At 74.6% G+C, this 50,541-nt stretch carries 47 protein-coding genes (1 of these 47 cut by a window edge); 21 read left to right on the top strand and 26 right to left on the bottom strand.

Going from position 1 to position 50,541, the window contains the following annotated elements; all coding sequences use genetic code 11:
• Positions 1-94: 94 nt before the first annotated feature.
• The 3 genes from AB0C78_RS12600 to AB0C78_RS12590 all read right to left on the bottom strand — a co-directional run bounded on the left by AB0C78_RS12600 (position 95) and on the right by AB0C78_RS12590 (position 2,745).
• A complete protein-coding gene (locus AB0C78_RS12600; protein ID WP_360745970.1) occupies positions 95-997 on the bottom strand; it encodes an acyl-CoA dehydrogenase family protein in 903 nt (300 codons plus the stop codon).
• Positions 994-2,124, bottom strand: a complete 1,131-nt coding sequence (locus AB0C78_RS12595; RefSeq protein ID WP_360745967.1) for an acyl-CoA dehydrogenase family protein — start codon at positions 2,122-2,124, stop codon at positions 994-996. Before AB0C78_RS12595 ends, AB0C78_RS12600 begins: the two co-directional genes overlap by 4 nt.
• Before the next feature lie 159 nt (positions 2,125-2,283).
• Positions 2,284-2,745: an SAM-dependent methyltransferase gene (locus tag AB0C78_RS12590; RefSeq protein ID WP_360745964.1), complete on the bottom strand. Its 462-nt coding sequence runs from the start codon at positions 2,743-2,745 to the stop codon at positions 2,284-2,286.
• 63 nt (positions 2,746-2,808) lie between these two features.
• Here AB0C78_RS12590 and AB0C78_RS12585 point away from each other — a divergent pair, with 63 nt between their 5' ends.
• Both AB0C78_RS12585 and AB0C78_RS12580 read left to right on the top strand, forming a co-directional pair.
• Positions 2,809-3,975: an acyl-CoA dehydrogenase family protein gene (locus AB0C78_RS12585; RefSeq protein WP_360745961.1), complete on the top strand. Its 1,167-nt coding sequence runs from the start codon at positions 2,809-2,811 to the stop codon at positions 3,973-3,975.
• On the top strand, positions 3,972-4,988 hold the full coding sequence (locus AB0C78_RS12580) for an acyl-CoA dehydrogenase family protein (RefSeq protein ID WP_360745958.1): 1,017 nt from the start codon (positions 3,972-3,974) through the stop codon (positions 4,986-4,988). The genes AB0C78_RS12585 and AB0C78_RS12580 overlap by 4 nt, the downstream gene beginning before the upstream one ends.
• On the opposite strand, the gene AB0C78_RS12575 is transcribed toward AB0C78_RS12580, so the two are convergent.
• The gene (locus AB0C78_RS12575; RefSeq protein WP_360745955.1) at positions 4,985-5,698 is read right to left on the bottom strand and encodes a TetR/AcrR family transcriptional regulator; all 714 of its coding nucleotides are present in this window, start codon (positions 5,696-5,698) and stop codon (positions 4,985-4,987) included. The genes AB0C78_RS12580 and AB0C78_RS12575 overlap by 4 nt on opposite strands.
• 76 nt (positions 5,699-5,774) lie before the next feature.
• On the opposite strand from AB0C78_RS12575, the gene AB0C78_RS12570 reads away from it, so the two are divergent.
• Together AB0C78_RS12570 and AB0C78_RS12565 are read left to right on the top strand one after the other, a co-directional pair.
• Positions 5,775-7,613, top strand: coding sequence for an ABC transporter ATP-binding protein (locus AB0C78_RS12570; protein WP_360745952.1), 1,839 nt, complete (start codon positions 5,775-5,777; stop codon positions 7,611-7,613).
• Positions 7,610-9,388 (top strand): ABC transporter ATP-binding protein, encoded by a 1,779-nt coding sequence (locus AB0C78_RS12565; protein ID WP_360745949.1) that lies wholly within the window; start codon positions 7,610-7,612, stop codon positions 9,386-9,388. Before AB0C78_RS12570 ends, AB0C78_RS12565 begins: the two co-directional genes overlap by 4 nt.
• A gap of 21 nt (positions 9,389-9,409) precedes the next feature.
• On the opposite strand, the gene AB0C78_RS12560 is transcribed toward AB0C78_RS12565, so the two are convergent.
• Positions 9,410-10,018: a TetR/AcrR family transcriptional regulator gene (locus AB0C78_RS12560; protein WP_360745947.1), complete on the bottom strand. Its 609-nt coding sequence runs from the start codon at positions 10,016-10,018 to the stop codon at positions 9,410-9,412.
• 73 nt (positions 10,019-10,091) lie between these two features.
• On the opposite strand from AB0C78_RS12560, the gene AB0C78_RS12555 reads away from it, so the two are divergent.
• On the top strand, positions 10,092-11,543 hold the full coding sequence (locus AB0C78_RS12555) for an MFS transporter (RefSeq protein WP_360745944.1): 1,452 nt from the start codon (positions 10,092-10,094) through the stop codon (positions 11,541-11,543).
• Here AB0C78_RS12555 and AB0C78_RS12550 read toward each other — a convergent pair.
• Complete coding sequence (locus tag AB0C78_RS12550) at positions 11,538-12,563, bottom strand: DUF5954 family protein (protein WP_360745941.1); 1,026 nt, start codon at positions 12,561-12,563, stop codon at positions 11,538-11,540. The genes AB0C78_RS12555 and AB0C78_RS12550 overlap by 6 nt on opposite strands.
• Positions 12,564-12,781: 218 nt before the next feature.
• Between AB0C78_RS12550 and AB0C78_RS12545 the strand changes: the two genes are divergently transcribed.
• The 3 genes from AB0C78_RS12545 to AB0C78_RS12535 all read left to right on the top strand — a co-directional run bounded on the left by AB0C78_RS12545 (position 12,782) and on the right by AB0C78_RS12535 (position 16,572).
• Positions 12,782-14,965 carry a SpoIIE family protein phosphatase gene (locus AB0C78_RS12545; protein ID WP_360745938.1) on the top strand — a complete coding sequence of 728 codons (2,184 nt, stop codon included), beginning with the start codon at positions 12,782-12,784 and terminating at the stop codon, positions 14,963-14,965.
• Positions 14,966-15,007: 42 nt separating this feature from the next.
• Positions 15,008-15,508, top strand: a complete 501-nt coding sequence (locus AB0C78_RS12540) for an inorganic diphosphatase (RefSeq protein ID WP_151545833.1) — start codon at positions 15,008-15,010, stop codon at positions 15,506-15,508.
• A gap of 173 nt (positions 15,509-15,681) precedes the next feature.
• Positions 15,682-16,572, top strand: coding sequence for an RNA polymerase sigma-70 factor (locus AB0C78_RS12535; protein WP_360745934.1), 891 nt, complete (start codon positions 15,682-15,684; stop codon positions 16,570-16,572).
• Between the two features lie 5 nt (positions 16,573-16,577).
• On the opposite strand, the gene AB0C78_RS12530 is transcribed toward AB0C78_RS12535, so the two are convergent.
• The gene (locus AB0C78_RS12530; protein ID WP_360745931.1) at positions 16,578-17,084 is read right to left on the bottom strand and encodes a hypothetical protein; all 507 of its coding nucleotides are present in this window, start codon (positions 17,082-17,084) and stop codon (positions 16,578-16,580) included.
• A gap of 39 nt (positions 17,085-17,123) precedes the next feature.
• On the opposite strand from AB0C78_RS12530, the gene AB0C78_RS12525 reads away from it, so the two are divergent.
• Together AB0C78_RS12525 and AB0C78_RS12520 are read left to right on the top strand one after the other, a co-directional pair.
• Positions 17,124-18,065 carry a CoA ester lyase gene (locus AB0C78_RS12525; RefSeq protein WP_360745928.1) on the top strand — a complete coding sequence of 314 codons (942 nt, stop codon included), beginning with the start codon at positions 17,124-17,126 and terminating at the stop codon, positions 18,063-18,065.
• Between the two features lie 22 nt (positions 18,066-18,087).
• Positions 18,088-19,485: a lysostaphin resistance A-like protein gene (locus tag AB0C78_RS12520; protein WP_360745925.1), complete on the top strand. Its 1,398-nt coding sequence runs from the start codon at positions 18,088-18,090 to the stop codon at positions 19,483-19,485.
• On the opposite strand, the gene AB0C78_RS12515 is transcribed toward AB0C78_RS12520, so the two are convergent.
• A complete protein-coding gene (locus AB0C78_RS12515) occupies positions 19,471-19,866 on the bottom strand; it encodes an NUDIX domain-containing protein (protein WP_360745922.1) in 396 nt (131 codons plus the stop codon). The two genes, AB0C78_RS12520 and AB0C78_RS12515, sit on opposite strands and share 15 nt — an antisense overlap.
• A gap of 83 nt (positions 19,867-19,949) precedes the next feature.
• On the opposite strand from AB0C78_RS12515, the gene AB0C78_RS12510 reads away from it, so the two are divergent.
• Genes AB0C78_RS12510 through AB0C78_RS12495 form a run of 4 tightly spaced genes read left to right on the top strand, consistent with a single transcriptional unit; the run spans position 19,950 to position 23,174 of the window.
• Positions 19,950-20,597, top strand: a complete 648-nt coding sequence (locus tag AB0C78_RS12510) for a DUF6758 family protein (protein ID WP_360745919.1) — start codon at positions 19,950-19,952, stop codon at positions 20,595-20,597.
• Positions 20,598-20,635: 38 nt separating this feature from the next.
• Complete coding sequence (locus AB0C78_RS12505; protein ID WP_360745916.1) at positions 20,636-21,523, top strand: PHP domain-containing protein; 888 nt, start codon at positions 20,636-20,638, stop codon at positions 21,521-21,523.
• A 9-nt stretch (positions 21,524-21,532) separates the two neighbouring features.
• Positions 21,533-22,243 (top strand): MBL fold metallo-hydrolase, encoded by a 711-nt coding sequence (locus AB0C78_RS12500; protein ID WP_151545825.1) that lies wholly within the window; start codon positions 21,533-21,535, stop codon positions 22,241-22,243.
• A 4-nt stretch (positions 22,244-22,247) separates the two neighbouring features.
• Positions 22,248-23,174 carry a PD-(D/E)XK nuclease family protein gene (locus AB0C78_RS12495; protein WP_360745913.1) on the top strand — a complete coding sequence of 309 codons (927 nt, stop codon included), beginning with the start codon at positions 22,248-22,250 and terminating at the stop codon, positions 23,172-23,174.
• A 4-nt stretch (positions 23,175-23,178) separates the two neighbouring features.
• Here the strand turns inward: AB0C78_RS12495 and AB0C78_RS12490 are convergent, their stop codons facing one another.
• On the bottom strand, positions 23,179-24,087 hold the full coding sequence (locus tag AB0C78_RS12490) for an oxygenase MpaB family protein (RefSeq protein WP_360745910.1): 909 nt from the start codon (positions 24,085-24,087) through the stop codon (positions 23,179-23,181).
• A 156-nt stretch (positions 24,088-24,243) separates the two neighbouring features.
• Positions 24,244-25,455, bottom strand: coding sequence for an extracellular solute-binding protein (locus AB0C78_RS12485; RefSeq protein ID WP_360745972.1), 1,212 nt, complete (start codon positions 25,453-25,455; stop codon positions 24,244-24,246).
• 277 nt (positions 25,456-25,732) lie between these two features.
• On the opposite strand from AB0C78_RS12485, the gene AB0C78_RS12480 reads away from it, so the two are divergent.
• From AB0C78_RS12480 to galT, 4 genes are read left to right on the top strand one after another with little or no spacing between them, the layout of a single operon-like run.
• A complete protein-coding gene (locus tag AB0C78_RS12480; RefSeq protein ID WP_360745907.1) occupies positions 25,733-28,444 on the top strand; it encodes a nitrate- and nitrite sensing domain-containing protein in 2,712 nt (903 codons plus the stop codon).
• Between the two features lie 6 nt (positions 28,445-28,450).
• The gene (locus tag AB0C78_RS12475; protein ID WP_151545489.1) at positions 28,451-28,831 is read left to right on the top strand and encodes a DUF742 domain-containing protein; all 381 of its coding nucleotides are present in this window, start codon (positions 28,451-28,453) and stop codon (positions 28,829-28,831) included.
• Positions 28,812-29,423 carry an ATP/GTP-binding protein gene (locus AB0C78_RS12470; RefSeq protein WP_360745904.1) on the top strand — a complete coding sequence of 204 codons (612 nt, stop codon included), beginning with the start codon at positions 28,812-28,814 and terminating at the stop codon, positions 29,421-29,423. Before AB0C78_RS12475 ends, AB0C78_RS12470 begins: the two co-directional genes overlap by 20 nt.
• A 10-nt stretch (positions 29,424-29,433) precedes the next feature.
• Positions 29,434-30,495 carry a galactose-1-phosphate uridylyltransferase gene (galT, locus tag AB0C78_RS12465; RefSeq protein ID WP_360745901.1) on the top strand — a complete coding sequence of 354 codons (1,062 nt, stop codon included), beginning with the start codon at positions 29,434-29,436 and terminating at the stop codon, positions 30,493-30,495.
• Between the two features lie 11 nt (positions 30,496-30,506).
• Here the strand turns inward: galT and AB0C78_RS12460 are convergent, their stop codons facing one another.
• Positions 30,507-31,958 (bottom strand): hypothetical protein, encoded by a 1,452-nt coding sequence (locus tag AB0C78_RS12460; RefSeq protein ID WP_360745898.1) that lies wholly within the window; start codon positions 31,956-31,958, stop codon positions 30,507-30,509.
• 136 nt (positions 31,959-32,094) lie between these two features.
• On the opposite strand from AB0C78_RS12460, the gene AB0C78_RS12455 reads away from it, so the two are divergent.
• On the top strand, positions 32,095-32,994 hold the full coding sequence (locus tag AB0C78_RS12455; RefSeq protein WP_360745895.1) for a hypothetical protein: 900 nt from the start codon (positions 32,095-32,097) through the stop codon (positions 32,992-32,994).
• A gap of 15 nt (positions 32,995-33,009) precedes the next feature.
• Here AB0C78_RS12455 and AB0C78_RS12450 read toward each other — a convergent pair whose 3' ends face one another.
• Positions 33,010-33,996 carry an asparaginase gene (locus AB0C78_RS12450; RefSeq protein ID WP_360745891.1) on the bottom strand — a complete coding sequence of 329 codons (987 nt, stop codon included), beginning with the start codon at positions 33,994-33,996 and terminating at the stop codon, positions 33,010-33,012.
• Between the two features lie 131 nt (positions 33,997-34,127).
• Between AB0C78_RS12450 and AB0C78_RS12445 the strand changes: the two genes are divergently transcribed.
• Complete coding sequence (locus AB0C78_RS12445; RefSeq protein ID WP_360745888.1) at positions 34,128-34,631, top strand: pyridoxamine 5'-phosphate oxidase family protein; 504 nt, start codon at positions 34,128-34,130, stop codon at positions 34,629-34,631.
• Positions 34,632-34,788: 157 nt separating this feature from the next.
• Here AB0C78_RS12445 and AB0C78_RS12440 read toward each other — a convergent pair whose 3' ends face one another.
• The 10 genes from AB0C78_RS12440 to AB0C78_RS12395 form a co-directional block, all read right to left on the bottom strand.
• Positions 34,789-34,962 (bottom strand): DUF4240 domain-containing protein, encoded by a 174-nt coding sequence (locus tag AB0C78_RS12440; protein ID WP_360745885.1) that lies wholly within the window; start codon positions 34,960-34,962, stop codon positions 34,789-34,791.
• 19 nt (positions 34,963-34,981) lie between these two features.
• Positions 34,982-35,923, bottom strand: a complete 942-nt coding sequence (locus tag AB0C78_RS12435; RefSeq protein ID WP_360745882.1) for a LamG-like jellyroll fold domain-containing protein — start codon at positions 35,921-35,923, stop codon at positions 34,982-34,984.
• A gap of 65 nt (positions 35,924-35,988) precedes the next feature.
• Positions 35,989-38,079 carry a PQQ-dependent sugar dehydrogenase gene (locus tag AB0C78_RS12430; RefSeq protein WP_360745879.1) on the bottom strand — a complete coding sequence of 697 codons (2,091 nt, stop codon included), beginning with the start codon at positions 38,077-38,079 and terminating at the stop codon, positions 35,989-35,991.
• 89 nt (positions 38,080-38,168) lie between these two features.
• Positions 38,169-39,428, bottom strand: coding sequence for a hypothetical protein (locus tag AB0C78_RS12425; protein ID WP_360745876.1), 1,260 nt, complete (start codon positions 39,426-39,428; stop codon positions 38,169-38,171).
• Between the two features lie 37 nt (positions 39,429-39,465).
• The gene (locus AB0C78_RS12420) at positions 39,466-40,272 is read right to left on the bottom strand and encodes a sugar phosphate isomerase/epimerase family protein (RefSeq protein WP_360745872.1); all 807 of its coding nucleotides are present in this window, start codon (positions 40,270-40,272) and stop codon (positions 39,466-39,468) included.
• Positions 40,269-41,399: a dihydrodipicolinate synthase family protein gene (locus AB0C78_RS12415; RefSeq protein ID WP_360745869.1), complete on the bottom strand. Its 1,131-nt coding sequence runs from the start codon at positions 41,397-41,399 to the stop codon at positions 40,269-40,271. The genes AB0C78_RS12420 and AB0C78_RS12415 overlap by 4 nt, the downstream gene beginning before the upstream one ends.
• On the bottom strand, positions 41,396-42,544 hold the full coding sequence (locus AB0C78_RS12410; RefSeq protein ID WP_360745866.1) for a Gfo/Idh/MocA family oxidoreductase: 1,149 nt from the start codon (positions 42,542-42,544) through the stop codon (positions 41,396-41,398). The genes AB0C78_RS12415 and AB0C78_RS12410 overlap by 4 nt, the downstream gene beginning before the upstream one ends.
• A 33-nt stretch (positions 42,545-42,577) precedes the next feature.
• Positions 42,578-43,381, bottom strand: a complete 804-nt coding sequence (locus AB0C78_RS12405; RefSeq protein WP_360745863.1) for an ABC transporter ATP-binding protein — start codon at positions 43,379-43,381, stop codon at positions 42,578-42,580.
• A 20-nt stretch (positions 43,382-43,401) separates the two neighbouring features.
• Positions 43,402-44,424, bottom strand: a complete 1,023-nt coding sequence (locus AB0C78_RS12400; protein ID WP_360745861.1) for an ABC transporter substrate-binding protein — start codon at positions 44,422-44,424, stop codon at positions 43,402-43,404.
• A 90-nt stretch (positions 44,425-44,514) separates the two neighbouring features.
• Positions 44,515-45,441: an ABC transporter permease gene (locus AB0C78_RS12395; RefSeq protein WP_360745858.1), complete on the bottom strand. Its 927-nt coding sequence runs from the start codon at positions 45,439-45,441 to the stop codon at positions 44,515-44,517.
• 190 nt (positions 45,442-45,631) lie between these two features.
• Between AB0C78_RS12395 and AB0C78_RS12390 the strand changes: the two genes are divergently transcribed.
• Complete coding sequence (locus tag AB0C78_RS12390; RefSeq protein WP_360745855.1) at positions 45,632-46,690, top strand: LacI family DNA-binding transcriptional regulator; 1,059 nt, start codon at positions 45,632-45,634, stop codon at positions 46,688-46,690.
• 10 nt (positions 46,691-46,700) lie between these two features.
• Here AB0C78_RS12390 and AB0C78_RS12385 read toward each other — a convergent pair whose 3' ends face one another.
• The 4 genes in view from AB0C78_RS12385 to AB0C78_RS12370 are tightly spaced (at most 31 nt apart) and all read right to left on the bottom strand, a layout consistent with a single transcriptional unit that may run on beyond the window.
• Positions 46,701-47,480: a hypothetical protein gene (locus tag AB0C78_RS12385; protein ID WP_360745852.1), complete on the bottom strand. Its 780-nt coding sequence runs from the start codon at positions 47,478-47,480 to the stop codon at positions 46,701-46,703.
• A 3-nt stretch (positions 47,481-47,483) separates the two neighbouring features.
• Positions 47,484-48,278, bottom strand: coding sequence for a polysaccharide deacetylase family protein (locus AB0C78_RS12380; RefSeq protein WP_360745849.1), 795 nt, complete (start codon positions 48,276-48,278; stop codon positions 47,484-47,486).
• Positions 48,275-49,576, bottom strand: coding sequence for a polysaccharide deacetylase family protein (locus tag AB0C78_RS12375; RefSeq protein WP_360745846.1), 1,302 nt, complete (start codon positions 49,574-49,576; stop codon positions 48,275-48,277). The genes AB0C78_RS12380 and AB0C78_RS12375 overlap by 4 nt, the downstream gene beginning before the upstream one ends.
• A gap of 31 nt (positions 49,577-49,607) precedes the next feature.
• A protein-coding gene (locus AB0C78_RS12370; protein WP_360745843.1) for a polysaccharide deacetylase family protein crosses the window boundary here: on the bottom strand, positions 49,608-50,541 show its 3' portion. 605 nt of this gene lie beyond the right edge of the window; the window shows 934 of its 1,539 coding nt (coding positions 606-1,539); the start codon falls outside the window, past its right edge; the stop codon is at positions 49,608-49,610.

Raw genomic sequence — 50,541 nt, 5'->3', positions numbered from 1 at the left:
CCGCGGGGGCGCCCCCCCGCCCCCGCGGGCCGCCCCCCCCCGCGCGCCGCGGCGGGCCCCCCGCCCGCGGGGGCCCCACGCCGCGAGCCGACGGTCAGAGGGCGGCGACGACGCGGGCGCGGTGGTGGGCGGGCGTGCCCCAGGCGGAGTGCAGGGCGCGGGCCTTGCGGATCCACAGGGACGGGTCGTACTCGTCGGTGTAGCCGATCGCGGCGTGCACCTGCAGCGCCGTCTTCGCCGCGAGGTACGCGGCGTCGGACGCGGCGACCTTCGCGGCGGACGCGTCCCGCGCGAAGTCGTCCGTCCCGTACGCCAGGGCCGCGCCGTAGACGAGCGGCCGCGCGAACTCCAGCTCCACCAGCGCGGTGGCGAGGTGGTGCTTGACCGCCTGGTACTCGCCGATCGGGCGCCCGAACTGCTGCCGCGTCTTCGCGTACTCCACCGACACGTCCAGCAGGGCGCGACCGAGGCCGATCTGCTGGGCGGCGCACAGCATCACGCCGAGGTCGGTGAGGCCGGTCGGCGCGCCGTCCACCCGGAACAGGCGACGGGCGGGGTCGAGGGACGTGACGCGCTCGCCGGTCCGCACGGTGGTCCCGTCGGCGGCGATGACCAGGTCGGCGACGTCGGCGTCCAGCGCGTGCGGGACGGCGACCGACACCAGCGCCTCGCCCTCGGCGATCCTCGCCAGGAGGTCCCCGTCGGTGACGATCCCGGCGGCGGCGAGCGTCTCGACGTACGGGCCGGGCGCGGCGGCGCGGCCGAGCTCCTCCATCGCGACGGCCAGCTCGACCGGCAGCGGCCCGATGCCGCCGTGCTCCTCCGGGACGGCCAGCGCGAACACGCCCGCCTCGGCGACCTGCGACCACAGCGCGCGGCCCGGCGCCGCGTCGCCCGCCGCCCACGCCCGGACGGCCTTCGCGGTTTCCGCGCCGGCCAGCAGCCGGCGCAGCGTCTCGCCGAACATCCGCTGCTCGGCGGAGAGAACGAACTTCACCGGGACCCCCTCGGCAGGCCGAGCAGCCGCTCGGCGATCACGTTGCGCTGGATCTCGTTGGTGCCCGCGTAGATCGGGCCGGCGAGCGAGAACACGTAGCCCTCCAGCCAGTCGGAGTCGAGCTCGCCGTCCGCGCCGAGCAGGTCCAGGGCCGTCTCGTGCAGCGCCACGTCCAGCTCCGACCAGAAGACCTTGTTGAGGCTGGACTCGGCGCCGATGTCGTCGTCCCGGGAGATCGTCTCGAAGCCCTTCAGCCGGTACGCGCGGGACCGGATCCACGCGTCGGCGACCCGGTCGCGCAGCGCGGTGTCGGACGGGTCGGCGCGCTCCTTCCACAGCTCGACGAGCCGCTCGGTCGCGGCGGTGAAGCGGCCGGGGCTGCGCAGGGTGAGGCCGCGCTCGTTGCCGGCGGTGCTCATCGCGACGCGCCAGCCGTCGCCGGGCGCGCCGATGACGTCCTCGTCCGGGACGAACACCTTGTCCAGGAACAGCTCGGCGAACGCGGGCTTGCCGTCGAGCCGCCCGATCGGGCGCACCGTCACGCCCTCGGCGTCCAGCGGGAACATCAGGTACGTCAGGCCCTTGTGCCGCGACGACTCCGGGTCGGAGCGGAACAGGCCGAAGCCCCGGTCGGCGAACGCGGCGCGCGAGCTCCACGTCTTCTGGCCGTCGAGCAGCCAGCCGCCGTCGGTGCGGGTCGCGGTGGAGCGCAGCGCGGCGAGGTCGCTGCCCGCGCCGGGCTCCGACCACGCCTGCGCCCAGATCACCTCGCCGGCCGCCATCGGCGGCAGGATCCGCGCGAGCTGCTCGGGCGTGCCGTGCTTGAGCAGCGTCGGCGCCAGCAGGTTGATGCCGTTCTGGCTGACCCGGCCCGGCGCGTTCGCCGCGTAGTACTCCTCCTCGAAGATCAGCCACTGCAGGACGGACACGCCGCGCCCGCCGTACTCCTCCGGCCACGACACCACGCCGAGCCGCGCCTCGCCGAGCCGGCGCTCCCAGTCGCGGTGGAGCGCGAAGCCCTCCTCGGTCTCCAGCGACGGCAGCGGCTCGGCCGGCACGTTCGCGCGCAGCCAGCCGCGCACCTCGGCGCGGAACTCCTCGTCCGCCGCCCCGAATTCAAGATCCATGCGAAGCCTCCTCCAGGGCCCTCATCACTGCCGCGCCGCCCCTTCTTTCTAACAACTGTTTGGTAGAGTAGAGGGCGGACAGGGAGCAGGGCGACCCGCCCCTCCCACCGACCGGGACGGGGCGCCCGGAGACCGGGAAGCCTGTGGCGCCGGGCGCGGTCAGTAGTACTCGGCCATCAGCTCCGCGGACCAGGCGGGCTGCCGGACCTCGCCGCGCGGCCCGAACTCGCGCATGTACGGCTTGACGTCCAGGACGGGCGTGCCGTCGATCGCGTCCAGCTCGGCGACCTCCAGCCGCAGCCCGTCCACCGCCAGCAGCCGGCAGCGCGACACCCCGATCCGGTTCGGCCGGTTCTTGCCGCGCTGCGCGAAGATCCCGACCAGCGGCCAGTCCGCCCGGTTCCGCGGGTGCCGCGCGCCCGTCTGCACCTTCTCCTCGGGGACGCGGTGGAAGTGGTAGACGACCTCGAGGTGGGAGAAGTCGGCCAGCCCGGCGACGGCGTCCGGCGCGAACCGGGACGCGTCCAGCACGATCGCGGCCGACACGGCGCCCCAGCCGTCGTCGAACGCCTCGTCCCGGCCGCCGGCGACGTGACCGATGGGTTCCAGGGTCAGTGACATGGCCGGAATCCTAGGTGCGATGCCGCCGAATCCCGTTCTACCGGCATCCGGTAAGAAGGTGCCGTGCCCGCACTGAGACTGGACGCGGCGGCCCTGCCGCCCGAACTGGACGGCCTGCGCCGGGACGTCCGCGCGTTCCTCGCCGGGGAGATCGCCGCCGGGCGGATCGTCCCGCACGCCGACAACTGGCTGGCGGGCTGGGATCCCGCGTTCAGCCGGCGGCTCGGCGAGCGCGGCTGGATCGGGATGACGTTCCCGCCCGAGTACGGCGGGAGCGGGGCCGGGTCGCTCGCCCGGTTCGTCGTCACCGAGGAGCTGCTCGCGGCGGGCGCGCCGGTCGCCGCGCACTGGATCGCCGACCGGCAGTCGGGGCCGTCGCTGCTGAAGTTCGGCACCGAGGAGCAGCGCCGCGCCTACCTGCCCGGCATCGCGCGCGGCGAGACGAGCTTCGCGATCGGCATGTCCGAGCCCGACTCCGGCTCCGACCTCGCGTCCGTCCGGACGAGGGCCGAGCGCACGGACGGCGGCTGGCTGGTCAACGGCGCCAAGGTGTGGACGAGCGGCGCGCACGTCGCGGACGCCATGATCGCGCTGGTCCGGACCGGGCCGCCCGGGGAGAGCCGGCACGAGGGCCTCACCCAGCTGATCGTCGACCTGCGCGCGCCCGGCCTGGAGATCCGCCCGATCCGGCTGCTGACCGGCGAGCACCACTTCAACGAGGTCGTCCTCACCGACGTGTTCGTGCCGGACGGCCGCGTCCTCGGCACGGTCGGCGACGGCTGGCGGCAGGTCACCGGCGAGCTGGCGTTCGAGCGCAGCGGCCCCGAGCGGATCCTCAGCACGTTCCCGCTGCTCGCGGCCGTCGCCGGGCGGCTCGCCGAGCGCGGCGCGGACGCCGCCGGCCGGGCCCGGATCGGGATGGTCGTCGCGCGGCTGTGGGCGCTGCGGCGGATGTCCCTCGCGGTCGCGGCGCGGCTCGCCGCCGGGGACGCGCCCGCCGTCGAGGCCGCCGCCGTCAAGGACCTCGGCACCCGGTTCGAGGGCGCGCTGATCGAGACGGTCCGGCTGCTCGCCCGGGCGGAGCCCGACCTCGCGTCGGCCGATCCGCTCGCGCACCTGCTGGCGCAGTCCGTGCTGCACAGCCCCGGGTTCACTCTGCGGGGCGGGACCAACGAGATCCTGCGCGGCGTCGTCGCCAAGTCGCTGCTGCCGAGAGGGGACGCCCGGTGAACGACATCGTCCAGGACCTGGTCGACACCGTGGACGCGGTCTGCGCCCGGCACGCCGACCCCGGTGAGGGCTGGAATCCGCGCCTCTGGGACGAGCTGGAACGGGTCGGCGTCACGCTGCTGCCCGTCCCCGAGGAGCGCGGCGGCGCCGGAGCCGACCTCGCCACCACCGCCGAGGTGCTGCGGGTGCTGGGCCGGCACGCGGCGGCCGTCCCGCTGGCGGAGACCGCGCTGCTGGCCGGGTGGCTGCTCGCGGAGGCCGGCGCGGACGTCCCGTCCGGGCCGCTGACCGCCGCCCTGGCCGGACCGGACGTCGCGCTCCGGCAGGACGCCGGCGGCGGGTGGACGCTGACGGGCACGCTGCCGCGCGTCCCGTGGGCCCGGCACGCGGAGGGCGTCGCGGTGCTGGTCGACGGCCGCGCCGCGTTCGTCCCGCGCGGCGGCTACCAGGTCGACGAGGGCGCGAACCTCGCGGGCGAACCGCGCGACACCGTCCACCTGCGCGACGCCGCTCCCGCACAGGTGCTCGTCTCGGCGGCGACCGCGCAGGCGTTCCGGGAGCGCGCCGCGCTCGGCAGGGCGGCGCTGATGGCCGGGGCGATGGAGACGGCGACCGACCTCGCCGTCCGCTACGCGGGCGAGCGCGTCCAGTTCGGCCGGCCGCTGGCGCGGTTCCAGGCCGTCCAGCAGCACCTCGCCGAGATGGCGGGCGAGACGCTGCTCGCGACCGTCGCGGCGCAGGCGGCGGCCGCCGAGGGCACCGGCTTCGCGATCGCGGCGGCGAAGGCGGCGGCGAGCGAGGCCGCCGGGACGGTGTGCCGCCTCGCCCACCAGGTGCACGGCGCGATCGGGTTCACCGACGAGCACGGGCTCCGGCACGCCACCACCCGGCTGTGGGCGTGGCGCGACGAGTGCGGCAACGAGGCGGAATGGGGCGAGGTTCTCGGCGCCCGCGCCGTCGACGCGGGCACCGGTGGGCTCTGGCCCCTGATCACGGCGGGCGGGGACCTCTAGGGGATCCGGGGCCCGTCCGGTTCGGCCGCCTCGCGGAGCGCCGCCGCCGCGCGCTCCAGCGCGACCTCCCGGGGATCGCCGGGCTCCGGGTCGGGGCGCATCCCGCGCAGCAGCAGCTTGACGGTGAGGACGGTGAGAGGCAGGCCGGAGCGCTCCGTCGCGCCCGCCGCCCGCTCCATCGCGGCCTCCCGCTGGCCCGCGGCGATGGTCGCGTGGACGAGGACGGCCGCGAGCGACTCGGGCGGCTCCCCGGCGGCGACGTCGCCGCGCCGCTGCCCCGCCTCCAGCACCTCCGCCAGCGCGAGCACCGGGTTCGGGACGTCCTCGCCGAGGTGGTCCGACAGGCGTTCGGGCTGGTTCGCGATCCCGCGCATGATCGCGTCGCGGAGCGGGCCGGGCGCGGGCGCGGCGCGGCGCAGCGCCGCGAAGGCGTTGCCGACGATGACGCCGGTGCCGGAGCCGGCGGCGAGGCCCTTGCGGCACGCGTCCGCGAACGCGGCGCAGGTGACGATCGCGGCCTCCAGCACCACGTCGTCCTTGCTCGGGAAGTAGGTGAAGAACGTCCCCCAGCTGACGCCGGCCGCGGCGACGATGTCCTCGATCCGGGCCGCCTCGACGCCGGACCGCTCGAACTCGGCGACCGCCGCCTCGTAGACGCGGCGGCGCGTCTCGATGGCGCGGGCCTGGCGGGGACGGCGGGCGGTCGGCATGGGAAACCCTCTGGTGCGGCGGGCCGGACGGTTCTATTCTGCCAAAGTTGATGCGCATCAACTTTTGGAGGCCGACGTGGTCATCGCAGGGCTGCCGGAACGGCTCGCCGGGTCCGGCCGTGTGCGCGCGCTGCGGATGCTCTGGGGCGCGGGCAAAGGCTGGTCGGCGGCGGTCGCCCTGCTGGTGCTGGCGAACGCGCTGCTGCCGAACGCGAGCCTGGTCGCGCTCGGGTACGCGGTCGGGCGCATCCCGGCGGCGGCCGCCGCGCACCTGCACGGTGCCGCCGGACGCGCCCTCGCCGTCGCGCTGCTGGTCGCGGGCCTGCTCTACGCGGCGACCCTCCTCACCGGCCCGTACCAGGAGTGGCTGAGCGCGTGCGTCAAGGCGCGCCTGGTGGACGACCTGCAGAGCCGGCTCATGGCCGCCGTCAGCGGCCCGGCGGGCGTCGCGCACCTGGAGGACCCGGAGACCCAGGACCAGCTGGAGCTGGCCAGGGGCAGGCTGACCGGCCACATCCCCGCGGACGCGCCCGTCGCGCTCGCCGCCGCGGCCGGGTCACGGCTCGCCGGGATCGCGGCGTGCGCCGTCCTCGCCACGTTCCGGTGGTGGCTCGGCCTCGCGCTGCTCGCCGTGTGGCTGCTGATCCGCCGCCCGCTGCGCAAGATCATCCTCGCCCAGATCGTCGGGTTCCGGACGAAGGCCGAGGTGCTGCGGCGCGCCTGGTACTTCCTCTACCTGGCGATCCGCCCGGCCGCCGCGAAGGAGCTGCGCGTCTTCGGCCTCGGCGACTGGACGATCGACCGGTACCGCGAGCACTGGGCGACGGGCATGGCCACGAACCGGGAGACCTACGCCCGGCTCAGCCGCCGCGCCTACCTGCTCGCCGGCGCCGTCCTCGCCGCCTACCTCGACGCGTGCGGCACGCTCGCGTACGCGGCGCTGCACCACCAGATCGGCCTGCGGGAACTGTCGGTCATGCTGCCGCTGCTGCCCGCCACCATGTACGCGGGCACCGTCACCACCAGCGACATCTCCGCCGAATGGATGGTCTCGGCCCTGCCCGACCAGGCCGCGCTGGAGGCGCGCCTGCGCGCCGCCCGCGAGGACCTGAGCGGCGGCCGGGACCCGGCCGGGCTCCCCGAGCACGGCATCCGGCTCGACGGCGTCCGCTTCGCCTACCCCGGCGGCGAACCCGTCCTCGACGGCCTCGACCTGGAGATCCCGGCGGGACGCTCCACCGCGATCGTCGGCGTGAACGGCGCCGGCAAGACCACGCTGGTCAAGCTGCTCGCCCGCATGCACGACCCGACCGGCGGGACCATCACCGTGGACGGCGTCCCGCTCCGCGACCTCGACGCGGCGCGCTGGCAGCGCCGGTTCGCCGCCGTGTTCCAGGACTTCAACCGCTACCCGCTGCCGCTCGGCGAGAACGTCGCGCTCGGCGCCGTCGAGCACGCCGGGGACGAGGACGGCCGCGACCGCGCCGCCGCCCGCGCCGGCGCGCTCGACCTCGCCGCGGAGGTCGGCTGGGACACCGTCCTGTCCCGCCAGTACGCGGGCGGGACCGACCTGTCCGGCGGGCAGTGGCAGCGCGTCGCCCTCGCCCGCGCGCTGTTCGCCGTCGAGCACGGCGCGGCGGTGCTCGTCCTCGACGAGCCGACCGCGTGGCTGGACGTCCGCGCCGAGGCCGCCTTCTACGACCGGTTCCTCGACCTCACGCGCGGCCTCACGTCCATCGTCATCTCGCACCGGTTCTCGACCGTGCGCCGCGCCGACCGGATCTGCGTGCTGGACGGCGGACGCCTCGCCGAGCAGGGCGCCCACGACGAGCTGATGGCGCTCGGCGGGACCTACGCGGAGATGTTCCGCCTCCAGGCCGCCCGCTTCCGCGACGAGAAGGAGAGCGAGGCATGACGACGGTCCGCCGCACGTTCCGCGTCCTGGTCGCCGACGGGTTCCGGGCCGCGCCGCGCCCGATGGCCGTCGCCGCGCTGACCACGCTCGCGACCGCGCTCACCCAGATCGCCTACCCGGTCGGCATCCGCACGATGGTCGACGCCCTGGCGCGGCACGACGTCGCCGCGGAGATCGCCGGGACCGTCACCGTCGCCGTCCTGTTCACCCTGTCCTGGACGCTGATGATCGTGTCCGCGGGACGGCTGACCGCGCTGACCGACGAGGTGTCGGTGTGGCTGTCCGCGCGGATCGCCGCGCTCGTCAACGCCGTCCCCGGCCTGGAGCACTTCGAGCGGCCCGGCTACCTCGCCGAGCTGGAACGGCTCGAGCAGCGCCGCCCGATGCTCGCGTCCGGGCCCCGGCAGGCGCTCACGCTCGCGTCCGTCGCCGTCCGGACGGCCGGGATCGCCGTCCTGCTCGCGACCGTCTACTGGCCGCTCGCGCTGCTGCCGCTCGCCGGCCTGCCCCCGTACCTCGCCGACAAGCGGTCCGTCGCGCTGCGCGAACGCGCCGACGCCGCCGTCGCGGACCGGCGGCGCCTCGCCGGGGAGCTGTTCGAGCTGGCCGCGACCGCCGGGCCCGCCAAGGAGCTGCGGACCTACGGCCTCGGGCCCGAGCTGCGCGCCCGCCACGACCGGCTCAGCGCCGCCGCCCGCCGCGCCACCGTCCGCGCCGCGTCCGCCGGCGCCCTGTGGAGCGCGCTCGGCTGGTTCCTGTACGCCGCCGCGTTCTCCGGCGCGATCGCGCTCATCGCCGTCCGGGCCGCGCACGGCGACGCGTCGGCGGGCCAGGTCGTCCTCGCGGTCAGCCTGCTGCGCCGCGCCCAGCTCACCGTCTCGCAGGCGTCCAACGCGATCGGCCAGATCGTCACCACGGCGTCCGCCGCGCAGAGCCTGCTCTGGCTGGAGGACCACGCGGCTGCCCAGCGCTCCGGCGGCGCGCCCGCCCCCGACCGCCTCGACCACGGCATCACGCTGGAGGACGTCGCGTTCGCCTACCCGGGCACCGACGCGCCCGTCCTGCGCGGGGTGAACCTCACCCTGCCCGCCGGCGGCACCGTCGCGCTGATCGGCGAGAACGGCGCGGGCAAGACCACCCTGGTCAAGCTGCTGACCGGCATGTACGCGCCGGCGAGCGGGCGGATCCTGCTGGACGGCACCGACCTCGCGGCCATCGACCGCACCGCGTGGCGCGCCCGCACGTCCGCCGCCTTCCAGGACTTCGTGAAGTGGAACCTGCGCGCGGGCGAGGCCGTCGGCATCGGCGACCTGCCCCGCCTCGACGACGAGGACGCGCTGCGCACCGCCCTCGACCGGGCCGCCGGGACGAGCGTCATCGATGAGCTGCCGGGCGGTCTCGGCACCCCGCTCGGGAAGTCGTTCCAGGGCGGCGCCGACCTGTCCGGCGGGCAGTGGCAGAAGCTCGCCCTCGGCCGCGCGATGATGCGCGACCACCCGCTGCTGCTCGTCCTGGACGAGCCGACCGCGAGCCTGGACGCGCCCACCGAGGACGCCCTGTTCCGCCGCTACCTGGACGCCGCGCGCCGCACCGCCGCCGGCACCGGCGCGATCACGATCCTGGTGTCGCACCGCTTCTCGACCGTCCGGATGGCCGACCTCATCGTCGTCATGGACGGCGGGCGGGTCGTCCAGGCCGGCGACCACACCGCGCTCCTCGCCGAAGGCGGGCTCTACGCCGAGCTGTTCGAGCTCCAGGCCCGCGCGTACCTGTAGGCGGCTCTGTAGACACCGCCGCTAGGAGAGGCGGACGCCGAGGAGCTTGGTGAGGAGCCGGTCGATCTGCTGCTCCAGCGGCTCCCACGGCAGGTTCGGCTCGTTGACGCGCATCGAGACCGCGCCGTGCACGGCCGCGCGCAGGTCGAGCGAGACGGCCGCCGCGTCGTCGGCGGGCGCCAGGCCCTCGTCCATGCACCGCTGGACGGCCGCCGTGGTGCGCTTGCCGAGCTCCATCTTGAACGAGGTGTCGCACCGCTTGTTGACCGCGCTCTCGTGCAGCACCTTGTAGAGACCCGGGTGCTCGTGCGACCAGGTGCCCATGACCTGCACGCGCGCGCGCAGCCCGCCCACCGGGTCGCCTGCGGCGGCCTCGGCCTCGTCGGCGGCCCGGACCAGGTCGGCGTGGCTGCGCTCCATCGCCGCGAGGACGAGCGCGTCCCGGTCGGCGAAGTGCAGGTACACCGACGTCGCCGCGATGCCGATCTCCCGGGCCACCGCGCGCAGCGACAGCGCCTCGTCGTCGCCCAGCTCCTCCAGGAGCCGCAGCGCGGTCGCCACGATCTCCTCGCGCAGCCGTTCGCCCTGGCCGCGCCGGTTCCGCCCGCGCGACGGCGATGCCGTTCCCATGCGGGCATTCTAATGCGACGGCCATTGCGCTACAGTCGTAGCGCTACAGCTGTTCACTCAAGGAAGGGCCACCATGACCACCGAAACGGTTCCCGGAGAGCGCGAGGGCGCGGCCCGCTCCGCGCCCGACCCGCGGCGATGGTGGGCGCTGGCCGCCGTCGCCACCGCCCAGCTCATGATCGGCATCGACATGACGATCATGAACATCGCGCTGCCGTCGCTGCAGCGCTCCCTGCACCTGTCCGACCCGGGCCGGCAATGGGTGATCACCGTCTACGCGCTCGGCTACGGCGGCCTGCTGCTCCTCGGCGGCCGGCTGTCGGACCTGATCGGCCGCCGCCGCGCGCTGCTGATCGGCCTGACCGGGTTCGCGCTGGCGTCCGCACTCGGCGGCGCGGCCCCCGGCCCCGCCCTGCTGCTCGCCGCGCGGGCCGCCCAGGGCGTCTCCGGCGCGCTGCTCACCCCGTCCGTGCTGGCGACGCTGGCCGCCGCCTTCCCCGCCCCGGCCGAGCGCGGCCGGGCGTTCGGCATCTACGGGACGGTCATGGGCAGCTCGTCCGGGCTCGGCGTCGTCCTCGGCGGCGTCCTCACCGACTACCTCGACTGGCGCTGGTGCATGTTCGTGAACGTGCCGATCGCGGCCGCCGCCGGGGCCGGGGTGCTCTATGCCGTCCGTCCGGTGCCGCGCACGCCCGGCGTGAAGATCGACGTCGTCGGGGCCCTGCTCGCCACCGCGGGCCTGATGGGCCTCGTCCTCGGCTTCGCCCGCGCGGAGCCGGACGGCTGGGGCGCCGCGACGACCGTCGTGCCGCTCGCCGCCGGCGTCGCGCTGCTCGCGGCGTTCGCGTGGACGCAGACCCGGGTGTCCGGGCCGCTGCTGCCGCCCCGGGTCGTCCTCGACCGCCGGCGCGGCGGCTCCTACCTGGCCGTCCTCGGCCTGGCCGTCGGGATGTTCGCCGCGCTGTTCTTCCTCACCTTCTACCTGCAGAACGTCCTCGGGTACTCGCCCGTGCGGGCGGGCGTCGCGTTCCTGCCGCTCACGGCCGGGCTGATGATCGGCGTGCGGGGGGTGAGCCGGCTGCTCGTCCGGGCGCCGGTGCGGGCGCTGCTCGTCCCCGGCCTGCTGGTGATCGCCGCCGGGCTCGCGCTGCTCGGGACCGTCCGGGTCGACAGCGGCTACTGGACGCACGTGCTGCCGGTGTTCCTGCTCGTCGGGCTCGGCACCGGCTGGGTCCTCGTCACCGCCAACAGCACGGTCACGCTCGGCGCGGGCCCCGACACCGCCGTGGCCGGCGCGGGCGTCATGACGTCGCAGCAGATCGGCGCGTCCCTCGGCACCGCCCTGCTCAGCACCGTCGCCGGGACGGCCGCCGCGCACTACCTGCGGGACCACCCGGGCGGGGCGGCGCGCGCGGCCGTGCACGGCTTCGACGTCGCGAGCCTCGGCGCGGCCGGCGCGCTGTGCCTCGTCGCGGCCGTGGTGTTCCTCGTCACCGGCCGGGCGGCCGCCGCCCGGCCGTCATGAGGTCTCCTCCTCCTCCTCCTCTTCCTCCTCCTCGTCGTACTCCTCGTACTCGTCTCCGTGGACGGCTCCGGACAGGCCGTAGCGCTCCTCGTCGGAGGGGCGCGGGCCCTCCGGGCCGTCCCGGCCGAGCCGGAGCATCCGCGAGATCCGCACGGTGCGGAACTCGCGCCCCGCCGCCGTGAACGCGTGCCCGGTCGCCGCCTCGATCTGCTCGGCGGCCCGCTCCCACTCCGCCAGCTCGGCCGGATCGGGCGGGTCGCCCTGGAACTCGCGCAGCCGCGGCAGCAGGTCGGCGAAGTAGCGGGCCAGCCGGCGGCGCGTCTCGTCCGGATCGTCGCCGCCGGTCAGCGGCGCCCAGCCGTTCTCCTTGACCTCGACCGCGATGAACGTCGGCGGCAGCAGCACCACGCCCGGGTACGCCTGCACCGCGTGCCGCGCCTCCGCCAGCACCACGTCCGGGACGGAGCCCGGCACCGGCATGAAGCCGACCAGGTTCAGCCGCAGCTGCGCCTCCCACCGCCCGGCCGGCGCCGCCGGCTCCAGCAGGTGGCCGCGGAGCATCCCGTCGCCGCAGGCGCCGGGCGTGTCGGTCGGCCGCGGCGGCTCCATCACCCGGTCGCCGAGCAGCGTGTACTTCTCCACCCGGATGATCCGGTAGCGCCGGTCGCCGATCTCCCACTCGTCCTTGGGCAGCTGGGCGCCCTCCTCCGGATCGAGCCGGCCCGCCGCCGCGAGCATCGCCCGCGCCATGCCCGGCGGGTGATCGCCGTCCGCCGCGTCCCGGCGCAGGTCCGCGGCCAGGCCGTAGCGGGCGGCGGACGGGTCGGTCGAGCCGAGGCAGCCGATCCGCCACTCGGCGCCGGCCTGCACCGCGTACCCGAAGTCGGGCGACCCGGCGGGGAGGAGCTTCGGGAACGCGAGGATCGCGTCGCCGATCTCGCGGTCCCGCACGGCCGTGACGGGATCGAGGGAGGCGACCAGGTTGATGTGGTCGTACCCCGGCATCAACGGGAACGTCATGTCCTCATGTTCGGGACCCGCGCCGCGTCCCGCAGCGGAATCCGCGGAACCGGACCGCCGCTGACGTGCGACTTCTCCCAATCGACGGCTTATGTCCGACAGATGATGCGGGTCCGGCGGGCCGCATTCCGGGCGCCGGGCCCGGGTCCGGCGTCCTCCGCCTCCCGGCGGCGGGCGCGTCTAGACTGGTGGCCGGATCGACACCGGGGGATGAGGCGATGGTCCCGGATGCCCGCGACACGGCTCGCACCGACACGGCCCTGGCCGACGCGGCGCTGTTCGGCGCCCTGGTCACCGAGGTGCCGTTCGGCGTCGCGTTCCTCGACGGCCGGCTGCGCCTGCGCCGCGCCAACGCTGCCCTGCGCGCGCTGCTGCGCGGCGGCGGCGCCGGCGGCCGCAACGGCGTCAACCCCGTCGGGCGGCGCCTCGCCGAGGTGCTGGACGGCGAGTTCGCGGCGGTCCTCGAACCGGCGCTGCGCGGCGTCCTCGACGACGGCCGCGCGGTCACCGGCCTGGAGGTCCGCGGCCCCGCCCCGGCCGATCCCGGCTCCGGGCCCGACGGTTCCGCGCCCGGCGCGCCGGATGCCGCCGTGCCCGACGCGGGCGGCGAGCGGGTCTGGGTCTGCGCGTGCCTGCCGGTGCGCGGGCCCGGCGGCGCGATCCTCGGCGCGGCGCTGATCGTCCAGGACGAGACGGTCCGCCGCGGGGTCGAGGACGCCATCACCCGCCGCACCGAGCGGTACCGGTCGCTGGTCGAGGCGACGACCCCGGTGGTCTGGACGACCACCGCGGACGGCGCCGCCGGCGAGGACGCGCCGCACTGGCGGGCCGTCACCGGCCAGACCCCCGAGGCGTACGCGCGGGGCGGCTGGATCGCGGCCGTGCACCCGGAGGACTACGACCGCGTCGCCGCCGAGTGGCGCGGCTGCATGCACGACGGCCGCGTCCTGGAGGTGGACTGCCGCGTCCTCACCGCGTCCGGCGGGCGGCGGCACTTCGAGGTGCGGGCCGTCCCGATCCGGCGCGACGGCGCCGTGATCGAGTGGGTGTGCGCCGGGACGGACGTCACCGGCCGCCGCGACGCCGAGGAGATGCGCGGTCGGCTCACCGGCCAGCTGTCGGCCGCCGCGCTGCGCACCGCCCGGCTCCAGCAGGCCACCTCGATGCTCGCCGAGGCGCTGACCGTCGGGGAGGTCGTCCGGGTCATCGTGGAGGTCGGCCAGTCCGCGGTCGGCGTCGACCACTGCACGGTCGCGCTGCTGGACGAGGGCCGGACGCGGCTCACCCCGGTCGCCCCGGCCGACGCCCCGTCCGGCACGGGCGACGAAGCGGGCACCGGGCCGGACGGTCCGGCCGTCTGGCCCGACACCGTCGCCGTCGCGGAGCCGACCGTGATGTCGGCGGCGGCGCGCGACGGCCGCCCGTTCGTCGCCGAGAACCCCGTCGAGCTGCGCCGGCAGCTCGGCGAGGCCGCCGCCGCGACGGAGATGCTGCGCGGCCCGGGCGAGCAGGCGTGGGTGGCGCTGCCGCTGCTGGCGGCGGGCGCGCCGATCGGCGTGCTGCGGTTCGCCTTCACCCGGACCCGGTTCCTCACCGAGGACGAGCAGGTGTTCCTGGAGGCCCTCGCCGGGCAGTGCGCGCTGGCGGTGGAGCGGGCGCTGCTGTTCGAGCGCGAGCACCGCACCGCCGAGCAGCTCCAGCGCAGCCTGCTGCCGGGCGACCTGCCGAGCTCCCCGGAGCTGCGGATGGCGGCGCGCTACGACCCGGTGACCCGGCACGTCCAGGTCGGCGGCGACTGGTACGACGTGTTCAAGCTGCCCGGCAACCGGCTCGCGGTCGTCGTCGGCGACGTGATGGGCAAGGGCGTCCTGGCCGCCGCGATCATGGGCCGGGTGCGCAACGCGCTGCGCGCGCTCGCGCTCACCGACCCGCGGCCCGCCGCCGTCCTGTCCGGGCTGGACCGGCTGTTCAGCGCCACCGAGGACGCCGAGCAGTTCACCACCGTCGCGTACCTGGTGATCGACCCGTCCACCGGGCGGGGCCTGTACACAAGCGCCGGGCATCCGCCGCCGCTGCTGCTGCCCGCGGGCGGGCCGGCGGGGCTCAGCGACGTCGAGGCGGGCACCCCGCTCGGCTGGCCGAGCCACCGGCAGCAGGCGAGCTTCTCGCTGTCGCCCGGCGACACCGTCGTGCTGTACTCCGACGGGCTGGTGGAGAACCGCCGGCGCGGCGTCGACACCGGCCTGAGCGACCTGGTCGCGGCCGCCGCCGAGCTGCCGCCGGACGCCGCCGCCGACCCGCGCCGGGTCGTCGACCACCTGGTCGCCCGGCTGCTCGCGGGGTACGAGCAGTCCGACGACGTGACGCTGCTCGCACTGCATGTTCCGGCATCGGGGGAGTAGGGGACCCCGGTACGCCGGGTACGACCCTGCGGGGGAGGCATCATGGAAATCGAGATGATCGTCGAGATCCCGCGGGGATCGCGCAACAAGTACGAGATGGACCACCGGCTCGGGCGCATCCGCCTGGACCGGATGCTGTTCACCTCCACGCAGTACCCGGTGGACTACGGCTACATCCCCGACACGCTCGCCGAGGACGGCGACCCGCTGGACGCGATGGTGCTGCTGGAGGAGCCGACGTTCCCGGGCTGCCAGGTGTCGGTCCGCAGCGTCGGGGTGTTCTGGATGCACGACGGCGGCGAACCCGACGCCAAGATCCTCACGGTGCCGGCGCGGGACGTCCGGTACGCCTCGATCAACGACCTGTGCGACGTGCCGAAGTACTTCCTCGACGAGATCGCGCACTTCTTCGACATCTACAAGAACCTGGAGCCCGGCAAGGACACCGACGTGCGCGGCTGGCAGGAGCGCGACGTCGCCGACCGGGAGATCGGCCAGTCCATCGAGCGCGCCGCCGACGCGCACCTCGCCCGCACCCGCTAGCCGTCCCGGGCGTCGTGCTCCGCCGGCCGATGCCCGGCGGGGGTGCCCGGCGGGGGTGCCCGGCGGGGGTGCTCGGTGGCCGCGGGCCGCGGTGATGTCACGATCCGGGCGAGTGTCCCGTCCTCGGTGGTGAGGGCGGGCGTGCGTGCCCGGCCGTGAAAGGCTGAACGATCATGTCTGATGTCTTCGAGGAGCACCGCAACCTGCTGTTCGCGGTCGCCTACCGGATGCTCGGCACCGCCGCGGACGCCGAGGACGCCGTCCAGGACGCGTGGCTGCGCTGGTCCGCCGCGGACCGCTCGGACGTCCAGGACCCCAAGGCCTACCTCGTCCGGATCACCACGAACGTGGCGCTGGACCGGCTGCGGTCGGCCCGCGCGCAGCGCGAGACCTACGTCGGCCCGTGGCTGCCCGAGCCGATGCTGACCTCCCCGGACGTCGCGGCGGAGGGCGCCGAGCTGGCCGAGTCGGTGTCGATGGCGATGCTCGTCGTGCTGGAGACCCTCAGCCCGCTGGAACGCGCCGTGTTCGTGCTGAAGGAGGTGTTCGGCTACCCGTACGCGGAGATCGCGCGGGCGCTGGACCGCACGGAGACGTCGGTGCGGCAGCTCGGCACCCGGGCGCGCAAGCACGTGGAGGCGCGCCGTCCCCGGTTCGAGGCGGGCGGCGCCGAGCGGCGCGCCGCGACCGAGCGGTTCCTCGACGCGGTCGTCGGCGGCGACATCAACCGGCTCATGGAGACCCTCGCCCCGGACGTGACGCTGTGGACCGACGGCGGCGGCAAGGTCCGCGCGCCGCGCAAGATCGTGCACGGCGCGGACCTCATCGCCCGGTTCTTCGCGGGCATCGTCGACCGCCCCTACGAGGGCGTCGACCCGGGCGACTGGCTGCTGCGGCGGGTCGAGATCAACGGCGGGCCCGCGGTGGTCGTGTCCGGCCCGGACGGGCCGATCAGCGTGATCAGCGCCACCGTCGGCGACGACGGGCGCGTCCGGGACATCCAGCTGGTGGCGAACCCGGACAAGCTCCGCGCGATCGCGGAGGGCCGCACGCTCCCGATGTGACGGGGCTAGCGATCGGCGCCGCGGCGCCTGCCGCCGAACATCCTCGGCGGCGGGCCCGCGGTGGTCGCGGGCGTCGGCACCGGACGCACCGTCGCGTACGCCTCGGGGGCCGGGTCGTCCGCCGCGTCCACGGGGGTCAGCCGGACGATCCACGACTCGGCGGCCCAGGTCTCCACCTGCCCCTCGTGGCCGCGGGCGTTCAGCCGCTCCTTGGCCAGCAGCGGAGTGATCTCGTCCCACAGCTCGCCGCCGGGCTCGACCCGCGCGCACTCGGCGGTGAACGTGACGAGCCGGCCGCCCTTGTCCTTGCTGCGCAGGATGACGGTGACCCGGTCGGCCTCGGGGAGGCCCGGCAGGGGCTGCTCGCCCTCGCCGCCGGTCAGCACGTACGCGGACCCGTCGTGCCAGACGTGCCAGGCGGCGCGCGGCTGCGGCAGCCCGGGCAGGTCGAGCCAGAGCAGCCCCGACTTCTTCGCCGCCTCTTCGACCAGCGCGCGGTTCAGCTCACCCACGCCGAAAGCGTCTCACACCCGCTGGATAGCATCCGGCTCATGCGGTCTCGACGTACCACCCTCGCGGTCCCCGGCAGCAATCCCCGCTTCATCGAGAAGGCGCAGGGGCTCCCGGCCGACGAGATCTTCCTGGATCTGGAGGACGCCGTCGCGCCGTCGGCGAAGGAGGGCGCGCGCAAGACCGTCGTCGCCGCGCTCAACGACGGCGACTGGACGGGCAAGACGCGGGTGGTGCGGATCAACGACCTGGAGACGCACTGGGCGTACCGGGACGTGATCGAGGTCGTCGAGGGGGCGGGCGCGAACCTCGACGCGATCATGCTGCCGAAGGCGTCGGACGCCACGCACGTCCAGTGGCTCGACCGGCTCCTCACCCAGATCGAGCGGGCCACGGGCCTCGAACCGGGCCGCATCGGCATCGAGGCGCAGATCGAGGACGCCAAGGGCATGGTGAACATCGACGCGATCGCCGCGTCGTCGCCGCGCCTGGAGTCGCTGGTGTTCGGCCCCGGCGACCTGATGGCCTCGATCAACATGCGGACGCTGGTGGTCGGGGAGCAGCCGCCCGGCTACACCGAGGGCGACGCCTACCACTACATCCTCATGCGGATCCTGATGGCCGCGCGCGCCAACGACCTGCAGGCCATCGACGGGCCGTACTTCAACGTCCGGGACGTGGACGCGTTCACCCGGGTCGCGAAGCGCTCGGCCGCGCTCGGGTTCGACGGCAAGTGGGTGCTGCACCCCGCGCAGATCGACGCGGGGAACGCGGTGTTCTCCCCGTCGCAGGAGGACTACGACCACGCCGAGCTGATCCTGGACGCCTACGAGCACTACGTGACCGTCGAGGGGCGTGGCGCCGCGACGCTCGGGGACGAGATGATCGACGAGGCGTCCCGGAAGATGGCGCTGGTCGTCGCGGCCAAGGGGCGCGCCGCCGGGATGGCCCGGACCAAGCGCTTCGACGCCCCGGCGACCTGACGGGACGTACCATTCGTCCCACATGGGGACATCGTCGCGGGGAGAGGACCAGGTGCCGATGGCAGGGGACGAGAACGGCTGGGCCCCGCTCGATCCCGGCATGTCGGACACGCCCGAGCCGGGGCCGGCGCCCGAGCCCGCCATGCCCCATCCGCCCGGGCCCCCTGGACCGCCTGGACCGCCCGGACCGGTCGCGGCTCGGCCGGCGCCGGCCGGCTGGACGTGGCCCGCCGGCCAAGGCGCCCCACCGCCCCACCCGGTCGCCCAGCCCTACCCGGGCCAGTACGGCACGCCGCCGCCACCGCCGTACGGCGCGCCTTACGCCGCTCCCTACGGCCCCTACACGCCGCAGACGTTCACCGGATACGGGCCGCCGCGGCCGAAGGGGCCGTGGACGGCCGAGCCCCCGCCCGGCACCCCGTTCCACCGGATGGCGCGGACGCCGCTGCACCACTGGTGGCGGCCGCTCGCCGGCAGCGCGACGATCATCGTCGCCGCGGTCGCGCTGACGATCGGCCTGATGGTCGTCGCGGTCATCGTCCGGGTCATCGCGACCGGCGACGCGCCCGACACCACCGGCGACGGCTCGGAGAGCATCCTCGGGAACTCGACCGCGGACCTGGCGTTCAACCTCGCCACCATCGCGGTCCTCCTGCCGGTGCCGCTGCTCGCCGCGTGGCTGCTGCAGCGGCGCAGGCCCGGCACCCTCGCGTCCGTCGCCGGCCGGATCCGCTGGCGCTGGCTGCTCACCTGCTGCGGCCTCGCCGTCGGGTTCTGCGCGGTCTCCTACGCCTCGTCGATCGTCGCGGGCGCGTTCCTGCCCGACGACTCGTCCGGCGGCGAGCACTGGGTCGGCTGGGGCCGGTTCGTGCCCGCGGCCATCGTGATCATCCTGCTGGTGCCGCTCCAGTCGTCGGCGGAGGAGGTCGTGTTCCGCGGCTGGCTGCTGCAGGCCGTCGGCGCCTGCACGCTGGAGAACCGCACCGGACGGGTCGGGCGCGCCTTCAGCGCCGTCTTCCGCACCCCGTGGCCCGGGATCATCGTCGGCTCCGCCGCGTTCACGTCCCTGCACGGCTACACCGGCTGGGGCATCCTCGACATCTTCGTGTTCGGCGCGGTCGCCGCCTGGCTCGCGACGCGGACGGGCGGGCTCGAATCCGGCATCGCGCTGCACGTGTTCAACAACCTGATGGCGTTCCTCCTGCCCGCCGCGGTCGGGCAGCTCGACATCGACGAAGGGTCCGTGCCCTGGCAGGCCGTCGCCGCCGACGTCGTGCCGATGCTGCTGTACGCGGCCGTCGTCGTGTGGCTGGCGCGCCGCAGGAACATCCAGACCGTCACGCCCGGCCCGGCCGACGACGCCGGACCCGACGCGGTCCCGCAGGACGCCGAGCCCGCGTTCGTCTCACGGCCCCAGTAGCCCCCACGACTCCAGGGCCTCGACCAGGCCGTCGGTCAGCGGGAGTTCGCGCAGCTCCGCCGGGGTGACCCAGCGGGCGTCGGCCGCGTCGTCACCGGCCCGCAGGACGCCGCCGACCACCCGGGCCTCGTAGTCGTGGATCTCGTAGACGACCCCTCCGGGGCCGGGGCGGTCCACCGACCCGGCGAGCGCGTCCGGCGCCACGTCCAGGCCCGTCTCCTCCTTCAGCTCCCGGACCAGCGCGGCGGCGTCGTCCTCGCCCGGCTCGACCCGCCCGCCCGGTACCGACCACAGCCCCGCGCCCGGCGGCCGGCCGCGCCTCACCAGCAACAGCCGTCCATTCCCGTCCCTGACGATCCCGCCGACGCAGCGCACCCTCATGTCACCATTTTGTCGCGCCTTGCCCGGTCCGCTACCTCGGGGAACTTGACGGCGCGGGGAACCGGCGCGCAGGGTGGGTAATCATGAGGGCGGAGCCCACATGCCCGCGATGCGCGGGTCCCCTGAGCGCGCCGGGCCTCTGGTCGAGCGACTGGAGCTGCGGCGTGCACGGCGCAGTACTGCCCCGCCAGCCGTCCAAGCGCCCCGGCCCGGACGGGCTCGCGGCCGTGCTCCGGGACGCGAGGGTCCCGGTGTGGACGCCCTGGCCCCTTCCGCCGGCCTGGCTCGTCACCGGCTTCTGCAGCGTGGGCGACGAGCGATCGGGCGCCCGCGCGACGGCCGTCGCGCTGTCCGGGCCGGGCCTGCTCAGCGGCCCGGCCGACATGGTGCTGATCGCCGAGGAGCCCGGCATCGGGCTCGGCGGCCACTACGCCGGGCTGGACGGCGGCGACCCCGGCCCGGGGTTCGACGGCAGCCCGCCCGACGCCAAGATCGACATCAGCGGCCCGGCCGCGACCTGCGGGCACTCGGTGCCGATGTGGGCGGTCGGCACCAGGGCGGACCGGGCCGTCTACGTCGGCGAGGCGATGGGCGACTGGCTGTGGGCGGTGCTGTGGCCCGCCGAGGCGGGCGTGCTGATGCTGGAACGCCAGAACCTTCTCGACCTGCGCGAACCCGGCATGGACCTCGACCTGCCCTACGGCGCCTACAGCCCGCGGCTCGACGAGTAGGCGAACGGCCGTCGCCGGCGGCTGTTAGAAAGGGGCGCATGCGCATCGACCTGCACAGCCACAGCGACGCCTCCGACGGGACGCGCCCGCCGTCCGAGGTGGTCCGGCGGGCCCGCGCGAACGGCGTGGACGTCCTCGCCCTCACCGACCACGACACCGTCGCCGGCTGGGACGAGGCCGCCGCCGCGCTGCCGGACGGGCTGACGCTCGTCCCCGGCGTCGAGCTGTCGTGCAAGCAGGACGGGCGCAGCCTGCACCTGCTCGGGTACCTGTTCGACCCGTCCGAGCCCGTCCTCGCCGCCGAGCTGGCCCGGATCCGCGACGACCGCGTCATCAGGGCGCGGACGATAGTGGAGCGGCTGCGGGAGCTGGGCGCGGACGTGACCTGGGAGCGGGTCCGCGAGCTCGCGCGCGGCGAGGCGGTCGGCCGCCCGCACATCGCGCGCGCCATGGTCGAGGCGGGCGTCGTCGCGTCCCCGGACGAGGCGTTCACCCTGGACTGGATCGCCGAGGGCGGCCGCGCGCACGCCGACCGGTACGCGCTCGACCCGCGGCGGGCGGTCGGGCTCGTCCGGGCCGCGGGCGGGGTGTGCGTGCTCGCCCACCCGCGGACCCGGCGCGGCGGCTACGTCTTCTCCGACGAGGTGATCGCGGGCCTCGCCGAGGCCGGGCTCGCCGGGATCGAGGTCGACCACCCCGACCAGGACGCGGCGGAGCGCGCCGCGCTGCGCGGCCTCGCCCGCGACCTCGGCCTGGCCGTCACCGGCTCCAGCGACGACCACGGCGCCCTGACCGGCGACCGGCTCGGCGCGGAGACCACCGCGCCGGACGCCTACGCCGCCCTCGTCGCCGCGTCCACCGGCGCCGGCGTCGTGTCCTCCGGCGGCGAAGCGGTGCGGCCCGGACCCGTCCCGGAAGCACGGTAGGGTGCCAGCGTGGACGCGCGCATCGAACAGGTGACGACGTCGGGGAAGCTCACCCTCGACGACACCGAGTACGACGTCGAGAACAACACCTACATCGTCGGCGACGACGACGAGGTCATCGTGATCGACCCGGCCTTCGACGCCGACGCCATCCTCAAGGAGGTCGGCGAACGCGAGGTCATGGCCGTCCTGCTCACGGACGGCAACGAGCACCGCCTCGAGGTGGTGCTCGAGGTGGCCGCCGCCGGCGAGGAGGACGAGGAGAACTGGGCCCCGATCGCGCTGCACCGCGGCGACCGGGTGCTGTGGCGGGACTACTTCGGCCGCCTCGCCCGCGAGGAGAAGGACGAGGACGACGCCAAGGCGCTGCGCTCCCTCGAACCGGACATCTGGCTGGAGGACGGCGGCGTCTTCGAGATCGCCGACGCCCAGCTGGAGGTGCTGCACACCCCCGGCCACACGCCCGGCAGCGTCAGCGTCATCAGCGAGCAGCTCGGCGTGCTGTTCTCCGGCGACACCCTGCACCGCGGCCGCCCCGGCTCGATCGGCGGCGTGTACGACGAGCTCGGCAAGCAGCTGAACTCGATCGGCGCGCTGCTCACCCCGCTGCCGAAGGACCTGCGGGTCCTGCCCGGCCAGGGCGAGGAGACGACGGTCGGCGACGAGGACGCCCGCTGGGAGACGTGGGGTTCGCTCGCCCGCGAGCAGGACGACGACTGATCCGGTGTCCGGGGGCGAGCAGCTGGGCTTCGACGGCATGCCCCAGCGGCTCTACGCGTGCACGCCGTCCCGGCTGAACACCTGGCTGGACTGCCCGCGCCGGTACCGGATGACCTACCTGGACCGTCCGATGCCGCCGAAGGGCCCGCCGTGGGCGCACAACAGCGTCGGCGCGGCCGTGCACAACGCGCTGGCCGGCTGGTGGCGGCTGCCGCCCGCCGATCGGACCCCCGAGGCCGCCGGGAGCCTGCTGGTGCGCGGCTGGCTGACGGACGGGTTCCGGGACGAGGCGCAGTCCGCGCGGTGGCGCGAGCGCGCCCGCGAGATGACCGAGCGGTACGCGGCGGGCCTCGACCCGGCGGACGAGCCGGTCGGCGTGGAGCGCACCGTCGCGGCCCGCACCGACCGCATCGCCGTGTCCGGCCGCATCGACCGGCTCGACGCGCGCGGCTCCGAGCTGGTCGTCGTCGACTACAAGACGGGCCGGTACGTCCAGACCGCCGACGACGCGCGCGGGTCGCTCGCGCTGGCGATCTACGCGGTGGCCGCGTCGCGCGTGCTGCGCCGCCCGTGCCACCGCGTCGAGCTGCACCATCTGCCGTCGGGCGAGGTCGCGGTGTGGGAGCACACCGACGAGTCGCTGCAGCGGCACATCAAGCGGGCCGAGCAGATCGCCGCCGAGGCGTCCGCCGCCGACGACGCGTACCGGGCCCGCGTCCCGGCCCCGCGCCGCGGCGAGGCCCGTACCCGGGTCGCGGCGGCGCCGGGCCGCGATGCCGCGCCGCCGGTCGACCACGCCCCGTTCGACGAGCGGTTCCCGGCGCGTCCCGGCCGGTTGTGCTCGTGGTGCGACTTCGCGCGCCACTGCCCCGAAGGCCGCGAAGCCGCACCCCGCAAGGACCCCTGGGCGGCCCTGCCCGACGAAGCCTGACGGGTCAGGCGGCGGTGAGGGCGCGCCGGGTCGGCCAGCGACGCGGGTCCCGCAGGCCGTAAAGGCCCTTGCTGACGTCGTAGCCCTCGGCGGCGAGGTTCTGCCGGGCGCGTTCGAGCATGTCGCGGGTGGGCTTGGCGAACGCGTAGTCGTGCAGCTTCTCCGGCACCGAGTTCATCGCGAGGCGGAACGAGCGGAGCGCGGCGGTGACGGCGGGCTGCGGGACCTCCGGGAGCGCCCCGTACATCTTGCGGGCCCAGTCGGGCAGCGAGTAGTAGCAGAGCGCGCCGAACGGGAAGTAGCCCGGCTTGCCGGGCGCGAGGAACTTCAGGTTCTCCGGCATGGTCGGCCACATCAGGAACTTGACGGTGGCCGCCGCCTCCTCGGTGACGCGCAGGTGCGGGCGCATGCTCGCGAGGTACCGCTCCATCTCGGCGACGCTGCCGGGGACGTCCTCGGGGTGCAGGCCGACGTAGGCGGCGGTGTGGCGCTGCTCGTCGAGGTACTGGTCGGCCATCGCGTCGGTGAGCAGCAGGCCGGCGCGGCGCGCGACCTGGAGGTAGGAGTAGACCTCGGCGCAGTGCACCCAGAGCAGCAGCTCGGGCTGGTCGAGGCGCTCCTTCTTGCCGGTGTCGTGGTTGAGGATCCGCAGGCTGCGGTGGATGTCGCGGACCTTGCGGGCCAGCGCGTCGATCTCCTCGCGCGTGCCGAACGTGGCGACGCCGACGAAGTCGGCGGTGCGCTGGAGGCGGCCGAACGGGTCCTCCTGGAAGTTGGAGTTCTGCCAGACGCCCCACATGGCCATCGGGTGCAGGGCCTGCAGCATGAGGCTGCGCACCCCGCCGACCCACATGGACCGGTCGATGTGGACGCGCCAGGTCACGCTCTCGGGGGGCTGGACGGTCGCGGTCATTCCCACCTCACCAGACGTCGTGCGACAAACTGATGTAAGTGTCTCATTACATGGCGACGCCCGCGACACCGGCCCCCGGCGCACCGCCGGTCCGGGTCCCTTCCGAGCCTTGTTCGCCCAGGTCAGCCCTTGATCTGCGCCGACCCTTGGTCTGGGTCAGCCCTTGATCTGCGTCCAGGCCTGGGTCCAGCGCTCGTAGTCGACGCAGTCGTTGCCGCGGTCGTCGCCGCAGTCCTTCACGGGGGTGCGCCAGAACGCCAGCCGCTTGTAGAAGTCCGGATCGCCGACGTGGTACGTCGAGCAGAAGCCCTTCGCGGTGTACGCGCACGCCTTCGGGTTGGCCGGCGCCTCACCGAAGTACTGCGCGACCTGCGCCTGCACCTTCGGCCTGGTGATCCAGTTCATCCACTGGTACATGCACGCCGGATGCTGCGCCTTCGACGAGATCATCCACGTGTCGGACCAGCCGGTGGCGCCCTCGGACGGGATCGTCGTCGCGACCGGCGACCGCTGGTCCATCGCCAGGTTCGCGGTCACCTGCCACGCGGTGCCCGCGTAGTTGTCGGCGCTCTTGAACGACTGCAGCTCGTCGAGGTAGTTCGCCCAGTACTGGTTGACGTTCGGCCGCTGCTGCTTCAGCAGGTCGATCGCCGCGCCGAACTGCTTCTCGTCCAGCTCATAGACGTTCTTGATCTTCAGGTCTGGGCGGTGCGCTTTCAGGTACAGCGCGGCGTCGGCGATGTAGATGGGCGAGTCGTAGGCGACGACGTGCCCCGACGCGGGGGAGTCCTTCTTCCACACCACGTCCCAGGACGTCGGGCGCTGCGCCAGCTTGTCCGTCCGGTACATGAGCATGTTGGCGCCGTAGCCGTGCGGGACGCCGTACATCTGCCCGTCCACCGAGTTGTACGGCTGGTTCTTCAGGAACCCGGCGATGTCGCCGTACCCGCTGAGCAGCCGCGTGTTGACGGGCGCGACCGTCCCGCCGTAGATGAGCCGCAGCGACGCGTCGCCGGACGCGGACACGCCGTCGTACCTGCCGGTCCGCATCAGCGCGACCATCGAGTCGGACGTGTCGGCGACCTTCGCCTCGACCCGGCAGCCCGTCGCCTTGGTGAACGGCGTGACCCAGTCGATCTTCGGGTCGTTCGAGCCGTTCTCCGCGTAACCCGCCCAGACGACCAGGTCGAGCCGGCCCTCCGAGGCGCCGATCTCCTGCTGCATCGGGATGTCGGGCGGCGGCGCCGTGCCGGACGAGCCGCCGCCGCACCCGGCGGTCAGCGCGGCCACGGTCAGCACGGCGGCGGCCGGCGCGGCCGCCGCGCGCGGGCGCCGCGCCCGGTACGCGCGGTTCGGGGTGTTCGCCATCACGCTGAGAGATCGTAGGGCTATTTTTGGTCACGTGCGCACACAAAATGTGATGATCTGGAAACTGTCGACACACGGCGCGGGATCGCCCTAGGCTTCCGTGCGTTCCGCGCGAACCCGTCGGTTCTGCTGAAACCGCCTGTCGGCCCCTCATCCCCCCGAAGCGAAAGTCGTCATCGAAGTGCCAAAACGAGGCCGCTCCCCGGACCCCGCCGCCGGCCACCGTCGGGTACCCAAGGCGTCGCGGTTCCGCTCCATCCGGTTCAAGGTCGTCCTGATGGTGACCGTCTCGGTCGTCTCGCTCGGCGTGCTCTGGGCCTTCGCCGCGAGCATCGCGCTCGGCCAGGGCCTGAACCTCCGGCACGTCGAGACCGTCCAGGACCATTTCGGCTACCCGTCCGGCGCGCTCGGCAGCGCCCTGCAGAACGAGCGCCGGCTGTCGCTGGTGTACCTCGGCAGCCGCACCGACGGCGACCGCGCCGCGATGGAGTCCGGCCGGCTCGTCACCGACCGGCAGGCCGAGCTGTTCCGCCGCCTCGTGCAGGACCGCGGCGCCCGCGACGCCGCGCCGCCGCAGGCCCGCCGGCTCGCCGACCGCATCGGCGGCGAGCTCGCCGCCCTCGGCACCGGACGGCGCGCCATCGACGCCGGCGCCACCGGCCGCGCCAAGGCGTTCACCGACTACACCGCGCTGCTGTCGGACGTCGGGTCGCTGCAGGGCTCCCTCGCCACCCTCGACAACTCCGAGGTCGCCAAGGACGCCCGCAACGAGGCGTCGCTGTCGCGGGCCCGCGAGACCCTCGCCGAGGAGGACGCCGTCCTCGCCGGCGCGCTCGCCGCCGGGCGGATGACGCCCGCCGAGCACGCCCAGTTCGTCAAGCTCGTCGGCACCCAGCGGTCCCTGTACGGGTTCGCCTCGTCCGAGCTGCGCGCCGCCGACCAGGCCTACTACCAGCGCGTCACCGGCATGCCGGAGTACACCCGGCTCCGCGCGCTGGAGGACCGGTTCGTCGCGTCCCGCGCGCTCGTCCGGCCGTCCACCGACTCCGGGACGCTGTGGAAGACCACCGCCGACTCCAACCTCACCCGGCTGCGCGGCCTGGAGCTGTCGGTGGCCGCGGGCGCCGAGCAGCGCGCCAAGCCGATCTCCGACGGCATCATCACCCGGGTCGTGCTGGCCGGCGCCCTCGGCCTCCTCGCCGTCGTCGCGTCCCTGGTCATCGCGGTGTGGGTGGCCCGGTCCGTCATCCGCGAGCTGGCCCGGCTGCGCCGCGAGGCGATCGACCTCGCCGACGTCCGGCTGCCCGGCGTGATCCGCCGGCTGCGCCGCGGCGAGGAGGTCGACGTGGCCGCCGAGGCGCCGCCGCTGGCGTTCGGCACCCGCGAGATCGACCAGGTCGGCGAGGCGTTCAACGCCGCCCGCCGCACCGCGATCCAGGGCGCCGTCGAGGAGGCGACGCTGCGCCGCAACGTCAGCGACGTCTTCGTCAACCTCGCCCGCCGCAGCCAGACGCTGCTGCACCGCCAGCTCAAGCTGCTCGACTCGATGGAGCGCCGCATCGAGGTCCCCGACGACCTGGAGGACCTGTTCCGCGTCGACCACCTCGCCACCCGCATGCGCCGGCACGCCGAGGGCCTCATCATCCTGTCCGGGCAGGCGCCCGGCCGCGGCTGGCGCAGCCCCGTCGCGATCGTCGACGTCGCCCGCGCCGCCGCGTCCGAGGTCGAGGACTACACCCGGGTCAACGTCGCGCCGATGACCCGCGCCGCGATCGTCGGGCCCGCCGTCGCCGACGTCATCCACCTGCTCGCCGAGCTGATCGAGAACGCCACCGCGTTCTCCCCGCCGCACACCACCGTGCAGGTGCACGGGCAGGCCGTCTCGCACGGCTTCACCCTGGAGGTCGAGGACCGCGGCCTCAGCATGGACGAGCCGAGCCTCGCCGCGGCCAACGAGCGGCTCGCCAGCGGCGGCGAGTTCGACCTGTCCGACGCCTCGCAGCTCGGCCTGTTCGTCGTCGGCCGGCTCGCCCGCCGGCACGGCGTCAAGGTCACCCTGCGCACCTCCCCGTACGGCGGCATGACCGCGATCGTGCTGCTGCCCGAGGACCTCGTCGTCCGCGCCGACACCGACGCGCTGGAGGCGCCGCCCGCGCTCACCACCCGCCGCGCCGAGGACGCCCTCGTCCCGGTCGGCGCCGTCGTCGGCGGCCGCCGCCCGGACGTGCCCGCCGACGAGGAGCCCGGCGGCGCCGTGCTGCGCCTCCCCGCCGGGCGGCACGCCGCGGGCCCGCGCGCCGAACCCGCCGGCCCCCGGCCCGCCGAACCGCTCGCGCAGCCGCTCGCCGAGCCGCTCGCCCGCCCGCCGCAGCTCGGCGACCCGCTCGGCCCCCTCGGCTCCGTCGCCGCGGACCCGGGCGGCGACGCACCGGCCGGCCCCTCCGGCGCCTGGTTCGGCGACCCGCCGACCGGCCCCATCGGCCTGCCGTCCGACGGCCCGGCCACCGGCCCGGTCGGCCTGCCGTCCGACGGCCCGGCCACCGGGCCGATCGGCTGGGGCGACGCGTCCGCCGAGACCGGCGGGACGCCCCCGGCGGGCGGGCCGTCCGAGACGACCGGGCCGCGGCCGGTGTTCGCCGAGCCCGTGCAGGGGCCGCTGCCCGAGCAGCGCAGGTCGCCGTCCGCGTGGGGCGAGCCGCCCGCGCGCCGGGACGAGGAGCGGCCCGCGGCGCAGCGGGCGCCGCGCTCGCCGCGCGAGGTCCGGCGGCGCCCGCCCGGCGCGGGCCGCGGCGACCGGCCGGCGCTGCCGAAGCGCGTCCGGCAGGAGAACATGGCCGCGCAGCTGCGCGAGGAGCCGGCCGCCGGGCCCGCGCCCGAGCCCGCGCCGCGCGCCGGCCGCACCCCCGAGGAGCTGCGCTCGATGATGTCGTCCATCCAGCAGGGCACCCGGCGCGGCCGCGCCGAGACCCTCGACACCGAGGACTCGTGACCCCGCATGAGCGGTCCTGGGAGCGAATGGCTCGATGACGAGGCCGGGCCGATCGTCCGGTCGTACGCGCTCACCCGCGGGCGCGCCAGGCCCGCCACGGCCGAGGCGTTCGACATGATCACGATCGTCGCGACCGCGGCGCGGCCCCGCTCCGGGTCGCCCGGCATCGGCCCCGAGCACCTGGACATCCTGGAGATGTGCCTGCAGCCGCAGCCGGTCGCCGAGATCGCCGCCCGGATCCGGCTGCCGCTCGTCGTCGTCCGGGTGCTGCTCGGCGACCTGCTGCACCACCGGCTCATCACCGTCACCCGCCCGCAACAACAGGAGAGCACCCTCTCCAAGGAACGCCTGCTCAGGGAAGTGCTGCATGGTCTCCAAGCCCTCTGAAGCCGCGGCCCCGGCGCCCGCCGCGCCCATCGCGGTGAAGATCCTCGTCGCCGGCGGCTTCGGGGTCGGCAAGACGACGCTCGTCGGCGCCGTCAGCGAGATCCGGCCGCTGCAGACCGAGGAGCTGCTCACCGACCGAGGCGTCGGCGTCGACGACACCGAGGGCGTCGAGCAGAAGACCACCACCACCGTCGCGATGGACTTCGGCCGCATCACCATCCGCGACGGCCTCGTCCTCTACCTGTTCGGCACCCCCGGCCAGGACCGCTTCTGGTTCATGTGGGACGAGCTGTCGTACGGGGCGCTCGGCGCGGTCGTGCTCGCCGACACCCGCCGCCTCGCCGACTGCTTCCCCGCCGTCGACTACTTCGAGAACCGCGGGCTCCCGTTCGTCATCGCCGTCAACATGTTCGACGACGGCTACGACTACACCGAGGACGAGATCCGCGAGGCCCTCGACCTGAGCGACACCACCCCGATCGTGCTGTGCGACGTCCGGGAGCGCGCGTCCGGCAAGGAGGTGCTGACGACGCTGGTGAGGCACCTGCTGGCGGTGCACCAGGCGGAGACGGCCGGCGCCGGGGCCCGGTAGGCTGCGGGCGATGCACCGGACACGCGCGCGGCTCTCCGACGGCCGCGAACTCGTCTACTACGACGAGACCCCCGGACGGGTCCCCGTTCCCGACCCGCGCGGCCTGCCGCCCGTCGAGCCGGTGTGCGAGGTCCGCCGCGACCCGCTGACCGGCGACCACGTCACGGTCACCGCGCACCGCAACACGCGCACGTTCCTGCCGCCGCCCGACCAGTGCCCGCTGTGCCCCGGCGGCCCCGCCTCGGAGATCCCCGACGACTCCTACGACGTCGCCGTCTTCGAGAACCGGTTCCCGTCGTTCGACACCCGCACCCCGGCGGTGCCGCCGGCCGTCGACGGCGCCGAGGTGTTCGAGCGGTTCCCCGGCGCGGGACGCTGCGAGGTCGTCTGCTTCACCGACGACCACACCGCCGCGATGACGGACCTGCCGGTGTCCCGCGTCCGGACGGTCATCGACGCGTGGGCCGACCGCACCGCCGAGCTGTCGGAGATCCCGACCGTCCGGCAGGTGTTCGCGTTCGAGAACCGCGGCGTCGAGATCGGCGTGACGCTGCACCACCCGCACGGCCAGATCTACGCGTACCCGTTCGTCACGCCGCGGACCGAGCGCATGCTCGCCATGGCGGCCCGGCGCCCCGGCCTGTTCGACGACGTGCTGAAGGCCGAGCGCGCGGGCAGCCGGGTGGTGCTGTCGGGCGAGCACTGGACGGCCTACGTCCCCGCCGCGGCGCGCTGGCCCGTCGAGGTCCACCTGATGCCGCACCGGCACGTCCCCGACTTCGCCGCACTCGACACCGCCGAACGCGACGAGCTGGCCGTCCTCTACCGCGACCTGCTCCGCCGCTGCGACGCCCTGTACGACGCGCCGCTCCCGTACGTCGCGGGCTGGCACCAGGCGCCGACGGGCGAGGGCCGCGACCTCGTCCGGCTGCACCTGGAGCTGTTCTCCATCCGGCGCGCCCCCGACAAGATCAAGTACCTGGCGGGGTCGGAGTCGGGGATGGCGGCGTGGATCAACGACGTCCCGCCGGAGGCCGCGGCCGCCCGGCTCCGCGAGGTCACCCCCGGCTGAGCCTCCGGTGGTCACTGCCGGCTGAGCGTCCGGGTGATCCCGGCGGCGATCGTCGTCGCGAGCACCCAGCCCGCGATGACCAGCCCGTAGGCGAGCCACTGGTGCCACCCGGCGGGCTTGAACGCCTTCTCCTGCCCGAAGTCGATGATGGGCAGCAGCAGGTCCAGCGTGTAGAACAGCGCGTTGAACGGCGGATGCTCGTCCGCCTTCAGCGGCGCGGGCGGATGCGGCCCGAACACCGCCGTGCCCACCGCGAGCAGCCCGGCCAGCCACGCCGCCGCCCACAGCGGCCGGAACCCGTACCCGACCGTCACGTCCTGCAGGTACCCCCACAGCCGCGCGTACCGGGGCCGCGTCGACCGGTGCCGGCGCTGCTTGGCCAGCAGGACGTTCCGCGCCGCCCGGTCGTCGCCCGCCTGCCGGTAGGAGGCGGCGAGCTGCTCGTACGCGTGCGGGACGTAGCCCTCCTCGTCCCGCTCCAGCGTCGCGATCCGGGCCTTCGCCGGGAGCCGCGGCGTGAGCAGGCCGTACGTCAGCCCGTCCAGCCACACCGTGCCGCCGAACGCGTCGGGCGCCGCGTGCAGCAGCCCGAACCGCCCGCGCAGCAGGTTCGCCGTGCCGTCGACCCGCGCCTCCCGCAGCCACACCTCGCCGATGACCGCGCTCGTCGCCCGCAGCGCGCAGGTCGCGTCCGACAGCCGCGCCTGCGTCAGCACCAGCAGCCCGGGGATCGCCGCGCCGCGCACGCTCACCTCGCCGTCGACGCGCGCGCCGGTGGCGACCACGTCCGACCCCACGGTGAGGTTCTCGCCGTCGAACGCCCGCCCGCCCGGGGTCAGCAGCACGGCCTCCCTGAGGTTCACCATGCCCGCGACGGTCGCGCCGTTCAGCCGGATCTGCCCGCGCGCCTCGAGGCCGGGCGCCCAGACGTCGTCCTCGATGACGGAGTGGTTGAGGTGCAGGACCTCCTCCGGCGCGCCGTCCTCCCCGAGCCGCGCGCGCTCCAGGAACAGGGCGCCGGACAGTCGCGCCCCGCCCAGCCGGAGCTGCCCGGGGACGCGGCATTCGGTGAGGCGCAGCACCCCGTCCATCCTGATGGTCTGCGCCACCAGGCCCGGCAGGAACGAGCGGCTGAGGTTCAGCTGCCGCAGGTGCGCGCCGTACAGCTCCGGCTCCTCGTCGAAACGGCAGCCCGACAGCCGCACCGGATGCGCGATCGTCGCGTACCGCAGGTCCAGCCGCCCGGTGATCCGCGCGCCGTTCACCCGCAGCGCCGCGAGCTCCCCGTCGACCGGCGGCCTCAGCAGCAGCTTGCGCAGCACGCTCGCCCTGAGCGTCCGCGAGGCGCCCCAGCCGCCGCCGTGCTCGGGATCGTCGTCGCCGTCCCGCAGGTCGAGAGGCGTCCCCGTGGGGAACGCCCGCCACACGCGCCGCTCGACGGGGCTCAGATCGATCGGCTCCACGATCAAGGAACCTACCGGCATCATCCGGTCCTCCGCCGAACAATCGGACGACGGTCCCGCGCCCGCCCGGAGGCGGCCTCCGCGTTTTCGCGCGGTTCGCGGAACGATCTCGTGCCGGTGCCCTAGCCTCCCAGGCATGCCCGAAAGCGTGCTGGCGCAGGGAGCGTTCGACGGGGTCGCCGCCACGGCCGCCGGGCCGCCGCTGGCGTTCACCTCGCGGGCCGGCCAGGGCGCCGGCGTCGGCCAGGCCTGGGACCTGCGCGCCCGCACCGCCCTCGGCCCGCCGATCCCCGACTTCCCCGACCACCGCACCGAATGGGCGTTCGGGCTGCTGCCGGGCGGCGCGCCCGTCGTGGCCTGGACGCACCGCGACCGCGTGCACGTCCACGACCTGTCCACCGGCGGCGAGCTCACCGTCGACGGGCAGCCCGACCTGCTCGGGCTCGCCGTGCACGGTGGCCGCGGCGCCGTCGTCGCCGTCTTCGGCCCGGCCAGCGACGCGCGGGTCGCCGTCCTCGACGCCCGCACCGGCGACCTCCTCGCCGAGTTCGGCGTCTGGCTCGGGCACTGGACCGCCATCGACCGCTGGGTCCTGCACGCCACCCCCGCGAGCGGCCCCCTCGTCGGCGTCGCCTGCGACACCGAGCGCACCATCGGCCTCCTCGACGTGGAACGCGAGGAGGAGGCCGCGTCGCTGCCGTCGTCCGGCGCGCACGCGGTACTGGCGCCGGGGCCCGACGGCCCGCCGCTCCTCGTCCAGCCGTCCGGCGCGGAGGTGCACGTCCAGACCCTCGACGGTGATCCCGCGGTGGTGCTGCCCGCGCCGGGCGATGTCGGCGCGGTCGCCGCCACGGTCGCGGGCGACCGCTTTCTAGTGGCCGCCGAGGCCGGCGACGACCTGCTGGTATGGGACGCCGCGTCCGTCACGCCGACTCGCCGCGTCCCCGTGGCGGGCCGGGTGAACGACCTGGCGCTCGCCACCGACGGGACGCTGATCGCGGCGACCGACACCGGCCTGCGCCTCGCGCCCGCCTAGGCCCCCCGCGCTGCGTCACCCGCGTTCGGCGAAGGCGGCGGCGACCCCGTCCCGGTCGGCGCCCGCGGCGAGCATCACCCGCAGAAGGACGCGCGCCTTGTAGGGGTCGAGCATCCCGCCGTTGATGAGCCCGCGCCGCTGCAGGTCGGTCTCCGACCCCGCCGCGCCATAGGTGCTGCGCAGCACCGGCCCCGCCCCCGTCCGCGACGCGAGCACCACCGGCATGCGCTCCGCCAGGTCACCGAGCACCGGCGCGAACGGCGCGGGCACGTGCCCCACCCCGAACCCCGCGACGACGAACCCGTCGCACCCGTCCGCGTTCATCATCGACGGATCGTCGTCCAGGACCACGGTGTGAAGGCCCACCCGCACGTCCGCGAGGGCCGCCGCGTCCACCTCGACGGGCTTCCGGCGCGGCACACCGCCGTGCACGACGACCCGTCCCTCGTGGACGGACCCGATCGGACCCGCGTTCGGCGACGTGAACGCCCGGGTGCTGGCGCTGTGCGTCTTCCGCACCCACCGCGCCGCGTGGACCTCGTCGTTCAGCACCACGACCGCGCCCAGCCCGCGCGCCCCCGGCGCTACGGCCACGTGCGCGGCGGCGAGCAGGTTCGCCGGCCCGTCGGGACCCGCCAGCGTCGGGTTCCGCATCGCGCCCGTCATCACGAACGGCTCGTCATGGGGCCACAGCAGGTCGGCGAGGAACGCCGTCTCCTCCAGCGTGTCGGTCCCCTGGGTGACCACGACCCCGTCCGCCCCGGCCCGCACCGCCTCGGACGCCCGCCGCACCAGGTCGAGAATCCGCGCGAACGTCAACTGGGCGCTCGGGACGGCCTCGATGTCCTGCGCCTCCAGCGGCACGCCCACCTCGGCCAGGCCGGGGACGGCGGCCGTCAGGTCGGCGCCGGTCAGCCGCGCCACCACCGTCCCGCCGTCCCGGGCGGGACCGTGTCCCGCCATCGCGATCGTCCCGCCCAGCGTGAACAGTGCGACGCCCATTCCGTCCCCCTCGCGTGATCAACGTCGCCCAACCTACGCCTCACGAACGCCCGGAATGACCCCCGCGAGGCTGTCCTCCGCCGCCGGCCGCGGTGATACTCGGGAGACCGCGCGAGCCCGAGGAGCCTGCCATGACGGAACCCGCCGCCGAACCGCCGGCCGGCCTCCACGGCGTCCCGCTGACGTCCCTCACCTGGCAGGACGCGCTGGCGCGGGTGGCCGCCAACGAGACCTACCTGCTCGCCACCTCGGGACCGGACGCCCGTCCGCACGTAGTCCCGGTGCTCGGCGTCTGGCTGGACGGGGCCGTCTGCTTCAACACCGGCCGCGAGACCCGCAAGGCCCGCGACCTCGCCTCGAACGCGGGGTGCGCCGTCACCGTGCCCGGCGACGACGCCGACCTCGTCATCGAGGGCACGGCCCACCTGGTCCGCGACCCGGACCACCTGCGGCGCGTCGCCGAGTTGTTCCCGGCCAAGTATCCGTGGTGGCACCCGTTCGTCAGGGACGGCGAGTTCTACGACCCGTCCGACACCGGCCTGGAAAGCCCGCGCCACGTCTTCGCCGTCACTCCCGACGTGGTGTTCGCCTTCGGCAAGAAGAAGGGCTTCACCGCGACCCGCTGGCGCCCCTGACCCCTAACCCCCGCGGGCGCGGCGGGAAGAGGGCCGAGAGCCGGGGGAGGCGCCGCGCTATCTCCGCCGGATCGTCGAAGTCCCAGGACGGATCGGCGGGCGCGGTGTCGCACGGGCTGTCGTGCCCCTGGCGAGCAGGGCGTCGTCCAAGCCGTCCTCATCGCCGGTGAGGCGCTCGTAGGCGGCGGCCGTGGCCGATCAGCCAGGGCTGGAAGTACCAGAAGGCGTCCATCGAGCACAGGCCGTCCATGATCAGGTACGCGGCGCCCCAGAGCGCGTACGTGTCGGAGCGCAGGCGGGTGTGACGGGGCCGCCGGTGCGCGGGGTGCACCGGCGGCCTCGGGGTGGGGTCAGCGTTTGGCGATGCGGTACTGGAGGCGTGCCTCGGCCGGGGTGATGGCGCGGTCGAGGAACATCAGGCCGTCCATCCGGCAGTTGCAGGGGTTCGCCTCGCGGGTGTTCTGCGGGAAGCTGCCGCCGATCTTGATGCCGCGCGGGTCGGTGGCGGAGGCGAGGTGCGGGCTCGGCGTGCCCTGCAGCTTCCACGGGTCGCCGGAGACGGTGTAGAAGCCGTCGAGCGGCTCGCCGTCCTTGTAGAGGGACATCTTGCCGGTGTCGTAGTCGAACGTGGCGGCGAGGTGCACCCAGGTGTTCTGCGGCAGGAGGGTGCGCCAGTCCTCGTTCGCGGCGAACGTCTGCGAGCTGCCGCCGTCGATGCGGCGGCCGAGCGCGACGAGCCGGAGCGTGCCGGAGACGTCGATGATCTCCAGCAGGGCGCGGACGGCGTGGCCGTCGGAGTCCCCGGTGAGGACGCCGATGAGGCCGACCGCGTTGTACACGTCGTCCGGGTTCGCGGTGTTGGAGTTGGGCGACGGGTTCGTGCCGGTCATCTTGAACCAGCCCGCGACGGTGGCGCCGCGCACGGCGTTGAACGCGTGCAGGGACGGGACGCCGGTCGCGGAGTAGACGCCGGCCTTCCAGTCGTCGTTGCCGGCCGTGGACGGGTTCACCTGGCCGAGCTGGATCGCGTGCCGGCGCGCGCCGTCCCGGACGCGCATCGCGGCGCCGCCGTTGACGAGGTCGATGGTGGTGCCGGAGCGGCCGAGGTCGCGTTCCTGCGCGGCGTTCCCGCGGGCGGGGTGCTCGAAGTCGTAGTAGGAGACGAGGTTCTTCTTCAGGGACGGGGCGACGCCCGGGGCCGGGGACGCCTGGGCCGGGGCGGCGAGCGAGGCGGCGACGACGGACGCGCCGAGCAGGGCGGTCGCGGCCGTGACGCGGCGGCGGAGCAGCATGGAGGGTTCTCCTTCGGGTGCCCCCGGGGCGGGCGGGTGCGCGCCCGCCCGCCCCGGGGAGGCCGTTACCGTGCCGGGTTCGCGTGGACGGTGAGGTCGCGGATCCGTCCGATGTTGTCGAACGATCCGAACCCGACGCGTCCGGACGTGAACGTCTTGTCGAGGGCGGTCATGGCGGGACGGGTGGAGCCGTCCACGTAGACCGCGATCTCGCCGGTGTCGGCGCAGTGGGTGACGCGGACGCGGTGCCAGTCGGCGTCGGTGATGGTCGGCGGGGCGCCGTGCGAGCGGTTGGCGTTCCACTGCTGGTCGATGCGCAGCCGGTCCGCGCCGTTGACGACGAAGATGCCGTTGTGGGGGTAGATGCTGTTGTCGGTGGACAGGTGCGTGTAGTAGAAGTGCGTGTCGTCCTGGTAGCCGAAGACGATGATGACGTCCCGGTTGATGATGTCGACCGGGGTGTCGAGCCGCACCTCGGCGTCGATCTTGGACGAGCCGAGCACCGGGCCGGACTTCAGCACCGCGTACTCGAAGGGGCGGCGCGGGCCGGGCCGCTCGGAGCCGGCCTCGGCGAGGACGACCTCCTTACCGGGGAACTGCCACTTCGACGGGGTGACCGGAGCCCAGTTGTCCGCGGACATGACGCGGCTCTCGCGGATGTCGTTCGGGCGGCAGCCGGCGTAGCTCTTGGTGCCGACGACCTTCCAGATCTTCCCGTTGGCCTTGGCGAGCAGGTAGGGCTCGCCCTTGGCGTCGGAGCCGTAGCGCAGGTCGACGCGGTTGTCGCCCGCGAGCTGCTTCATCGTGACGGGGTTGCCCTTGGTGTCGTAGGCCGCGAGCGAGTAGATCTGCGCGCGGTGCTTGCCGGCCGGGTCTCGCTTCATCTCCGACTCTTCGGTGTACATGAGCCGGCCGTCGACGATGTCGGTGAACAGGTACTTGCCGCGCAGGGCGGGCAGTGCGGCGCCGCGGTAGACGTAGCCGCCGGAGATCGCGTGCCCGGTGTCGCTGGAGCAGTCCCAGTTCGCGGGCGGGTCGTGGTCGTAGGCCGCGACCGGGTAGTCGTAGTTGTACTTCGCGTCGTCGGCGGGCAGCGGGTACAGGTGGCAGCGGTCGTCCTTGCGGAAGGTGAACGCGCCCTCGCGCTCGCTCCAGCCGATGTTGTCGCCGGCCTTCACCTCGTGGATCGACTCGATCTCGTGCTCGCCGATGTGCGCGAGGAACATGCGGTGCGTGCCGCCGGTGTCCCAGCTGAACCGGTGCGGGTCGCGCATGCCGTAGGCGTAGATCTCGCCGACCTTGCCGGACTGGCCGGCGAACGGGTTGTCGGCGGGGATGCCGTACTTGCCGTTGGCGGAGTTGGTGCCGGACGGGTCGATCCGGAGGATCTTGCCCTGTGGGACGCCGAGGTTCTGCGGGTCGCCGCCGTTGTCGCCGACGTTGCCGTTGCCGCCGTCGCCGACGGACATGTAGAGCTTGCCGTAGTCGGCGTCGCCGCGCTTGGCGTTGGGGTTGAAGTCGATCTGCTGCAGGTTGTGGATGCGTCCGGCGAAGCCGATGCGCAGCAGCTCGCGGTGGGTGCCGTGGAAGGTCTGGGCCTTCGGGTCGTCGGCGGTCCACTCGTCGACGACGCCGTGGTAGCCGGTCTTCGGCTGCGGCGTCAGGTCGGGGGTCTTGGTCGTGAGCGCGTTGCCCGACTCGACGTGCGTGGTGTAGAACTTCCCGTTCTTCTTGAAGTCGGGGTCGAACGCGACGAAGCCGAAGCCCTGGCCGAGGCCGGCGGCGGAGTAGAAGTCGGGGAAGGCGGCCTTGACGTCGAGGTAGACGTGCGACTTCCCGGTCTTCTTGTCGAGCAGGTACAGGTTGCCGTTCAGGTCCGGGACGTAGAGCCGGCCCGAGTGGTCGGGGACCTCGCCGACGTAGTTGATGCGGTTCCAGCGCTGGAGCCGCGGGTCGGTGGGCGGTGCGGAGGGTTCCGACTTGGGCAGCTGGGCGACCTCTTTGAGGACGAGGCCGAGGCCGGACGGGGCGGGGTCGTCGGGGATGGGGTCGAGGATCGGGGCGTCGTCACGCGCCTGCGCACCGGCCGGCAGCACGGTGATGAGGGCGGCGAGCAGCGCCAGGGTCGTCAGCAGGCACCATCTCAGTCTTTTCATTCCGGCCGTCCAATGTGGGGGGATGGGTAAGGCTGGAAAGCGCTTTCTGGAAGCGCTTTCACGAACGTACGACCGGCTCTCGCCCGCCGTCAAGAACGAATTCGGAGCCGGATCGGGATCCCCGAGGCCGGCCGGGCGCGCGCCGACCAGGCGTGGACCAGCGTCGCGGCCGCCGACACCGCGAGCCCGACCGGCGCCGCCGCGGCGTGCCCGGCCAGCGTCAGCGCGACGGCGAGCACCGCGCCCGGCGCCCAGATCCACGTCCGGACCGGCCTCGCGGGCCGTCCCCGCCTCCGCCGCGCCGCCTCGGCGGCCATCGGCGGGACGAGCGCCGGCAGCGCGGCGGCCAGCACCGTCAGCCAGTCGAGCAGCATCCGGTCGACGCGCAGCGCGGCGAGCACCGCGCCCGGCATCGCGACCGCCAGCACGCCCCACACCCGCCCGCCGAACCGGCCGCCGGGCGGGAGGAAGCGGCGGACGGCGAGGGCGCCGGAATGCACGGCGGCGAACGTCGGCGCGATCACCGACGCGGCTACGAACAGGTTCGCGGCGGGCAGCCCGTCCGGCCCGGCGAGCACCGCGACGACGTCGGTGGACCCGCTCGCCGCCGCGACGCCCGCGCCGACCACCGACGCGGCCAGCGCCGGCCCGACCAGCAGCGCGACGCACGCGGCGAGGTCGCGGCGGCCGCGCAGCCCGGCGGTGAAGTCCGGCGCCCGCACGGCGAACACCGACACGTAGCCGATGTATCCGGCCAGGTCGGCGGCCAGCCCGGCGAACGGGCCGTCCCGCGCGAACGACACCGGCGACGCGGGCGGCGGCAGCCGCACCGCGACGATCCCGATCAGCGCGATGGCGGTGAGCGTGGTGGCGACCGCGATCGCGTTCCACCGCCCGCCGCCGGCCAGCAGCACCGCGACGATCGGGACGGTCAGCAGCACCGCCCCGGCCGCGTCCGGCAGGCCGGTGAGCGCGGCGAGGGCCGCGCCGCCGAGCCCGACGTTGAAGCCGAACCAGCCGGCCATCGCGACCGCGAGCAGCGCGGTGAACGCCCGCTCGGCGACCGGCGGCAGGTAGCGCGGCGCGAGGACGGCCATGCCGGCGCCCTCGCCGGCGGGCGGGCGCAGGCCGAGCCGTCCCTGCGCCGCGAGCAGCGCCGTCATCACGACGCCGCCCGCGGCGAGGACCGCCACGGGCAGCGCGCCGCCGTGCCGCCCGCCGACCTGCGCGCCGAGGACGAGCGCGCCCGGCGCCGTCCCGATCCCGAGCCACGCCCCCGACGCCGCCCGCCAGCTCCGCCCCTCGCCCCCCGGCGAGGTGCGGCGGGTCGTCGTTCCGCGCTCCGTCATGGCGGCGGCTCGCCGCGGGGGACCGTGGTCCGGGGCGTCATGCGACGTGCTGGGCGTAGCGGGAGAGGGCCAGGTCCAGGGCGGCGGGACCGGGCATCGCCCAGAGCTCGTCGTTGAAGATCTCGACCTCGACCGGGCCGGTGTAGCCGGTGGCGTCCACGGCCTCGCGGAACCGGCGCAGCTCGATGCGCCCGTCGCCGAGCATGCCCCGCCCGGTGAGGACGCCCTCGGGCAGCGGCGTCACCCAGTCGGCGACCTGGAACAGCGCGATCCGGCCCTCCGCGCCCGCGCGCGCGATGCCGTCCCACACGTCCGGGTCCCACCACAGGTGGTAGGTGTCGACCATGACGCCGACCTGGGTCGGCGAGAACGGCGCGGCCAGGTCGAGGGCCTGGGCGAGGGTCGAGACGACGCACCGGTCCGAGCAGTACATCGGGTGCAGCGGTTCGAGCGCGAGCTGGACGCCGTGCTCGCCCGCGTACGGCGCGAGCTCGGCGAGCAGGTCCGCGACCCGCGACCGGGCGCCGTCGAGGTCCCGGGAGCCGTCCGGCAGGCCGCCGCTGACCAGGCACAGGACCGGGGTGCCGAGCGCCGCGGCCTCCTCGATCGCGCGCCGGTTGTCGTCCAGGGCGTCCGGGTTCTGGAAGAAGCCGCCGCGGCACAGCGACGTGACCGCGAGGCCGTGGTCGCGGACGAGCTTGGCCGTGCGGGCCAGGCCGTACTCGGCGACGGGCTCCCGCCACAGGCCGACGCCGTGCACGCCGGCGGACGCGCACCCGGCGAGCAGGTCGGGGACGGGCCAGTGGCGTGTCGTCCACTGGTTGAGGCTGAACCTCGTGGTCATACGGCTCCTTGGACGGTCAGCCAGGCGCGCATCCGGGTCGCGGCGAGGTCCGGGTCGGGCAGGAGCCCGGCCGCGTCCGCGAGCCGGAACAGCCGGGACAGGTGCGGGACGGACCGCGCCGACTCCAGCCCGCCGACCATCCGGAAGTGCCGCTGGTGCCCGGCCAGCCAGGCGAGGAAGACGACGCCGGTCTTGTAGTAGTACGTGGGGGCCTCGAAGAGGTGCCGGGCGAGCGGCAGGGTCGGCGCGAAGATCTCGTCGTAGGCGTCCGAGCCCTGGTCGAGGGCGTGCAGCGCGGCGGCGGCCGCCGGGGCGATCGGGTCGAAGACGCCGAGCAGCGCGTCGCTGTGCCCCTCGGCGTCGCCCTTGATCAGCTCCGGGTAGTTGAAGTCGTCGCCGGTGTAGAGGCGGACGCCGGCCGGCAGGCGCCGCCGGAAGGCGATCTCCCGGCCGGCGTCCAGCAGCGAGATCTTGACGCCGTCGACCGCCGCGGCGTGCTCGCCGATCAGCGCCAGGACCGCGTCGGCGGCGGCGTCCAGGTCGGACGAGCCCCAGTAGCCCTCCAGCGCCGGGTCGAACATCGGGCCGAGCCAGTGCAGGACGGCCGGGTTCCGCAGCTGCGGCAGCAGCCGCCCGTACACCGCCGCGTAGTCCTCCGGTCCGCGCGCGGCGGCGGCGAGGTGGCGGCTCGCCATGAGCACCGGGACGGCCCCGGCGCCCTCGATGACGCCGAGCTGCTCCTCGTACGCGGCGGTGATCTCGTCCAGCGTGGCCGGGCCGGGCGGGAGCTGGTCGGTGCCCGCGCCGCAGACGATCCGGCCGCCCGCTGAAAGCGCTTCCTCACTGCTGCGCACGATGAGCTCGCGGGTCGTCGCCCAGTCCAGCCCCATGCCGCGCTGCGCCGTGTCCATCGCCTCCGCGACGCCGAGCCCGTACGACCACAGGTGGCGGCGGAACGCCAGCGTCGCGTCCCAGTCCAGCGAGTCGCCGTACGGATCGGCGACCACATGGGCGGCGGCGTACGCCACCCGCGACGACGCCGGCCCCGGCGGCGGGGGACAGGAGCGCGGCTCGCCCATCGTGTACGGGACGAGCGTCCCGTCCGGCTCCGGCAGCTCGATCTTCATCGCCGCAGCTCCGGCACCTCGAGGCGGCGCCCCTCGCGCCACGCCCGCAGCCCCAGCTCCGCGAGCTGCACCCCGCGCGCCCCCGCGTAGAAGTCCCACTCGAACGGCGCGTCCTCGGCGACGTGCCGCAGGAACATCTCCCACTGCGTCTTGAAGCCGTTGTCGAACTCGGTGTTGTCGGGGATCTCCTGCCACTGCGAGCGGAAGTCCTCCGTCGCCGGCAGGTCCGGGTTCCACACCGGCTTCGGCGTCATCGACCGGTGCTGGACGCGGCAGCGCCGCAGCCCCGCGACCGCCGACCCCTCCGTCCCGTCCACCTGGAACTCCACCAGCTCGTCGCGGAACACCCGGGTCGTCCACGACGAGTTGATCTGCGCGACGATCCCGCCGTCCAGCTCGAAGATCCCGTACGCGGCGTCGTCGGCGGTCGCCTCGTACGGCTTGCCGTCCTCGTCCACCCGCTCGGGGACGTGCGTCGCGCCGAGCGCCTGCACCGACCTGACCTGCGCGATCGCGTCGAGCACGTACCGCCAGTGGCAGAACATGTCGAGGATGATCCCGCCGCCGTCCTCGGCCCGGTAGTTCCAGGACGGCCGCTGCGCCTCCTGCCAGTCGCCCTCGAACACCCAGTAGCCGAACTCGCCGCGCACCGACAGGATGCGGCCGAAGAAGCCGCCGTCGATCAGCCGCTTCAGCTTCAGCAGGCCCGGCAGGAACAGCTTGTCCTGCACCACGCCGTGCTTGATGCCGGCCTCGTCGGCGAGCCGCGCGAGCGCGAGCGCGCCGTCCAGGTCGTCGGCCAGCGGCTTCTCGGTGTAGACGTGCTTCCCGGCCGCGACCGCCGTGCGGATCGCCTCGACGCGCGCGCTGGTGACCTGCGCGTCGAAGTAGACCTCGGTGTCCGGACGGGCCAGCGCCTCGTCCAGGTCCGTCGTCCAGGCGTCCAGCCCGTGCCGCGCGGCGAGGTCGCGCAGCTTCGCCTCCGACCGGCCGACCAGCACCGGCTCCGGCCACAGGTCGGTGCCGTCCGCCAGCCGCAGCCCGCCCTGCTCGCGGATCGCGAGGATCGAGCGCAGGAGGTGCTGCCGGTATCCCATCCGGCCGGTCACGCCGTTCATGACGATCCCGATGGACTTGCGTGCCATCCCGTTCCTTCCCAGCCTTGTGTAGAGGCGTGCCTAGTCGAGCGCCGCGCCGGCGCCGAGGAGCTTGCGGATGCGGCCGGTGACGCGGGCGAACTCCGGCTGCGCCATGGTCTCGGCGTAGTCCCGCTCCGCGGGCAGGTCCACGTCGATGACCTCGGCGATCGTGCCGGGCCTGTCGGTCATCACCACGACCCGGTTCGCCAGGTACGCGGCCTCGGCGACCGAGTGCGTGACGAGCAGGACCGTCGTGCCGGTCTCCCGCCAGATCCGGTTCATCTCGATGTTGAGCTGCTCGCGGGTGAGCGCGTCGAGCGCGCCGAACGGCTCGTCCATCAGCAGGACGGGCGGTTCGTGCAGCAGCGCCCGGCACAGCGCGACCCGCTGCTGCATGCCGCCGGACAGCTCGTGCGGCAGCGCGTCCTCGAAGCCGGTCAGCCCGGTCATCTCCATCAGCTCGGCGGTGCGCCGCCGCGCCTGCTCGGCGGGCATCTTGCGCATCTCCGCCTGGAGCAGGATGTTCTTGCGGGCGCTGCGCCACTCCAGCAGCGCGGCCCGCTGGAACACGTAGCCGATGTCGGCGCGCGGCCCCGCGACCTGCTCGCCGCGCAGCCGGACGGTCCCGGTGGACGGCTTGAGCAGCCCGGCGACGAGCTTCAGCAGCGTGGACTTCCCGCAGCCGGACGGCCCGACGATCGCGACGAACTCGCCCATCGGGACGTCCAGCGACACCTCGCGCAGCGCGGTGACGTCGCGCTTCTTGCTGCGGAACCGGACGGCCACCTCGTCGATCCCGACGGCGGAGGCCTGCTCCGCCGCGGCCTTCCCCGGTTGGCTCATGGTCTTCATCGCCCGTCCGCTCATCCCTGCGCCGCCAGCTGCGGCGACCAGTACGTCGACGGCGCCTCGGCCTTGCCGATGACCCCGGTCTGCTGGAACAGCGCGATCGTCTGCTTCCAGTCGTCCTCGGTGTTGACGCCCGGCGCCTTGCCCTGCGTCGCCTGCGTGTGCAGCAGCGTGAGCGTGGTCTTGAACTGCTCGGCGACGACGGGCGTCGGCGGCAGCTGCTCGGACGCGCCGGCCATGCTCGCGACCGCGCCCTGCGGGTCGGCCTCGGCGGCCGTCCACGCCTCGCTGGTGGCGGCGACCATGTCCTTGACCAGGTCCTTGTCGCTCTTCAGCTTCCGCTCGCCGACGAGCAGGCCGTTGGAGAAGAAGTTGACCCCGAAGTCGGAGTAGCGCAGGTACGACACCGGCTTGCCGGACTTGTTCGCGACCGTCGGGCCCTGGTCGTTGGCGAAGCCGACGAGGCCGTCGGCCTTGCCGGAGATGACCGCGGCGATCTTCCCGGCGGGGTCGGTGTTCTGCAGCGGGACGTCGCTCTCCGACAGCCCGTTCTTCTTCAGGAACACCGGGAACGTGCGCGACAGCGCGTCGCCCGCGGTGATCGCGATCTTCTTGCCCTTCAGGTCGGCGGGCGCCTTCAGGTTCTTGCTGCTGAAGGCCTGCACCGACGCGGGCGTGGTCTGCAGGAACACCCCGATGCTCTTGATCGGCATGCCCTTGTCGACGGCGGCGAGCAGCGCCGGGGTGTCGGCCCAGCCGAAGTCGGTCTGCCCGGCGCCGGTGGCCTGGACGGTCTTCTGCGAGCCCTGGCCCGCCTTGATCTCCAGGTCGATGCCGTGCTTCTCGTAGATGCCCTTCTTCTTGCCGTAGTAGAACGGCGCGTGCTCGCCGTAGGGGTACCAGTTCAGCGTGAGGGTGACCTTCTTGAGCTTCTTGCCCGAGGCGCCGGTGGTCTCGCCGGAGTCGCCGCCGCAGGCGGCGGCCGCCAGGGCCATGGCCGGGACCAGGACGGAGACGGCGAGTACGCGGAGTTTCATGGGGACGGTCCTCCATGGGTGGGGTGAGCTCCCGGCCGGACGGCCGGTTCGTGGAGGCGGGTGGGAAGGGGCCCGTTCGGACGGGCCGGGTCAGTAGGTGGTGGTGACCGCTTCGCCGCGCCGGCTGGCGTGCCAGGGGAGCAGCAGCTTCTCGGCGATCTCGACGGCGACGAACAGCACGACGCCGATGGCGGACATCACCAGCAGCCCGGCGAACAGCATCGGGGTGTCGATGTTGCCGTTGGCCTGCAGGATCACGTAGCCGAGGCCCTCGTTCGCGCCGACGAACTCGCCGACCACGGCGCCGGTGACGGCGAGCGTCACGGCGACCTTCAGGCCGGAGAACAGGTGCGGCAGCGAGGCCGGGAGCCGGATCTTGGTGAAGGTGGCGAACGCGCTCGCGCCCATCGTGGACGACAGCTGCAGCATCTCCGGGTCGACCGCCTTCAGCCCGGCGACCATCGAGATCACCACCGGGAAGAACGCGATCAGTACCGCCACGACGATCTTGGGGCCGATGCCGAAGCCGAGCCAGACCACGAACAGCGGGGCGATCGCGATCTTGGGGATGACCTGCGCGAACAGCAGGATCGGGTAGAGGGTGCGCTCGACCGTGCTGGAGTACACCATGATCACCGCGGCGGCGACGCCGATGACGACCGCGAGCGCGAAGCCGATGAGGGTCTCGTAGGTGGTCACCCACGTGTGGTGCCAGATGTAGCCCCACTTGTCGCCCATCAGCTTCAGCGTCGTCCAGGGCGAGGGCACCAGGTACGCCTCGACCAGCTTGAACGCGGTGATCGCCCACCAGGCGGCGAAGCACGCCACGAGCAGCGCGACCGGCCGCCAGGCCGACTCCAGCGCGCCCGCGATCCGCTCGCCCGCGCCGGGCCGGGCGCGCTCCACGACCCCCGGGGCGTCCGCCGGCGGCTTGGCGCCCGCCGTGCCCCGCCCGCGCGGGGGGCGGTTCGCCGAGCGCGGGGGGTCGTCCCCCCGCGAGAGGTGCTGACTCACCATGGTTCCTCCGGGACCGTGCCGAGAAAGCGCGTTCAGAAAGCGCTTTCTGAGGTACCGTAAGAACCTGCGCCGGGCGCGGTCAAGAGGGTCTTTCCGAACGGGCCCGCCGCGCGGCGGCCGGCGAGGGGGCGCGGGACCGCCGCGGTTCCCGCCTGGGCGGCGCGGGGGACGGCCCCCACGAGGAGGACGCATGACCGAGGCGGCGGAGGAGCCGCGCACCGGCGAGCGGGCGTACGTGACGCTGCAGGACGTCGCCCGCCAGGCCGAGGTGTCGCTGGCCACGGCCTCCCGCGTGCTCAACGGGACGTCGCAGGTCAGGGCCGATCTGCGGGAGCGGGTGCTGGCCGCCGCCGCCGAGCTCAGCTACACCCCGAACGCGCACGCCCAGGCGCTCGCCAGCTCCTCCAGCAAGTCCGTCGGGGTGATCTGCCACGACGTCAGCGACCCCTACTTCGCCGCCGTCGCCCGCGGCGTGATGCGCACCGCCGCCGAGCACGGGATGCTCGTCATGCTCGCCAGCACGTTCCGCGACCCGTCCCGCGAGATCGAGTACGTGGCGATGCTGCGCGCGCAGCGGGCCCGCGCGATCCTGCTGATCGGCTCCGGCTTCGAGGACCGCGACTGGGAGCGCTCGATGGCCGGCGAGCTGGACCCCTACCAGCGCACCGGCGGGCGCGTCGCGGTGCTCAGCCGGCACCGCAGCCTCAAGGTCGACGCCGTCCTGCCGCAGAACCGGGAGGGCGCCGGGGCGCTCGCCCGCGCGCTGCTCGACCTCGGCCACCGCGACTTCGCCGTGCTCAGCGGGCCGCGCGCGCTCACCACCGTCTCCGACCGGCTCGGCGGGTTCACCGAGGCGCTCGCCGAGGCGGGCGTGCGGGTGCCGGAGGACCGCATCGTCGAGGAGTCCTTCACGCGGGACGGCGGGTACCGCGCGGCGACCGAGCTGCTGCGCCGCGACCCCCGTCCGACCTGCGTGTTCGCGGTGACCGACGTGATGGCGATCGGCGCGCTCGCCGCGCTGCGCGACCACGGCGTCGCGGTGCCGGGCGAGATGTCCCTGGCCGGCTTCGACGACATCCCGATCGTGCGGGACCTGACGCCGCCGCTCACCACCGTCGCGCTGCCGCTGGAGGCGATGGGCGAGCACGTCATGGGCCTCGCGCTGCGCGAACCGGCCGCCCGCCGCAGCCGCATCGAGCGCGTCGCCGGCCACGTCATCCTGCGCGACAGCACCGCCGCCCCCCGCTGACCGCCGCGCCTCACCGCAGGGGGTGGGCGCGCAGGTCGGCGAACGCGAACTCGCAGTTGTCGGCGCGCAGGCCGATCGAGCCGGGGCGGACGATCGGCGGGCCGTGCCGGCCGTCGTCCACGGCCTCCAGCAGCTCGCGGCCGTCCTGGCGGACGGCGATGGTCACCAGCGACCGCCCGTTGGAGGTGATCCGGACGTCGAACGACTGCCACGCGCCGGGCCGGAACGGGTGCCGGACCTGGCCGAGCGTCGTGTAGGTGCCGCCGTTCTCGGTGCCGCCGGTCAGCTTCTTCTTCACCACGAGCAGCCCGTCCCGCCGGGCCAGCGACGCGACGTAGAGCTCGGTCTGGTCCTGGCGGCGCAGCATCAGGTGGACGCCGTCGGTCGGCTCGGTCGGCGCCCGCCCGCCGCCCGGCACGAGCCGCAGGACGCGGACCCGCAGCGTCACCCGGACGTCGCCGAAGTCGGCGCGGCGGGTGTTCATCCGGAACACGCTCGACCCGGTGCCGGTGGACGAGCGGGCGTCCGGCACCGCCCGGTCGGGCGGCCCGGACCAGCCGGCGCCGTCCCGGACGAACAGGGACCCGCTGGTCACGTCCCAGTCGGGGGACCGGCGCGCGTCGGGCGCGTGCGGGTTCCAGTGCGCGTACTCGTTGGTGACCAGGCGGTCGTGCCCGGACGTGCGGGACGCGAAGTCGCCCGCCCCGCCGCGTCCGGCCAGGGACCAGACGGCCGGGGGGAGCGCCGCGACGGCGACGGCGCCCGCGATGATGGTCCGCCGTGACGTCATCGGCTACCCCGCGTCGAGCGCCGTGCACAGGCCCCGCGCCCGGAGCCCGGTGATGATCGCCGGGAGGGCCTGGATGGTGGCGGCGGAGTTGGCGACGCCATCGTGCATCAGGACCACCGAGCCGGGGCCGGCCTGGGCGAGGACGGTGGCGGCGATGTCGGCGGGCCGCCGCCCGCGCCAGTCGTTGGTGTCGACCGACCAGCGGACGACCCGCAGCCCCAGCGCGCGCGCCTGCGCGTCCACGACGCCGTCGGTGTTGCCGAACGGCGGCCGGAACAGCGTGGGGCGCGGCGCGCCCGCCCGCATGATCGCGGCGGTGGTGTCGGCGAGCTGGCGGCGGACGGCGGCGGCGTCGAGATCGGCCATGTGCGGGTGGTCCCAGCTGTGGTTCTCGGCGAGATGGCCGCCCGCGACGACCGCCCGGACGAGCGCGGGACGCGCGGCGGCCTTCTTCCCCATGATGAAGAAGGTCGCGCGCACGTCGTAGGCGCGCAGAACCTCGAGGATCTGCGGCGTGTAGACGTCGGGGCCGTCGTCGAAGGTGAGGGCGACGCGCCCGCGCCGGCACGCGTTGCCCGTGCCGGCGTGGCTGAGCATCGCGCGGGTGACGACGTTCCTGGCGCGCCCCGTGTCGGCGTTGCCGCGCTGCGGGACCAGCGCGTCCAGCGCCGGTGGGACGATCGCGGCGAGCGCGAGGACGCCGAAGCCGAGCTCGGTGAGATGGCGGCGGAACCGCCGCTTGCGGCGGGCCGGACGGCCGGGCCCCGCGGGCCCGGCCGCCTTCGTTCGATCGGTCATGTGCCCTGGTCCGTGAGGGAGAAGTCGTCGACGACGAGGGTCCCGACGCCCGGCAGCGCGACACCGAAGCTGATGTTGGTGGCGCCCGCGGGGACGGCGGGGGTGGTGACGAGCGTCTGCTGCCAGGTGCTCGTCTGCGCGAGCGTCGGGCCGTTCGTCCAGAACGTCCAGGCGCCGGTGGCGCTGCGGTAGTAGATGCTCATCTTGGTGGTGACGCCGGCCGCCCAGGCGCCCTTGTACCAGACCCCGAGCTGGTAGGCATGGCCCGGTGTCGCGGCGGGCGCGCAGGTCCCGGCGTCCTGTTTCGTGACGAGCTTCCGGTCGCCGTCGGTCCGGGCGGTGACGTCGACGCGTTCGGCGTACTGCCCGGTGTGCGAGTCGTTCGTCCGCGTCCAGGCGAAGGTGTTCGTCCCGTACCCGCCGAGCTGGAAGCAGTCGGGGACGCCGCCGGTCGCCGCCTCCAGCGACGGGTTCTGCACGGTCGCGGGGGACGGCGGCCCGTTGACGGGCGGCTGCAGGCTCCCGCCGATGACCTGGCCGACGGTCTTCACCGTCGTCCCGTTCGCCGACCGCGGCGCGAGCCAGTCCAGGAACGACGACAGCGTGGCCGGGCTGACGGCGTAGGTGTCGTCGCAGCCGTTGCACACGTGGTGGACGACGAGCTGCACCCATCCGCCGCCGTGCGTCTCGGCCTGCGTCACGTAGCCCTGGAGCTGCGCGAGCGTCGTGCCCGTCTTGACCGAGTCGGGGGTCTGGGTGAAGTAGGCGTCCGCCGGCGGGATCGTCTCGGCGTAGCCGCAGCCGTTGCAGCTGCCGGGCGAGACGATCCCGCCGACCGTCCGGGCGCTGTTGTAGCCGCAGTCGTGCACGACCTGCTCGGACGTGCTGCTCGCGTTCCCGTACGGGTAGGCGAAGTTCTTGACCGTGAAGCCCATGTTCAGCAGCGCGACGCGGTCGTCGCAGACCTGCCGCTGCTGCTCGGCGGTGGAGAGGGTGGGCAGGTCGGCGTGCGTGATGGTGTGGCCGCCGATCTCGTTGCCGGCGGACTCCAGCGACGCGATCTCCGCCTGCGTCATGTACCCGGACGTTCCGACCCGGGCGCTGTTGATGTAGAAGGTCCCCTTCATTCCGTGGGCGGCGAGCGCGGGACGGGCGTTGTCGTACTGGTCCTGCGACCCGTCGTCGAACGTCAGCGACACGACCGTGCCGGTGTCGGCGCCCGCCGGAACGGCGGCGAGGACGCACGCCGCGCCGATCAGCGCGGCGGTGAGGAGGGTGAGAAGTCTTCGTGGAGACATCGTTGTACTCCGTCTGGAGTCGGGGGTGGATTCAGCGCGCGAGCGGGGCGAGCGCCGGATCGCGGAAGACCAGCGTGCGCCGGTCCCGCGCCGCGATCTCGAACGTGAGGCCTCCTTCGTTGAGCCGCGGGTCGATGGCGGCGCGCAGCGGCGCGCCGCCCGCCACGGCGACGGTGAGCCGGTGGCCGCGCGCCTCGATCCGGACGGACCGCGCGCCCGGCCGGGCCGCGATCCGGGTCCGGCCGAGCACGACCGGGCCCGCGTCCCCGATCTGCTGCCGGACCAGGACGGACGCGGCGCCGACGACGACCTCGACGCGGCCGCGGTGGCCCGCGCCCGCGCCGTCCCGGACCGCGATGACCGCGCTGGTGCGCGGGTCGATGCCGGTGACGGACGTGCTGACCCGGTAGTCCGTCCACTGGCTCGTGTTGACGCCGGTGAGCAGGCAGCTCCCGTAGACGTCGCTCGTGACGCGCAGGTCGGACGCGCGGCGCCGGCAGGTGGCCAGGTCGCCCGTCCAGGGCAGCGCCGCCAGGTCGCGCGGCGGCGCGGTGGGGACGGCGGCGCGGATCATCTCCAGCAGGTCCGCGACCGACGTGGTGGAGCGGACGCCGATCCGGCCGAGCGTCCAGCGCGGCGATCCGGCGGTGAGCGCGTCCACGTGGTCGGTCGGGACGTTCTCGCCGGTGAACGCCTCGCTGAACCCGGCGTGCCGGATCAGCACGGGCAGCTCCGCCGCGATCCGCGGGTCGTTGCCGGTCCCGCCCGGCGCGCCGAACGGGTAGGCGAACGCGGTGGCGCGGCGGCCGAGCGTCCGCTCGAAGAACCGCTGGCTGCGGTCCAGGTCGGAGCGGATCCGGGCGCGCCAGTGCCCGAGCGTCTCGGTCCGGCCGCGGACCTGGACCAGGTTCGGCATCGGCGGCGCGACGTCGCCCGGCACGCGGGCGAGGTCGTGCAGGTCGTCG

Source organism: Actinomadura sp. NPDC048394, assembly GCF_040651755.1.
GTDB lineage: Bacteria > Actinomycetota > Actinomycetes > Streptosporangiales > Streptosporangiaceae > Spirillospora > Spirillospora montaniterrae.
Note: the sequence above shows the minus strand (reverse complement) of the source record. Positions and strands in the feature narration are given on the sequence as shown.

Bases quoted from the DNA above. Each gene is read 5' to 3' on its own strand.
- AB0C78_RS12595 (WP_360745967.1), bottom strand. From the start codon at position 2,124: ATGGATCTTGAATTCGGGGCGGCGGACGAGGAGTTCCGCGCCGAGGTG.
- AB0C78_RS12590 (WP_360745964.1), bottom strand. From the start codon at position 2,745: ATGTCACTGACCCTGGAACCCATCGGTCACGTCGCCGGCGGCCGGGAC.
- AB0C78_RS12575 (WP_360745955.1), bottom strand. From the start codon at position 5,698: ATGCCGACCGCCCGCCGTCCCCGCCAGGCCCGCGCCATCGAGACGCGC.
- AB0C78_RS12565 (WP_360745949.1), top strand. From the start codon at position 7,610: ATGACGACGGTCCGCCGCACGTTCCGCGTCCTGGTCGCCGACGGGTTC.
- AB0C78_RS12560 (WP_360745947.1), bottom strand. From the start codon at position 10,018: ATGGGAACGGCATCGCCGTCGCGCGGGCGGAACCGGCGCGGCCAGGGC.
- AB0C78_RS12555 (WP_360745944.1), top strand. From the start codon at position 10,092: ATGACCACCGAAACGGTTCCCGGAGAGCGCGAGGGCGCGGCCCGCTCC.
- AB0C78_RS12550 (WP_360745941.1), bottom strand. From the start codon at position 12,563: ATGACGTTCCCGTTGATGCCGGGGTACGACCACATCAACCTGGTCGCC.
- AB0C78_RS12545 (WP_360745938.1), top strand. From the start codon at position 12,782: ATGGTCCCGGATGCCCGCGACACGGCTCGCACCGACACGGCCCTGGCC.
- AB0C78_RS12540 (WP_151545833.1), top strand. From the start codon at position 15,008: ATGGAAATCGAGATGATCGTCGAGATCCCGCGGGGATCGCGCAACAAG.
- AB0C78_RS12535 (WP_360745934.1), top strand. From the start codon at position 15,682: ATGTCTGATGTCTTCGAGGAGCACCGCAACCTGCTGTTCGCGGTCGCC.
- AB0C78_RS12525 (WP_360745928.1), top strand. From the start codon at position 17,124: ATGCGGTCTCGACGTACCACCCTCGCGGTCCCCGGCAGCAATCCCCGC.
- AB0C78_RS12520 (WP_360745925.1), top strand. From the start codon at position 18,088: ATGGGGACATCGTCGCGGGGAGAGGACCAGGTGCCGATGGCAGGGGAC.
- AB0C78_RS12515 (WP_360745922.1), bottom strand. From the start codon at position 19,866: ATGAGGGTGCGCTGCGTCGGCGGGATCGTCAGGGACGGGAATGGACGG.
- AB0C78_RS12510 (WP_360745919.1), top strand. From the start codon at position 19,950: ATGAGGGCGGAGCCCACATGCCCGCGATGCGCGGGTCCCCTGAGCGCG.
- AB0C78_RS12505 (WP_360745916.1), top strand. From the start codon at position 20,636: ATGCGCATCGACCTGCACAGCCACAGCGACGCCTCCGACGGGACGCGC.
- AB0C78_RS12490 (WP_360745910.1), bottom strand. From the start codon at position 24,087: ATGACCGCGACCGTCCAGCCCCCCGAGAGCGTGACCTGGCGCGTCCAC.
- AB0C78_RS12485 (WP_360745972.1), bottom strand. From the start codon at position 25,455: ATGGCGAACACCCCGAACCGCGCGTACCGGGCGCGGCGCCCGCGCGCG.
- AB0C78_RS12480 (WP_360745907.1), top strand. From the start codon at position 25,733: ATGGTGACCGTCTCGGTCGTCTCGCTCGGCGTGCTCTGGGCCTTCGCC.
- AB0C78_RS12475 (WP_151545489.1), top strand. From the start codon at position 28,451: ATGAGCGGTCCTGGGAGCGAATGGCTCGATGACGAGGCCGGGCCGATC.
- AB0C78_RS12470 (WP_360745904.1), top strand. From the start codon at position 28,812: ATGGTCTCCAAGCCCTCTGAAGCCGCGGCCCCGGCGCCCGCCGCGCCC.
- galT (WP_360745901.1), top strand. From the start codon at position 29,434: ATGCACCGGACACGCGCGCGGCTCTCCGACGGCCGCGAACTCGTCTAC.
- AB0C78_RS12455 (WP_360745895.1), top strand. From the start codon at position 32,095: ATGCCCGAAAGCGTGCTGGCGCAGGGAGCGTTCGACGGGGTCGCCGCC.
- AB0C78_RS12450 (WP_360745891.1), bottom strand. From the start codon at position 33,996: ATGGGCGTCGCACTGTTCACGCTGGGCGGGACGATCGCGATGGCGGGA.
- AB0C78_RS12445 (WP_360745888.1), top strand. From the start codon at position 34,128: ATGACGGAACCCGCCGCCGAACCGCCGGCCGGCCTCCACGGCGTCCCG.
- AB0C78_RS12435 (WP_360745882.1), bottom strand. From the start codon at position 35,923: ATGCTGCTCCGCCGCCGCGTCACGGCCGCGACCGCCCTGCTCGGCGCG.
- AB0C78_RS12430 (WP_360745879.1), bottom strand. From the start codon at position 38,079: ATGAAAAGACTGAGATGGTGCCTGCTGACGACCCTGGCGCTGCTCGCC.
- AB0C78_RS12425 (WP_360745876.1), bottom strand. From the start codon at position 39,428: ATGACGGAGCGCGGAACGACGACCCGCCGCACCTCGCCGGGGGGCGAG.
- AB0C78_RS12420 (WP_360745872.1), bottom strand. From the start codon at position 40,272: ATGACCACGAGGTTCAGCCTCAACCAGTGGACGACACGCCACTGGCCC.
- AB0C78_RS12415 (WP_360745869.1), bottom strand. From the start codon at position 41,399: ATGAAGATCGAGCTGCCGGAGCCGGACGGGACGCTCGTCCCGTACACG.
- AB0C78_RS12410 (WP_360745866.1), bottom strand. From the start codon at position 42,544: ATGGCACGCAAGTCCATCGGGATCGTCATGAACGGCGTGACCGGCCGG.
- AB0C78_RS12405 (WP_360745863.1), bottom strand. From the start codon at position 43,381: ATGAGCCAACCGGGGAAGGCCGCGGCGGAGCAGGCCTCCGCCGTCGGG.
- AB0C78_RS12400 (WP_360745861.1), bottom strand. From the start codon at position 44,424: ATGAAACTCCGCGTACTCGCCGTCTCCGTCCTGGTCCCGGCCATGGCC.
- AB0C78_RS12395 (WP_360745858.1), bottom strand. From the start codon at position 45,441: ATGGTGAGTCAGCACCTCTCGCGGGGGGACGACCCCCCGCGCTCGGCG.
- AB0C78_RS12390 (WP_360745855.1), top strand. From the start codon at position 45,632: ATGACCGAGGCGGCGGAGGAGCCGCGCACCGGCGAGCGGGCGTACGTG.
- AB0C78_RS12385 (WP_360745852.1), bottom strand. From the start codon at position 47,480: ATGACGTCACGGCGGACCATCATCGCGGGCGCCGTCGCCGTCGCGGCG.
- AB0C78_RS12380 (WP_360745849.1), bottom strand. From the start codon at position 48,278: ATGACCGATCGAACGAAGGCGGCCGGGCCCGCGGGGCCCGGCCGTCCG.
- AB0C78_RS12375 (WP_360745846.1), bottom strand. From the start codon at position 49,576: ATGTCTCCACGAAGACTTCTCACCCTCCTCACCGCCGCGCTGATCGGC.